At 70.5% G+C, this 56,050-nt stretch carries 56 protein-coding genes and 2 tRNA genes (1 of these 58 running past the window's edge); 22 read left to right on the forward strand and 36 right to left on the reverse strand.

The window, feature by feature from the left end; translation table 11 throughout:
* The 5 genes from larE to FHX52_RS02320 all read right to left on the reverse strand — a co-directional run.
* A protein-coding gene (gene larE / locus FHX52_RS02300; protein ID WP_141819556.1) for an ATP-dependent sacrificial sulfur transferase LarE crosses the window boundary here: on the reverse strand, positions 1-389 show its 5' end (the start). 514 nt of this gene lie to the left of the window's left edge; the window shows 389 of its 903 coding nt (coding positions 1-389); it begins with the start codon at positions 387-389; its stop codon lies beyond the left edge, outside the window.
* Between the two features lie 35 nt (positions 390-424).
* Positions 425-1,858 carry an NADP-dependent phosphogluconate dehydrogenase gene (gndA, locus tag FHX52_RS02305; RefSeq protein WP_141819558.1) on the reverse strand — a complete coding sequence of 478 codons (1,434 nt, stop codon included), beginning with the start codon at positions 1,856-1,858 and terminating at the stop codon, positions 425-427.
* 57 nt (positions 1,859-1,915) lie between these two features.
* Entirely contained in the window at positions 1,916-3,715 is a 1,800-nt protein-coding gene (uidA, locus tag FHX52_RS02310; protein ID WP_246069575.1) for a beta-glucuronidase, read from the reverse strand.
* 448 nt (positions 3,716-4,163) lie between these two features.
* Positions 4,164-4,799 carry a hypothetical protein gene (locus FHX52_RS02315; RefSeq protein WP_141819560.1) on the reverse strand — a complete coding sequence of 212 codons (636 nt, stop codon included), beginning with the start codon at positions 4,797-4,799 and terminating at the stop codon, positions 4,164-4,166.
* 25 nt (positions 4,800-4,824) lie between these two features.
* Complete coding sequence (locus FHX52_RS02320) at positions 4,825-5,169, reverse strand: hypothetical protein (protein WP_141819562.1); 345 nt, start codon at positions 5,167-5,169, stop codon at positions 4,825-4,827.
* A gap of 350 nt (positions 5,170-5,519) precedes the next feature.
* Here FHX52_RS02320 and FHX52_RS02325 point away from each other — a divergent pair, with 350 nt between their 5' ends.
* Positions 5,520-6,590, forward strand: coding sequence for a LacI family DNA-binding transcriptional regulator (locus tag FHX52_RS02325; RefSeq protein WP_141819564.1), 1,071 nt, complete (start codon positions 5,520-5,522; stop codon positions 6,588-6,590).
* Here FHX52_RS02325 and FHX52_RS02330 read toward each other — a convergent pair.
* Entirely contained in the window at positions 6,494-7,816 is a 1,323-nt protein-coding gene (locus tag FHX52_RS02330; RefSeq protein ID WP_141819566.1) for a lactate racemase domain-containing protein, read from the reverse strand. The two genes, FHX52_RS02325 and FHX52_RS02330, sit on opposite strands and share 97 nt — an antisense overlap.
* A 98-nt stretch (positions 7,817-7,914) precedes the next feature.
* Here FHX52_RS02330 and uxaC point away from each other — a divergent pair, with 98 nt between their 5' ends.
* From uxaC to FHX52_RS02350, 4 genes are read left to right on the forward strand one after another with little or no spacing between them, the layout of a single operon-like run.
* A complete protein-coding gene (gene uxaC, locus FHX52_RS02335; protein ID WP_141819567.1) occupies positions 7,915-9,339 on the forward strand; it encodes a glucuronate isomerase in 1,425 nt (474 codons plus the stop codon).
* Entirely contained in the window at positions 9,336-10,865 is a 1,530-nt protein-coding gene (locus FHX52_RS02340) for a mannitol dehydrogenase family protein (RefSeq protein WP_246069576.1), read from the forward strand. The genes uxaC and FHX52_RS02340 overlap by 4 nt, the downstream gene beginning before the upstream one ends.
* Complete coding sequence (locus FHX52_RS02345; RefSeq protein WP_246069577.1) at positions 10,858-12,531, forward strand: gluconokinase; 1,674 nt, start codon at positions 10,858-10,860, stop codon at positions 12,529-12,531. Before FHX52_RS02340 ends, FHX52_RS02345 begins: the two co-directional genes overlap by 8 nt.
* Positions 12,532-12,581: 50 nt before the next feature.
* Positions 12,582-14,063: a glycoside-pentoside-hexuronide (GPH):cation symporter gene (locus FHX52_RS02350; RefSeq protein ID WP_185747042.1), complete on the forward strand. Its 1,482-nt coding sequence runs from the start codon at positions 12,582-12,584 to the stop codon at positions 14,061-14,063.
* An 87-nt stretch (positions 14,064-14,150) separates the two neighbouring features.
* Here the strand turns inward: FHX52_RS02350 and FHX52_RS02355 are convergent, their stop codons facing one another.
* Together FHX52_RS02355 and FHX52_RS02360 are read right to left on the reverse strand one after the other, a co-directional pair.
* The gene (locus tag FHX52_RS02355; RefSeq protein WP_141819573.1) at positions 14,151-14,969 is read right to left on the reverse strand and encodes a maleylpyruvate isomerase family mycothiol-dependent enzyme; all 819 of its coding nucleotides are present in this window, start codon (positions 14,967-14,969) and stop codon (positions 14,151-14,153) included.
* A 16-nt stretch (positions 14,970-14,985) separates the two neighbouring features.
* Positions 14,986-15,636: an alpha-ketoglutarate-dependent dioxygenase AlkB gene (locus FHX52_RS02360; protein WP_141819575.1), complete on the reverse strand. Its 651-nt coding sequence runs from the start codon at positions 15,634-15,636 to the stop codon at positions 14,986-14,988.
* 123 nt (positions 15,637-15,759) lie between these two features.
* On the opposite strand from FHX52_RS02360, the gene recO reads away from it, so the two are divergent.
* Both recO and FHX52_RS02370 read left to right on the forward strand, forming a co-directional pair.
* Complete coding sequence (gene recO, locus FHX52_RS02365; protein ID WP_141819577.1) at positions 15,760-16,488, forward strand: DNA repair protein RecO; 729 nt, start codon at positions 15,760-15,762, stop codon at positions 16,486-16,488.
* Positions 16,489-16,522: 34 nt separating this feature from the next.
* Positions 16,523-17,299, forward strand: coding sequence for an isoprenyl transferase (locus FHX52_RS02370; protein ID WP_141819579.1), 777 nt, complete (start codon positions 16,523-16,525; stop codon positions 17,297-17,299).
* Positions 17,300-17,676: 377 nt separating this feature from the next.
* On the opposite strand, the gene FHX52_RS02375 is transcribed toward FHX52_RS02370, so the two are convergent.
* Genes FHX52_RS02375 through FHX52_RS02395 form a run of 5 tightly spaced genes read right to left on the reverse strand, consistent with a single transcriptional unit; the run spans position 17,677 to position 21,292 of the window.
* Positions 17,677-18,090, reverse strand: coding sequence for a Fur family transcriptional regulator (locus FHX52_RS02375; protein WP_141819580.1), 414 nt, complete (start codon positions 18,088-18,090; stop codon positions 17,677-17,679).
* Positions 18,087-19,145, reverse strand: coding sequence for a metal ABC transporter permease (locus FHX52_RS02380; protein ID WP_141819582.1), 1,059 nt, complete (start codon positions 19,143-19,145; stop codon positions 18,087-18,089). The genes FHX52_RS02375 and FHX52_RS02380 overlap by 4 nt, the downstream gene beginning before the upstream one ends.
* The gene (locus FHX52_RS02385) at positions 19,142-19,993 is read right to left on the reverse strand and encodes a metal ABC transporter ATP-binding protein (protein ID WP_141819584.1); all 852 of its coding nucleotides are present in this window, start codon (positions 19,991-19,993) and stop codon (positions 19,142-19,144) included. Before FHX52_RS02385 ends, FHX52_RS02380 begins: the two co-directional genes overlap by 4 nt.
* Positions 19,990-20,976 (reverse strand): metal ABC transporter substrate-binding protein, encoded by a 987-nt coding sequence (locus tag FHX52_RS02390; RefSeq protein WP_246069578.1) that lies wholly within the window; start codon positions 20,974-20,976, stop codon positions 19,990-19,992. The genes FHX52_RS02385 and FHX52_RS02390 overlap by 4 nt, the downstream gene beginning before the upstream one ends.
* Before the next feature lie 28 nt (positions 20,977-21,004).
* Positions 21,005-21,292, reverse strand: coding sequence for a DUF6703 family protein (locus FHX52_RS02395; protein ID WP_141819586.1), 288 nt, complete (start codon positions 21,290-21,292; stop codon positions 21,005-21,007).
* A 78-nt stretch (positions 21,293-21,370) separates the two neighbouring features.
* On the opposite strand from FHX52_RS02395, the gene FHX52_RS02400 reads away from it, so the two are divergent.
* Complete coding sequence (locus FHX52_RS02400) at positions 21,371-22,765, forward strand: glycine--tRNA ligase (protein WP_141819588.1); 1,395 nt, start codon at positions 21,371-21,373, stop codon at positions 22,763-22,765.
* A 204-nt stretch (positions 22,766-22,969) separates the two neighbouring features.
* Here the strand turns inward: FHX52_RS02400 and FHX52_RS02405 are convergent, their stop codons facing one another.
* Positions 22,970-23,800: a sulfurtransferase gene (locus tag FHX52_RS02405; RefSeq protein ID WP_141819590.1), complete on the reverse strand. Its 831-nt coding sequence runs from the start codon at positions 23,798-23,800 to the stop codon at positions 22,970-22,972.
* A 25-nt stretch (positions 23,801-23,825) separates the two neighbouring features.
* Here FHX52_RS02405 and FHX52_RS02410 point away from each other — a divergent pair, with 25 nt between their 5' ends.
* Positions 23,826-24,533 carry an alpha/beta fold hydrolase gene (locus tag FHX52_RS02410; protein WP_141819592.1) on the forward strand — a complete coding sequence of 236 codons (708 nt, stop codon included), beginning with the start codon at positions 23,826-23,828 and terminating at the stop codon, positions 24,531-24,533.
* A 19-nt stretch (positions 24,534-24,552) separates the two neighbouring features.
* Entirely contained in the window at positions 24,553-25,785 is a 1,233-nt protein-coding gene (dusB, locus tag FHX52_RS02415; protein ID WP_425460098.1) for a tRNA dihydrouridine synthase DusB, read from the forward strand.
* A gap of 2 nt (positions 25,786-25,787) precedes the next feature.
* Here dusB and FHX52_RS02420 read toward each other — a convergent pair whose 3' ends face one another.
* Entirely contained in the window at positions 25,788-26,501 is a 714-nt protein-coding gene (locus tag FHX52_RS02420; protein WP_246069579.1) for a hypothetical protein, read from the reverse strand.
* A gap of 45 nt (positions 26,502-26,546) precedes the next feature.
* On the opposite strand from FHX52_RS02420, the gene FHX52_RS02425 reads away from it, so the two are divergent.
* Positions 26,547-27,185 carry a YdeI/OmpD-associated family protein gene (locus FHX52_RS02425; protein ID WP_141819596.1) on the forward strand — a complete coding sequence of 213 codons (639 nt, stop codon included), beginning with the start codon at positions 26,547-26,549 and terminating at the stop codon, positions 27,183-27,185.
* Positions 27,186-27,193: 8 nt separating this feature from the next.
* On the opposite strand, the gene FHX52_RS24515 is transcribed toward FHX52_RS02425, so the two are convergent.
* On the reverse strand, positions 27,194-27,325 hold the full coding sequence (locus tag FHX52_RS24515; protein ID WP_281287860.1) for a hypothetical protein: 132 nt from the start codon (positions 27,323-27,325) through the stop codon (positions 27,194-27,196).
* 141 nt (positions 27,326-27,466) lie between these two features.
* Here FHX52_RS24515 and FHX52_RS24225 point away from each other — a divergent pair, with 141 nt between their 5' ends.
* From FHX52_RS24225 to FHX52_RS02455, 7 genes are all read left to right on the forward strand, one after another.
* On the forward strand, positions 27,467-27,841 hold the full coding sequence (locus FHX52_RS24225) for a sigma factor (RefSeq protein WP_246069580.1): 375 nt from the start codon (positions 27,467-27,469) through the stop codon (positions 27,839-27,841).
* Positions 27,842-28,099: a sigma-70 family RNA polymerase sigma factor gene (locus FHX52_RS24230; RefSeq protein WP_246069581.1), complete on the forward strand. Its 258-nt coding sequence runs from the start codon at positions 27,842-27,844 to the stop codon at positions 28,097-28,099.
* The gene (locus FHX52_RS02435) at positions 28,096-29,430 is read left to right on the forward strand and encodes a hypothetical protein (RefSeq protein ID WP_141819598.1); all 1,335 of its coding nucleotides are present in this window, start codon (positions 28,096-28,098) and stop codon (positions 29,428-29,430) included. Before FHX52_RS24230 ends, FHX52_RS02435 begins: the two co-directional genes overlap by 4 nt.
* Before the next feature lie 19 nt (positions 29,431-29,449).
* Complete coding sequence (locus FHX52_RS02440; protein ID WP_141819600.1) at positions 29,450-30,679, forward strand: deoxyguanosinetriphosphate triphosphohydrolase; 1,230 nt, start codon at positions 29,450-29,452, stop codon at positions 30,677-30,679.
* Between the two features lie 51 nt (positions 30,680-30,730).
* Positions 30,731-32,671: a DNA primase gene (gene dnaG, locus FHX52_RS02445; protein WP_141819602.1), complete on the forward strand. Its 1,941-nt coding sequence runs from the start codon at positions 30,731-30,733 to the stop codon at positions 32,669-32,671.
* Positions 32,671-33,189: a hypothetical protein gene (locus tag FHX52_RS02450; protein WP_141819604.1), complete on the forward strand. Its 519-nt coding sequence runs from the start codon at positions 32,671-32,673 to the stop codon at positions 33,187-33,189. Before dnaG ends, FHX52_RS02450 begins: the two co-directional genes overlap by 1 nt.
* A gap of 71 nt (positions 33,190-33,260) precedes the next feature.
* Positions 33,261-33,333, forward strand: a tRNA-Asn gene (locus tag FHX52_RS02455).
* Between the two features lie 84 nt (positions 33,334-33,417).
* Here the strand turns inward: FHX52_RS02455 and FHX52_RS02460 are convergent.
* The 9 genes from FHX52_RS02460 to FHX52_RS02500 form a co-directional block, all read right to left on the reverse strand.
* The gene (locus FHX52_RS02460; RefSeq protein WP_141819606.1) at positions 33,418-34,344 is read right to left on the reverse strand and encodes an amino acid ABC transporter permease; all 927 of its coding nucleotides are present in this window, start codon (positions 34,342-34,344) and stop codon (positions 33,418-33,420) included.
* Positions 34,341-35,018 carry an amino acid ABC transporter permease gene (locus tag FHX52_RS02465; protein WP_141819608.1) on the reverse strand — a complete coding sequence of 226 codons (678 nt, stop codon included), beginning with the start codon at positions 35,016-35,018 and terminating at the stop codon, positions 34,341-34,343. The genes FHX52_RS02460 and FHX52_RS02465 overlap by 4 nt, the downstream gene beginning before the upstream one ends.
* A 136-nt stretch (positions 35,019-35,154) precedes the next feature.
* Positions 35,155-35,991, reverse strand: coding sequence for a glutamate ABC transporter substrate-binding protein (locus FHX52_RS02470; protein WP_141819609.1), 837 nt, complete (start codon positions 35,989-35,991; stop codon positions 35,155-35,157).
* A gap of 95 nt (positions 35,992-36,086) precedes the next feature.
* Entirely contained in the window at positions 36,087-36,815 is a 729-nt protein-coding gene (locus FHX52_RS02475; protein WP_141821992.1) for an amino acid ABC transporter ATP-binding protein, read from the reverse strand.
* A gap of 274 nt (positions 36,816-37,089) precedes the next feature.
* Positions 37,090-38,523 (reverse strand): M23 family metallopeptidase, encoded by a 1,434-nt coding sequence (locus FHX52_RS02480; protein ID WP_141819611.1) that lies wholly within the window; start codon positions 38,521-38,523, stop codon positions 37,090-37,092.
* A gap of 219 nt (positions 38,524-38,742) precedes the next feature.
* On the reverse strand, positions 38,743-39,711 hold the full coding sequence (locus FHX52_RS02485; protein ID WP_141819613.1) for an aldo/keto reductase: 969 nt from the start codon (positions 39,709-39,711) through the stop codon (positions 38,743-38,745).
* A 147-nt stretch (positions 39,712-39,858) separates the two neighbouring features.
* A complete protein-coding gene (locus FHX52_RS02490) occupies positions 39,859-41,919 on the reverse strand; it encodes a transglycosylase domain-containing protein (protein ID WP_141819615.1) in 2,061 nt (686 codons plus the stop codon).
* 113 nt (positions 41,920-42,032) lie between these two features.
* Positions 42,033-42,407 carry a hypothetical protein gene (locus FHX52_RS02495; RefSeq protein ID WP_141819617.1) on the reverse strand — a complete coding sequence of 125 codons (375 nt, stop codon included), beginning with the start codon at positions 42,405-42,407 and terminating at the stop codon, positions 42,033-42,035.
* Positions 42,408-42,800: 393 nt separating this feature from the next.
* On the reverse strand, positions 42,801-43,253 hold the full coding sequence (locus tag FHX52_RS02500; RefSeq protein ID WP_141819619.1) for a hypothetical protein: 453 nt from the start codon (positions 43,251-43,253) through the stop codon (positions 42,801-42,803).
* A 616-nt stretch (positions 43,254-43,869) separates the two neighbouring features.
* Here FHX52_RS02500 and FHX52_RS02505 point away from each other — a divergent pair.
* On the forward strand, positions 43,870-44,256 hold the full coding sequence (locus FHX52_RS02505) for a VOC family protein (RefSeq protein WP_141819621.1): 387 nt from the start codon (positions 43,870-43,872) through the stop codon (positions 44,254-44,256).
* Positions 44,257-44,479: 223 nt separating this feature from the next.
* Here the strand turns inward: FHX52_RS02505 and FHX52_RS02510 are convergent, their stop codons facing one another.
* Positions 44,480-44,761: a hypothetical protein gene (locus FHX52_RS02510; protein ID WP_141819623.1), complete on the reverse strand. Its 282-nt coding sequence runs from the start codon at positions 44,759-44,761 to the stop codon at positions 44,480-44,482.
* An 85-nt stretch (positions 44,762-44,846) separates the two neighbouring features.
* Between FHX52_RS02510 and FHX52_RS02515 the strand changes: the two genes are divergently transcribed.
* Entirely contained in the window at positions 44,847-45,077 is a 231-nt protein-coding gene (locus FHX52_RS02515; RefSeq protein WP_141819625.1) for a hypothetical protein, read from the forward strand.
* A gap of 157 nt (positions 45,078-45,234) precedes the next feature.
* Here the strand turns inward: FHX52_RS02515 and FHX52_RS02520 are convergent.
* Positions 45,235-45,308 (reverse strand) — tRNA-Ile (locus FHX52_RS02520).
* Between the two features lie 120 nt (positions 45,309-45,428).
* Here FHX52_RS02520 and FHX52_RS02525 point away from each other — a divergent pair.
* Both FHX52_RS02525 and FHX52_RS02530 read left to right on the forward strand, forming a co-directional pair.
* Positions 45,429-45,770 carry a bifunctional 3-phenylpropionate/cinnamic acid dioxygenase ferredoxin subunit gene (locus FHX52_RS02525; protein ID WP_141819627.1) on the forward strand — a complete coding sequence of 114 codons (342 nt, stop codon included), beginning with the start codon at positions 45,429-45,431 and terminating at the stop codon, positions 45,768-45,770.
* 258 nt (positions 45,771-46,028) lie between these two features.
* Positions 46,029-46,544 carry a DUF3145 domain-containing protein gene (locus FHX52_RS02530; RefSeq protein ID WP_185747043.1) on the forward strand — a complete coding sequence of 172 codons (516 nt, stop codon included), beginning with the start codon at positions 46,029-46,031 and terminating at the stop codon, positions 46,542-46,544.
* A gap of 147 nt (positions 46,545-46,691) precedes the next feature.
* Here the strand turns inward: FHX52_RS02530 and fabF are convergent, their stop codons facing one another.
* The 9 genes from fabF to argG form a co-directional block, all read right to left on the reverse strand.
* The gene (gene fabF / locus FHX52_RS02535; protein WP_141819629.1) at positions 46,692-47,942 is read right to left on the reverse strand and encodes a beta-ketoacyl-ACP synthase II; all 1,251 of its coding nucleotides are present in this window, start codon (positions 47,940-47,942) and stop codon (positions 46,692-46,694) included.
* Between the two features lie 205 nt (positions 47,943-48,147).
* Positions 48,148-48,396, reverse strand: coding sequence for an acyl carrier protein (locus FHX52_RS02540; RefSeq protein ID WP_141819631.1), 249 nt, complete (start codon positions 48,394-48,396; stop codon positions 48,148-48,150).
* 118 nt (positions 48,397-48,514) lie between these two features.
* A complete protein-coding gene (locus FHX52_RS02545; protein WP_141819633.1) occupies positions 48,515-49,573 on the reverse strand; it encodes a beta-ketoacyl-ACP synthase III in 1,059 nt (352 codons plus the stop codon).
* Positions 49,570-50,544, reverse strand: a complete 975-nt coding sequence (locus tag FHX52_RS02550) for an ACP S-malonyltransferase (RefSeq protein ID WP_141819635.1) — start codon at positions 50,542-50,544, stop codon at positions 49,570-49,572. Before FHX52_RS02550 ends, FHX52_RS02545 begins: the two co-directional genes overlap by 4 nt.
* Positions 50,545-50,590: 46 nt before the next feature.
* Complete coding sequence (locus tag FHX52_RS02555) at positions 50,591-51,922, reverse strand: PucR family transcriptional regulator (protein ID WP_141819636.1); 1,332 nt, start codon at positions 51,920-51,922, stop codon at positions 50,591-50,593.
* Positions 51,923-51,987: 65 nt separating this feature from the next.
* A complete protein-coding gene (locus FHX52_RS02560) occupies positions 51,988-52,860 on the reverse strand; it encodes an alpha/beta fold hydrolase (RefSeq protein WP_185747044.1) in 873 nt (290 codons plus the stop codon).
* A gap of 214 nt (positions 52,861-53,074) precedes the next feature.
* Positions 53,075-53,788, reverse strand: coding sequence for a class I SAM-dependent methyltransferase (locus tag FHX52_RS02565; protein WP_141819640.1), 714 nt, complete (start codon positions 53,786-53,788; stop codon positions 53,075-53,077).
* Between the two features lie 37 nt (positions 53,789-53,825).
* On the reverse strand, positions 53,826-54,290 hold the full coding sequence (locus tag FHX52_RS02570; RefSeq protein WP_141819642.1) for an SRPBCC family protein: 465 nt from the start codon (positions 54,288-54,290) through the stop codon (positions 53,826-53,828).
* A 283-nt stretch (positions 54,291-54,573) separates the two neighbouring features.
* Positions 54,574-55,998 carry an argininosuccinate synthase gene (gene argG / locus FHX52_RS02575; RefSeq protein ID WP_141819644.1) on the reverse strand — a complete coding sequence of 475 codons (1,425 nt, stop codon included), beginning with the start codon at positions 55,996-55,998 and terminating at the stop codon, positions 54,574-54,576.
* Positions 55,999-56,050 lie beyond the last annotated feature (52 nt).

Here is a 56,050-nt window from a genome sequence, read left to right on the forward strand (position 1 = left end):
CGGGTGAAGAGCTCGTCCTTGCAGTGGAAGCACCGGTCGGGGCCGTTGGCGCGGTAGGCAGGGTTGTCGCCCTCGTATGTCGCCACCTCGACGACCGACGCGCCGATGTGGGCGGCGACGTCATGAGCACCCCGCCGCTCGTCGGCGGCGAGGCTGGGGGAGACCCCGATGACGGCGACGACCCGGGCCGTTCCGAGCGCCCGCACCGCGAGGGCGAGCAGCAGGCCCGAGTCGACACCACCCGAGAAGGCCACGCCGAGGCGGCCTGAGCCGGACGGCATACCGGCTCGGAGCCGCTCGCCCACCGCGTCGGCGAGCACCGCGAGGTGCGGGGGCAGCGCCTCATCGCGTGGCCCCCGCACCTCAGCCCGCGGATCCGGGGGTGTCATGGCCCCAGTCTCGCCGATGGCCGTCGGTCGGTCGATCACGGCGTCGTGACCTCGGACCGGTCGCCCGACCACAGCGTGTGGAAGGCGCCGTCGCGGTCGATGCGGCCGTAGGTGTGCGCACCGAAGTTGTCGCGCAGTCCCTGGACGAGAGCGGCCGGCAGGCGCTCGGCGCGCATCGTGTCGTAGTAGGCGAGGGCGCTCGAGAAGCCGGGCACGGGCACGCCCGCAGTGACACCGAGCGCGACGACGCGGCGCCACGCGTCCTGGCGGTCGGCGAGCCCGGAGGCGATGCTCGGGGCGACGAGCAGCGTCGCGAGCCGGCCGGCGGCGTACTCGTCGCTGATCTGTGCGAGGAGGCGCGCGCGGATGATGCAGCCGCCGCGCCAGATGCGGGCCACAGTCGCGATGTCGACATCCCAGCCGTACTCGTCGCTGGCCTTGCGGATCTGCTCGAGGCCCTGGGCATAGGCGACGACCTTCGAGGACCACAACGCGTCACGCACGTCGTCGACGAAGCGCTGCCGATCATCAACTGAAACAGTGCGATTCGGCCCGGCGAGGGCCCCGCGTGCCGCGTCTCGAATGGCTGTGTCGCCGGAGCCCGAGCGGGCGAAGACCGACTCCGCGATCGTCGACACCGGCACGCCGAGCTCGAGCGCCGTCTGCACGGTCCAGCGGCCGGTGCCCTTCTGCTCGGCCGCGTCGACGATGACGTCGACGAGCGGGCCCCCGGTGACGCTGTCGACCTGGTCGAGCACGTCGGCCGTGATCTCGATGAGGAAGGAGTCGAGCTCGCCGGAGTTCCACTCCCTGAAGACGTCGGCCGCCTCGGACGCCGTGAGGCCTGCGGCCGAGAGCAGGTCGTAGGCCTCGGCGATGAACTGCATGTCGGCGTACTCGATGCCGTTGTGGACCATCTTGACGAAGTGGCCGGCGCCGTCGGGGCCCATCCAGGCGCAGCACGGCTCGCCGTCGACCTGCGCGGCGATGGACTCGAGGATCGGGCCGAGGGCGGCATACGACTCCTTGGAGCCACCCGGCATGATCGACGGCCCCTCGAGCGCACCGACCTCGCCGCCGGAGATGCCGCTGCCGACGAAGTGGAGGCCGTGCTCGCGCAGCCGGGCCTCGCGGCGACGGGTGTCCTCGAAGTGGGCGTTGCCACCGTCGACGACGATGTCGCCCTCCTCGAGCAGGGGCACGAGCTCGTCGATGACGGCGTCGGTCGGGCCGCCCGCCTTCACCATGACGATGATGCGGCGGGGCCGCTCGAGCGACGCGACGAAGTCGGCGGTCGACTCAGACGGCACGAAAGTGCCCTCGGACCCGTGCTGCTCGACGAGCGCCTGCGTCTTCGCGTTGCTCCGGTTGTGCACCGCGACGACGTGGCCGTGGCGGGCGAGGTTGCGGGCGAGGTTGCTGCCCATGACGGCGAGTCCGGTGACTCCGATGGTGGCGAGAGTGCTCACGGTTGATGTCCTTGGGAGAGAGGGTGATCCCGTATGCCGGGTGGCGGGCTGGGTCGGTCAGGCGTCCTTGCGCCAACGGCGGCGGAGCGCGAACGCAGCCGCCTTGGGCTTGCGGTCGCGGGTGAAGGCGCCCTTCTTGTTGCCGTCGACGCGCATGATGCCGGAGGTGGTCGCGAAGTCCGCGAAGTTCCATACATGCTCACCCACGACAGCCTCGCACGCGTCGAAGACACGGTGGTTCATGTCGAGGTAGTCGACCTGGTACTCCTCGCTCCACGGCTGGGGCGTCAGCGAGTGGTTGCCGGCGAGGGTGTCGGCGCCGTACTCGGTGATGACGATCGGCTTGCCCTCGGACGCCCACCCGGCGAGCTCCTCGGTCCACGCGACCTCGGCGCTGGCGAGGTCGCCGGTGTGGACGTACCAGCCGTAGTAGCGGTTGAGCATGAGGACGTCGGCGAACTGGGAGACACGGCACGCGCCGTGCGGGGCGAGCATGACGTTGACGAAGCCGACGGGCCGCGTCGGGTCGGCCTCGCGGGCGACGTCGAAGAGGGGGCGGAAGTAGTCCTCGGCGCCCTCGGTGTCGGACTCGGGCTCGTTGGCGATCGACCACAGCACGACGCTGGGGTGGTTCTTGTCGCGCGTGATGAGCTCGCGGATCGCCTGCGCGTGCACCTCGCGGGTGCTCTCGTTGATCGTCTCCGGGGAGAAGGTCGTGTAGCCCTGCCCGCCGAAGATGCCGCCGCCGAGACCCATGTTGAGCCCGACGGCCGCCGTCTCGTCGATGATGACGATTCCGTGGCGGTCGGCGTGGTCGAGGACGTCCTCGGAGTAGGGGTAATGCGACGTGCGGAACGAGTTGGCGCCGATCCAGTCGAGCAGCTCGAAGTCCTGGACGACGTGGGCCGGGCTGTGCGCCTTGCCGATCGTCGAGTGGTCCTCGTGCATGCCGAAACCCTTGAAGTAGAAGGGATCGCCGTTGATGAGGAACTCGGTGCCGCGCACCTCGACCGTGCGGATGCCCACGGACTGGTGGTAGGTGTCGAGGACGACGGAGGTGTCGTCGACCAGCTGGACCTCGAGGTCGTAGAAGTAGCCGTGTCCGGGCGCCCAGAGGTGGACGTCCGCGACGCTCAGCGAGCCGGTTGCGCCCGTGCCTGTCGCGACCTCGCGCCCCGTGGCGTCACGCAGGAGGGTGCGGACCTCGAGGCCGTCGGAGTCGGCGGTCTCGACCGTGTAGTCGACGGAGCCGACGTCCCCCGAGAACCCGGTGACGACGGTGACGTCCTCGACGCGCGCCTGGGGCGTTGCCGCGAGCCAGACCGAGCGGTGGATGCCGGCGAAGTTGAAGAAGTCGTGCCAGTAGCGCTGCGCCTTCCCTGCGGCCGTGTCCTCGATGACGCCGGGCGGGATCGACTGGAAGCTCAGGGTGTTGTTGACGAGGGCCGTGATGCGGACCTCGTCACCGGGGCTCACGAACTCGGTGACGTCGGCCTCGAAGGGCGTGTAGCCGCCCTCATGGCTGACGACCTCGTGATCGTCGACCCACACCGTGGCGCGGTGCGTCGCCGACTCGAAGTGCAGCACGATGCGCTGGTCCGCCCAGCCGCGGGGAACGCGGACGGTGCGCTGGTACCAGATGTCGCCGAAGTAGTCGCGCACGGCGGCGTCGGCGGTGAGGTCGTTGAAGCTCGCCGGCACCGCCATGTCGCGGGGGGAGGGCAGCGGGCCGCCGAACCACCCCGCGTCGCGTCCCGCGGAGTCTCCGTCGAGCTGGAAGGACCAGATGCCGTCGAGGCGCTTCGTCTCGCGGGTGGCGGTGTCCTGGGGGCGCAGCATGGTGGTGCCTTTCGTCATCGGTGGGGCGTGCCTCCATTGAGTCACCCGCCCTGAGCGCCCCGCGAGCGATTGCCACCAGTTGCCACACCCATACCCCAAGCAAATCGTGAGAGCAGTCCGTCGGGGTCGAGCGGCCGCGTGGAAGGCCGACGAACTGCTCTTTCGATTGACGCGCGGGCGTCCTTCAGATCGAGAGAGCAGTTCGTCGGGGACCCCGGTCCGTATGCCGCCGGTCCCCTTCGCAATCGAGAGAGCAGTTCGTCGGGGACCCCGGCCCGTATGCCGCCGGTCCCCTTCGCAATCGAGAGAGCAGTTCGTCGGGGACCCCGGCCCGTATGCCGCCGGTCCCCTTCGCAATCGAGAGAGCAGTTCGTCGGGTCGAGCGGGCGCGTGGAAGGCCGACGAACTGCTCTTTCGATTGCCGCTGGGCGTTCTACAGATCGAGAGAGCAGTTCGTCGGGTCGGGTCAGCGGCCTCGGGCGTGCATTCGCCGGGCGCGGATCTCGGCGAGCTCGAGCATCCGAGCGCTGAAGAACCTCGGGTGGATGTCGCTCAGCTCCAGGCTCGTCCGTGGGTGCCCGAGCGCTTCAGCCGTTCTCAGCACGAGCGTCACCCGGGCCGCATCGGTGTTGACATCCTCGTCCCAGACGTCGAGGACCGACCGGCCGTCGTCGCCGAAACGTCTGAACCGCACCTTGTCCGCCGCTCGTTGCTCGTCGCTGTCGTGGAACTCCCGCCCTTGGTACTCGAGCAGCACACGCTGTGCGACCCAACGCATGTCGGGCCGGCCCAGCCAGCGGTCGCCCGCGGCATACACGGGCTGGTTGAGCTCGGGCTCTGGGAGCCCGGCTCGCACGAGCACGAGCCTCGTGCGAGTCTCGCCGGGTGACTCCGAGCCGACTCTGATCCAGGTGAGGGCTTCGAGCAGGGTGAGCTTGCCTTGCGGGCCGACTCTGGCGCCCAGAGCCTCTTGCAGGGGCTCCACCGAGCCCAGCTTGGTCGCCACGGCATCGCCCATGACGACGAGGTCGTCCAGGCCGAGGGGGAACCCGGGGCGAATGAGCTCGCCCATGTCGACCCAGGTCTCGGCCAGGCTCGTCACGGGGAGACCGGCCGACGTGGCCACCTCACGGTTGAAGAGGCCGCGGTGTCCGATGAATCCCCCGTCGACGGACCGCGCCGTCGCGGCCGTCGCGGATCACGTGGATCGATTCGTCGTCGTCAAGCGCCATCGGCAATGGAAGACCGTGGAGTCTGGCGGCCGTCAGGTGGGAAAAGGCATGGCACTCGACCACGAGAGAGATCGCAGCGCATCGCGCCACGAGCGAGGCCACCGGGTCGACGGCCCACACGCCGCGGACTGGCGACACGAGGTTCATCGCATAGACCTGGTCTCGCGTCAGGCCCCACACCGTGGCGATGCCTGGTGTGAAAGGCCGGTGTCTGAGCGGTTCGGGGATGGGCGCAGGCATGTGTCGATGGTGGCGACGATCTCGGTTTGAGGCGGTGACTTGTCCACAGGCCCGCCGTACGACGGACTGCTCTTTCGATTGGGAGGTGGTGGGCGGCATACGCCGTGGGGGGGCGACGGACTGCTCTTTGGATTGGGAGGAGGGGGAGCGCGGCATACGCCGTGGGGGACGACGGACTGCTCTTTCGATTGGGAGGTGGTGGGCGGCATACGCCGTGGGGGACGACGGACTGCTCTTTCGATTGGGAGGTGGTGGGCGGCATACGCCGTGGGGGACGACGAAGTGCGCTTTCGATGGGGAGGGGTGTGCTCTCGATTGTGGGTGGGGGCGGGGCTGCCTAGATTGGCGGGATGGAGCGTCGGCCGACCATCTACGACGTGGCGCAGGCCGCGGGGGTGGCGGCGTCGACGGTCTCACGTGCCTTCGCCAGGCCCGGCCGGGTCAACGCGGAGACGGCGGCGCGCATCTTCTCGGCCGCGGAGGAGCTCGGCTACCGGTCGAGCTCGCTCCCGGGCCTCGTGCCGACCCGCACGAGGACGCTTGCCGTCGTCGTCACCGACATCACGAACCCGTTCTACGGCGACATCATCCGCGGTGCCCACGAGGCCGCCGCCGAGGTCGGCTACACCCTGCTGCTCTCGCACACCCAGGAGGACGCGCAGCTCGAGCGGGAGTGGACCGAGCGCGAGCTGCGCGCGGTCGAGGGCGTGCTGCTGACGAGCTCGCGGATGTCCGACCAGGCGATCCGCATGATGGCCAAGCAGAAGCCGGTCATCGTGCTCAACCGCCGGCTGCCGGAGGTGCCCAACATCCTCGTCGACAACGCTCGCGGCGTCCGCCGGGCGGTCGAGCACCTGACCGAGCTCGGCCACGACTCCATCACCTACGTCGCCGGCCCCGAGTCGAGCTGGACCGACGGCACGCGGTGGCAGGCCTTGCGCGAGGCCACCTACGAGCTCGACATCCGCCTGCGTCGGGTCGGCCCGTGCAACACCCCCACCGTGCAGGCCGGCTTCGGCCGGGCCGCCGAGATCGCCTCGCAGCGGGCCACCGCCGTCATCGCCTACAACGACGTCGTCGCCATCGGCGTGCTCAAGGGCCTGCTGCGGCTCGGCCTCAGCGTGCCCGGCGACGTCAGCGTCGTCGGCTTCGACAACACCCTCCTCGCCGAGATCACCGAGCCGGAGCTCACGACCGTCGCGGCGCCGCTGCACGCGATGGGCGCAACGGGTGTCAAGAACCTCGTCGCCATGGCCGGGGGCGCCGTGCCGAGCCGCGAGCCCATCGTCATGCCGGTGCGTCTCGTGGTGCGACGCTCGACGGGTCAGCGCAGCCGGAAGAGGACCTCGCCGGCGTTCGGCACGACGAACGCGCCACCCTCCGCCTCGGCGGCGACGTCGATGGAGGCGGGATCCACGTAGCCGAGGTTGGCTGCGCGGCATACCTCCTCGGGGATCTGCGTCGCGAGCGTGACCCGCACGCGCAGGCGCTCCTCACCGGTCTCGGCGTTGTAGGTGCCGGCGCCCCGCAGGTGGGTGGAGTGGGCGAGCGTGCCCCAGTGGATGTGCTTGAAGCGGTCCCACTGCTTCACGAAGTAGTCGCGGCAGTGGTAGCCGATCTCGTTGATCTCCGGGTGGCTCGTCGAGATCTCGGTGATGTGCGGCGCGTAGATGACGACCTCGCCGCCGTCGGCGACCGCGGGCTCGAGCTTGTAGAAGCCCTTGGCTCCGGTCCAGATGTCCTCGTACATCTCCGGGATGACCGAGATGACGCGGTGGACCGGCTCGTCGAGATAGGTCACGTGGGTCGCCGCGCACACCTCGGCCGCGTTGGCCCACGACGAGATCGTGTCGCCGAACGAGATGGAGTGCAGGTCCAGCGAGCCGGACTCCCCGACGACGCAGAGGGCGAGCTTCTGCGCCGGCACGAGCGAGGCGCCCTCGTTGATGAGCGCCCGCACCGGGGTGATGTCGGTCGTGCCGATGATCTCGGCCGAGGTGATGAGCGCGCCGATCCAGTGCGACACGTCGATGATCTGCTGGCCGGCGACGCCGGGGAAGAAGTACTTGTTGCCCCCGGAGATGCCAACGACCTCGTGCGGCAGCACCGGCCCGACGACGAGTGCCACGTCGTGCTCGACGACGGCGCGGTTGAGCAGCACGGGCACGTCCATCGACAGCCGCCCCTCGGACAGCTCCTCCAGGCGCGCTGCCGGGATGGTGCCGAGGTCGGCGAAGGTCGAGGGCTCCCACCACTCGTGGTTGACCACCGTCATGCTCGGATAGGTGGCCTCGAGCGCGCCCTCTTCGTAGCCGAGGTGGGCGGCGAGCGCTGCCTCCGACATGGGCTGGTGGGTGCCCAGCGCGACGAGGGTTGTCATCCGGGTGGCCCGCCCGTGCAGCGCCCGGTGCACCGCGCCGACGAGGAGGGGCAGCGGGCAGGTGCGCGTGCCGTCGGGGACGACGATGCAGACGCTCCTGCCGTCGAAGTCGACCGCTCCGAGCTGCTCGGCGATGAAGTCCTCCACGGCCGCGGGGGCCAGCACCCCCTCGACGCCGCCGAGGCGCACGGCCCGGCGCGCCGCCTGCTTCGGCGTCTCGTCGGGTGGGCCCGGGGCGACGGTGGGGTGCGGTGCGGTGGTCGTCATGGACCCACTGTCGCCCTCACCTCCCGCGCCGACAAGGGCGCCGGGCAACTCGTGGCAACCCGTGGGCAACCGCACGCAGGGGGCGCACGATGGCAGACATGACGACCCTCGCGACAGCCCGGCCCCTTGCCCTCGACCCCGACCGGCTCCTGCCCGTCGAGCCGCGCACGCGTGAGATCGCCCGCAGGCTGTATGCCGCCGTGTCCGGTCTGCCGATCATCTCGCCTCACGGGCACGTCCCGCCGCAGTGGCTCGCGGACGACGTCGCGTTCAGCGACCCGACGAGCCTGCTCGTCTCCCCGGACCACTACGTCTTCCGCCTCCTCCACGCGCAGGGCGTCGCGCTGGGCGACCTCGGTGTCGGTGGCGGACCGCTGACGGCGGCGGAGTCGCGCCGCGCGTGGCACCTGATGGCCGAACACTGGCCGGCCTTCCGCGGCACACCGAGCCGCTTCTGGATGGACAGCGTGCTCGCAGACGTCTTCGGCGTCACGGAGCGACTGGCTCCGGAGAGCGCTGACGCGATCTACGACCGGATCTCCGAGGCGATCGCGGCGCCCGACTTCCGCCCGCGGGCGCTCATGGCGCGCTTCGGCATCGACGTCCTCGCGACGACGGACGACCCGGTCGACGACCTGCGCCACCACGGCACGCTGCGCGACGACGGGTTCGGTCCGAGGGTCGTGCCGACGTTCCGGCCCGACCGCTACCTCGAGCCCGGACGCGCCGACTTCGCCGACCTCATGACCGACCTGGCTCGGGTGAGCGGCATCGACACCGGCTCGTATGCCGGCTACATCGCCGCGCTCGAGGAGCGCCGCCGCTTCTTCAAGGCCAACGGCGCCGTCTCGAGCGACCACAGCCACGCCGACGTCGTGACCCTGACCCTCGACGACGCCGAGGCTGCACGGATCTACGACGCCGCGTTGCGCGGTGTCGTGTGCCCGAACGACGCGACCACCTTCCGCCGCCACATGCTCGTCGAGATGGCCCGGATGTCGACGGAGGACGGCCTCGTCATGACGCTGCACCCCGGCGTGCACCGCAACCACCACTCGCCGACCCTCGAGCGCTTCGGACCCGACACGGGTCACGACATCCCGACCGCGGTGGAGTTCACCCGGGGCCTCCAGCCGCTCCTGGACCGCTTCGGCACCGCGGAGGGCTTCCAGCTCATCCTCTTCACCGTCGACGAGACGGTGTTCTCGCGGGAGATCGCGCCACTGGCCGGGTTCTACCCCAGCGTCTATGCCGGCGCCCCGTGGTGGTTCCTCGACGCACCCGAGGCCGTGCGGCGCTTCCGGGGGGCCGTGACCGAGACCGCCGGCTTCTACCGGACGTCGGGCTTCATCGACGACACCCGCGCCTTCCTGTCCATCCCCGCCCGCCACGACATGTCGCGACGCCTCGACAGCGGCTACCTCGCCCAGCTCGTGGCCGAGCACCGGCTCGACGAGGACGAGGCCCTCGAGACCGCGATCGACCTCGTCACGACCATCCCCAGGAAGGCGTTCAAGCTGTGAGCACCCACCGGACCGACACGCTGCCGGACACCGAGCCGGACACCACCCTCCCGGCCACCGACGGGGCCACCGACGGGGCTGCTGCCGGGGCTGCTGCCCGGCCTGCCGGGCGGAGCCTCCGACGGGAGACCGACGGGCGGCCCGCCGCACCCGTGCGCATCGTCCACCTCGGCGTCGGCAACTTCTTCCGGGCGCACGCCGCCTGGTACACCGAGCATGCCAGCGACGCCGCGCAGTGGGGGATCGCCGCGTTCACCGGACGCTCGCCCGCCATCGCGGAGAGCCTGGCCGGGCAGGACGGCCTCTACACCCTCCTCGTCCGAGGCCCCGGAGGAGCGCGGCCGGAGGTCATCTCGAGCCTCACCGCCGTGCACCCGGCCGACGACCTCGAGGCACTCCGTGGATACTTCGTCGACCCCGCCGTGGCCGTCGTGACGATCACCGTCACCGAGGCCGGCTACCGCCGGAACTCCGCGGGTGGGCTCGACGTCGACGCATCCGACGTCAGTGCCGACATCGCTGCGCTGCAACGAGATCCGCGCGGAGTGGTGTCCACGACGCCGGGCAAGCTCGTCGCCGGGCTCCTCGCGCGCCGCGCCACGGGCGGAGGTCCGATCGCCGTCGTCCCCAACGACAACGTGCCCGACAACGGCGCGATGGTGGCGCGCGTCGTCGGCGACCTCGCCGCCCTCGTCGACGTGACCCTGCCGGCGTGGATCGACGCCCACGTCTCCTGGGTGACGACCATGGTCGACCGCATCACGCCACGCTCGACCGCCGACGACCGTGCCGAGGTCCTGAGCCAGACCGGCATCGACGACCCCGAGACCGTGCCGACCGAGCCGTTCTCGGAGTGGGTGCTCGCGGGCACCTTCCCGGCAGGACGGCCCGACTGGGAGTCGGCCGGCGCCACGGTCGTCGACGACGTGCGGCCCTTCGAGACGCGCAAGCTCTGGCTGCTCAACGGCTCCCACTCGCTCATGGCGTATGCCGGCTCCATCCTCGGGCACGAGACCGTGGCCGACGCGATCGCCGACCCTCTCGTCCGTTCGTGGGTGGAGGAGTGGTGGGACGCCGCGGCGCCGCACGTCGACCTGCCGGCGGTCGACGTCTCGGGGTATCGCCAGGCGCTGCTCGACCGCTACCGCAACCCGCAGATCCGCCACCTGCTCGCACAGATCGCGGCGGACGGCTCGCAGAAGGTGCCGATCCGGGCTCTCCCCGTCATCCGGGCCGAGCTGGCGCAGGGGCGAGTCGCCCCCGGCGCGACCCGGATCGTCGCTGCCTGGGTCCCCCACCTGCGCGGGCTCGGCGCGCCCGTCACCGACACTGCCGCCGACGAGGTCAGGGCGCTCGCACAGGGCGAGCCGGAGGCCGCGGTGCGCTCGGTGCTGGTGTGGCTCGGTCTCGATGACAGCGCGCTCGAGAAGGTGCTGCCCGTCGTGCTCGCCCAGCTGGCCCAGCTCACCGGGCTGGGCGGATCCTCCGCCGCGGCCACACCTCCCGCGGTGGGCTCTCGTGGGTGACGCGCGGGAATCGCCGCTCCACGTCATCGGCGTCGACGTCGGTACGACGGCGGCCAAGGTCGTCGCCTTCCGACTGCTCGACGACGCCGAGCCGGGCGCGCCGAGCCGGCCGCCGGTCGCGGTTGCCGTGCACGAGTATCCTCTCATCAGGCCACGCTCGGGGTGGCGCGTTCAGGACGCCGACGTCGTCGTCTCGGCCACCCTGACGTCGCTCGCGGACTGCGTGGCCCAGCTCGACGGTGGGCACGTCGTCGCCGTCTCGGTGAGCACCGCGATGCATGGGCTGATCGCCCTCGACGCGGAGGCACGACCCCTGACGCCCATCATCACCTGGGCCGACGCCCGAGCCAGAGATGTCGCGCGCGAGCTGCGCGGGACGCCCGTCGCGGCCTCGCTCCATGCCAGGTCGGGCACCCCCGTGCACTCGATGTCGCCCCTGACCAAGCTGCGCTGGTTCGCCGACAACGAGCCCGGGCTCATGACCGCGGCGACCTCGTGGGCCGGCCTCAAGGACGTCGTCCTGCACGCGCTTACCGGTCACCTCGTCACAGAGCTGTCGTCGGCCAGCGGCACGGGACTGCTCTCCATCGCCCACCGCGCCTGGGACACCGAGGCGGTCGCACTCTCCGGCGCTCGCCTCGACCAGCTCCCACCGGTACTCCCGACGACGGCGACCCTGCCGCTCGACGCCGACGTCGCGCGCCGGGTCGGGCTGCCGGCCGGCACACCCGTGGTGGTCGGTGCCGGCGACGGCCCACTGGGCAACCTCGGCACCGGCGCGATCACCCCCGGCGTCGCCGGGCTCTCCCTCGGCACGAGCGGTGCGCTCCGCCTCACCGTCGACGAGCCCTGGGCCGACCCGAGCGGCCGACTCTTCTGCTACGCCCTGACCGACGACCGGTGGGTGCTCGGCACCCCCATCAGCAACGGCGGCGCCGTCGTGCGGTGGGCCGGGTCCGTCTTCGCGGCCGAACGTCCCGACGCCCCGAGCGAGTATGCGCGTCCGCCCGTCAGCGACGCGGACCTCCTCGCCCTTGCCTCCGGCATCGAGCCGGGCAGCGAGGGCCTCGTCATGCTGCCGTTCCTCCTCGCCGAGCGCGGCCCCCTCTGGGATGCCGACCTGCGCGGCGCCTACCTCGGCATCCGGCAGCACCACACGCGAGCGCACTTCATCCGCGCCGCGGTCGAGGGGGTGGCCTTCCAGCTCGCGACGATCCTCGACGGCCTCGACGAGGTCGTGCCGGTGACCTCCATCCGGGCCACCGGAGGGGTCTTCCGCAGCGAGCTGTGGCGCGAGGTCCTCTCCGGCGTCCTCGGCCGGCCCCTCAGCGTCACGGCCGGCGCCGAGGGGTCAGCGCTCGGTGCTGCGGCCCTCGGGCTCCACGCGATCGGGGCCGAGCCCACGCTCGAGCAGTCCTTGGAACGCCTGGCGCCAGGTCTCGTCGGAGAGCGTGCGGACGACGATGCCGGGAGGGTCGTGGCGCCGGAGGCGAGCTCTGCGGCGTACCGCGACGCCCGAGCCTCCGCCGGGGCGCGACTGCGCGATCTCGCGGACGCCGCAGCCCTCCTCGCGGTCCCGTCGGGAAGCGTGCAGGGCAACACGGTGCAACCGGATGGCAACAAGAGGCAACTCGTTGTCGGCGAGCGCCAGCCGGCCCTTCACTAGGTGCATCACCGATGGCGAAAAAGCCTTGGCCCACAAAGGAGTTCGGCCCCATGAGCACCATCACCAAAGAGGAGATCGCGCAGTCGTTCGTCGATGAGCGCCTTCCCAAGCGATCGGTCGTCGGCTACGGCTTCGGCGACTTCGCGAACAACCTCGCTTTCACCCTGAGCACCGCGTTCCTGCTCTACTACTACACCGACGTGGCCGGCCTCTCCGCCGCCGCCGTCGCCACGATGTTCTTCGTCGTGCGGCTCTGGGACGCCTTCGCCGACATGTTTGCCGGCCGGCTCGTCGACCGGACCATGACGCGGATGGGCAAGTTCCGCCCGTTCATCCTCTTCGGAGCGGTGCCGCTGCTCTTCCTCAGCTTCCTCACCTTCCACGTTCCGAGCTCGCTCGACGACGGCGCCAAGCTCCTCTACGCGTACGTCACCTACGCGGTGCTCGGGCTGCTGTACTCGCTCGTCAACATCCCCTACGGCTCCCTCGCCTCGGCGATGACGCAGTCCGTCAAGGAGCGGGCCAAGCTCGTGTCGTCGCGCTTCTTCGGCGGCGCGATGGGTGGAATCGTCCTGACCTACATCATCGCCCCGAAGATCTCGGACCTGAAGGCGGTGAAGAAGACGCTCACCCCCGCGGAGTACCAGGAGCAGGTCCAGGCGATCTTCACGCAGACCACGCTGCTGTTCATCGTCATCGGCTCGATCGCCTACCTCATCACCTGGTACTTCTGCCGCGAGCAGGTCGTGCGCACCTCCCCGCGGGTGTCGCTCCGCGAGACGTGGGACGCGATCCGCACGAACAAGCCCCTCGGCTACCTCTGCGCCGCGAGCTTCTTCTACCTCGTGGGCCTCTTCGCCGTCGGCGGTGCGTCAGCGTTCTACGCCCAGTACGTCATGGGCGACATCCGGTGGCTCGGGCCGATCACCCTCGTCAACAGCGGGATCTCGATCGTCGCGGCCCCCTTCATCCCCAAGCTCGTCGACCGCTTCGGCAAGAAGTCGCTCTTCCAGTGGTGTGGCGTCTTCACCGTCGTCGGCGGACTGGCGCTCTTCTTCACCCCGGCCGGTGCCGTCGCCCCGGCGCTGATCTTCTTGGGCATCAAGGGAATCGGTGCTGCGCTGATCAACACGATCATGTTCGGCCTCGAGGCCGACACCGTCGAGTACGGCGAGTGGAGGTCCGGTCAGCGCTCCGAGGGTGCGACCTACGCGGTCTTCTCCTTCACCCGCAAGATCACGCAGTCGATCGGTGGCGCCGTGGGTGCGGCGGCCCTGGCGTTCGGTGGCTACCTCTCTGCGACCGCAGCGGTGCCCAACCCGGTCCAGCCGGACTCCGCCATCGACGCCATCCGTTTCACGATCGGCCTGCTCCCCGCCATCGTCGCCGCCATCGCGATGCTGATCTTCTGGAAGTACCCGCTCACCGACGAGCGCTTCCGCGAGATCCGCAACGAGACGGAGCTGCGCAAGCGCCAGCAGGGCCACCTCATCGGGCCCGACGGTCAGGTCATCGACGTCCGCGAGGCGTGACACGCACGGCGTTGCTCCAGGTGGTGCTGACGGCGCCGGGAGGGTCCGACGGACCCACCCGGCGCCGTCGCCCGTGTCGGGCGGGAGTCAGTCGATCGCGTCGGTGAGCACCGCGTCGACGGCGGCCAGGGCGGCGGGGTCGCCCTCGCGGGTGATCGCGTCGACCGCTGGACGGTTCCAGAGCCAGCAGTCGAGGTCGGCCGCAGAGCCACAGATCTCGGCGGCGGACGCCTCGTCGGGGCCGTCGGCGACGAGGAGGCGTTTGAGATCGATGTCCTGACCCTCGTAGGTGCCGGTGATGCGCACCGGCGTGACCGTCCACGCGTGCATGGCGTCGACGGTCGCGATCGTGACCGAGCCCGCGATCGGCTCGTGCGCCAGGCCGGGCTCGGGCTCGTATCCGCGCATGATGCGCAGGGCCTCGTCGACGCCGTCGGCCGCGAGACGGCAGTCGAGCGGAGTGCGTGCGCCGACGGTCAGCTCGGCGTCGAGGCGGTGGATCATCGCCTCGTGCGCCTGGCGCCTCGCGATGTAGCCCGCGGTGTGCTCGTCGGCCCACATCCACAGCTCGGTGGCCGGGTCGAGCGCGGCGAGGGCACTGTGGAGGCGGCTGCTCGAGCGGTCGAAGTGTCCAAGGAGCCCGGCCCGGTCGGCCGGCCGCTCGACGCGACGCTCGTCCAGGGTGTCGACCTCGGCCCGGGTCGTCAGGCCGCCACTCGCGATCGCGCCCCAGAACCACTGCACCTCGGCGAGGTGCCAGATGAGGTCGTCAGCGTCCCAGTCGGGGCACGTCGGCACCCGGACGCCCGGCGGCGCGTCCGCGAGCACGGCGCGGAAGCGGGCCGACTCCTCGGCGAGGTGGTCGAGGAACGGGGGAGCGGCGAGGTCGGACGGGCCGGACGGCATACGGGTGGGGTCTCCTTCAACGGACTCCGGACACACGGAACTGGACGGAGATGCGCGGACCCACGGCCTCGGAGGTCTTGGGGACCGCGTGGTCCCACGTCCGCTGGCACGAGCCGCCCATCACGACGAGGTCACCATGCCCGAGGGGGAAGCGCAAGGTCTTTTGGCTCGTGCCCTCGATCGGCCCACCGTCACGCGGACGCAGCGTCAGCGTGCGCGACGAGCCTAGGGAGAGGATGGCGATCATCGTGTCGCTGTCGCGCGAGCGGCCGATGCGGTCGCCGTGCCAGGCCACGCTGTCACGGCCGTCGCGGTAGAGGCACAGGCCGGCGGTCACGAAGGGCTCGCCGAGCTCGTCGGCGTAGTGCGCCGAGAGGGCGTCGCGGGCCTCGGTCAACATCGGGTGGGGCAGCTGCTCGCCGGCGGCGTAGAACTTCGTGAGGCGGGGCACGTCGACGACGGAGTCGTACATCTGCCGGCGTTCTGCGTGCCACGGCACGTCGTGCAGCAGCGCCGTGAAGAGCTCGTCGCCCGCAGCCAGCCAGTCGGGGCGCACATCGACCCAGGCGCCCCGCGACAGGCGGTGGCGCCGGGTGGCCGCGCCGAGGTCGCGCAGGCTCATCTCGTCGGTGAGGTCGAGGAGCGACCCCTGAAGGGTGAGGTCCATCAGGCCACGATAACCCAGAAGTCGAACGCCTGTTCGACCAGAGCTGGCGAGAATGAGGAGATCTCTCGGGGGTTCGGCGCGTGCGGTGAGCCCGCGCTGCGCGAGCGGGGGAGAATGGGCACCATGCCGCTCTACCGTGACGAGGCGATCGTCCTGCGCACCCACAAGCTGGGCGAGGCCGACCGCATCATCACGATGCTGACGCGCACGCGTGGTCGGGTGCGCGCCGTCGCCAAGGGGGTGCGGCGCACGAAGTCCCGCTTCGGCTCGCGGCTCGAGCCCGGCATGGTCATCGACGTGCAGTGCTACGAGGGCCGCAACCTCGACACCGTGACGCAGGTCGAGACCCTCGCTCCGTACGGCGACGCGATCGCCCGCGACTACGCCGCCTACACCTGTGCCACGTCGATGCTCGAGACCGCGCTCCAGCTGACGGAGGAGCACGAGCCGCAGACCCAGCAGTACCTCCTCCTCGCCGGCGCCCTCCGCTCGCTCGCCGAGCACAGCCACGACCCCGGGCTCGTCCTCGACGCCTACCTGCTGCGCTCGCTCGCCGTCGCCGGGTGGGCGCCGAGCTTCGTCGACTGCGCCCGCTGCGGCGCCACCGGGCCGCATCGTGCGTTCAACGTGCAGGCCGGCGGCGCCGTGTGTTCCATATGCCGTCCGCCCGGCTCGAGCGCGCCCGCCCCCGAGACGTTCGCCCTGCTCGCGTCCCTGCTCGCCGGAGACTGGGAGGTCGCCGATGCGAGCGACGACCGGTTCCGGCGGCAGGGCAACGGCCTCGTCTCCGCCTTCCTCCAGTGGCACATCGAGCGGGGCCTGCGTTCACTGCGCCTCGTCGAGCGCGCCTGACCTGCAAGCGAACTCACCACCTCAACGGAGAGCCATGTACGCCAAGCCCTTCCCGCACCCCTCCGGCGCGACGGCACCAGTGATCGCTGCAGACCTGCTGCCGAAGCACGTCGCCGTCGTCATGGACGGCAACGGCCGCTGGGCCAACGCGCGGGGCCTGCCGCGCACCAAGGGTCACGAGGCGGGGGAGGCGTCGCTGCTCGACGTCGTCGCCGGGGCGATCGAGGTGGGCGTGACCCATCTATCGGCCTACGCCTTCTCGACGGAGAACTGGCGCCGGTCGCCCGAGGAGGTGCGCTTCCTCATGGGCTTCAACCGCGACGTCATCCGCCGGCGCCGCGACCAGCTGCACGAGTGGGGTGTGCGGATGCGCTGGGTGGGCCGCACTCCTCGCCTCTGGCGCTCGGTGATCAAGGAGCTCGAGGTCGCCCAGGAGCTGACGCAGCACAACACCGGGCTGACCCTCTACTTCTGCGTGAACTATGGCGGCCGCGCCGAGATCGCCGACGCCGTGCAGCGAATCGCCCATGACGTCAAGGCCGGTCGGCTGCGTCCGGGCTCCGTCGACGAGAAGACGATCAAGCGCTACCTCGACGAGCCGACGATGCCTGACGTCGACCTCTTCGTGCGGTCGTCGGGCGAGCAGCGCACGAGCAACTTCCTGCTGTGGCAGTCGGCCTATGCGGAGATGGTCTTCCAGAACCGGCTCTGGCCGGACTACGACCGGCGCGACCTGTGGGCTGCCGTCGAGGACTACGTCAACCGCGAGCGCCGCTACGGCGGAGCCGTAGACACCCCCACCGAGACCTGAGTCGAGAAAGCACCAGACATCAATCGAAAGAGCACCCAGTCGGCCTCTCGCTCCAGGGCGGGCCGGTCAACCGCAATCGAAAGAGCAGTTCGTCGCCCTGTCCGCAATCGAGAGAGCAGTTCGTCGCCCTGTCGAGCGGCCCCGCGCGGCCGTCTGGAAGGGCGACGAACTGCTCTCTCGATTGAGATCCTGTGGGTGCTGCTCGGCCGCCGCCCCGTCCAGGCCGACGGAGTGCTCTTTCGATTGAGATCCTGTGGGTGCTGCTCGGCCGCCGCCCCGTCCAGGCCGACGGAGTGCTCTTTCGATTGAGATCCTGGGGGTGCTGCTCGGCCGCCCCCGTCAAGGCCGACGGAGTGCTCTTTCGATTGAGTTGCTGGTCAGGCTCCGGCGGCGGTGCAGTCGGCGCAGGTGCCGAAGATCTCGATCGAGTGGGTGACCCCGCTGAAGCCGTGGTCGCCGGCGACCTTGTCAGCCCACTTCTCGACCGCAGGTCCCTCGACCTCGACCGTCTTGCCGCAGGCTCGGCACACGAGGTGATGGTGGTGGTGGGTCGAGCAGGCGCGGTAGACGGCCTCGCCGTCGTCGGTGCGCAGCACGTCGACGGTACCCGCCTCGACCATGGCCTGCAGGGCGCGATAGACGGTGGCCAGTCCGACGCCCTCTCCGGCTTCGCGCAGGCGCGCGTGCACCGTCTGGGCCGACGTGAAGTCGTCGCAGCGTCCGAGCAGCTCGGCCACCGCCACCTGCTGGCGCGTCGGCCGTCGGCTCACCGGACTCGTCGTCTTGGTCATCGTGCCGTTCCCGTCGTCGTGCCCGCAGTGTCAGCCGCGCCAGCCGTGCCCGCTGTGTCAGCCGTGCCGTCGGGGTCGCTGTGCGGGCCTTCGTGGCCGTGCTCGTCGTAGTGGCTCTCGTGGGCGGCGTGCAGGTGCCCGTCATGGACGTAGTCGACGTGGTCGCCGTGGGGGATCGCCTCGTGCCCGCACTCGATGCCGTGCTCGTGCGCATGCGCCTCGGCCACGTCGTGGCGCCGTCGTGACAGCTGGGTGCGTGCCGTCGCCACCATGGCGGTGACGATGAACAGCCCGACGGCGAGCAGCACGATGGTGCCGCCCGACGGCGTGTTGAGCGGGTAGGAGAGCGCCACACCACCGACCGACGAGACGAGGCCGAAGGCGATGGCCCAGCGCAGAGCCCCGCTGAAGGACCGGGCGATGAGCTGGCTCGCGGCGTTGGGCACGATCATGAGGGCGCTGATGAGCAGCAGGCCCACGACCCGCATCGCGACGACGACGGTCGTCGCGGTGAGGACGGCGAGCACGATGTTGAGTGGCAGCACCGGGATGCCGACTGCTCGGGCGTACTCCTCGTCGTTGGCGACGGCGAAGAGTCGCGGCCGTAGCGCCCAGGTCGTCGCGGCGATGAGCACCGCGAGCCCGGCGAAGAGGTAGAGGTCGGACGAGGTCGTCGTGAGGATCGAGCCGAAGAGGTACTTCATGAGGTTGGCCGGCGTGCCGTCGGGCGACTTGCTGATGATGACGACGCCGGCCGCGATGCCGCCGTAGAAGATCACGGCCAGGGCGACGTCGCCGTTGGTGCGGCCGCGGGTGCGCAGCAGCTCGATCACGACGGCTGCGACGACAGCAGCGACGAGCGCGGTCCAGACGGGCGCCACCCCGGTGACGAGACCGATCGCGACACCGGCGAGGGCGACGTGACCCATGCCGTCGCCGATGAGCGAGAGGCGCCGCTGCACGAGGAAGATGCCGACCATCGGCGCGACGGTGCCGACGAGGAGCGCCGCGATGAGCGCCCGTTGCATGAAGTCGATCGAGAGCAGGTCGATCATCGCCGGCTCCCGTCGTGGGGCGCATCGAGAGGGCCGACGGCCACGCCGCTCGGGTGCGGCCGCAGCTCGTCGTCGTGGTGGTGGCTGTCGTGGTCGTGGTGCACGGCTCCGCGCTGCGCGGCATACCGCTCCGGGGTGCCGTCGAAACGGATGCGCCCACCGTCGACGACGACGATGCGGGTGAGCAGCCGCTCGAGCGCGCCGAGCTCGTGGGTGACGATGATCATCGTCACGCCGCGCTCGACGAGCCGCTCGAGCACGTCGGCGAGGACGTGCTGGTTGGCGGCGTCGACGCCTGCCGTCGGCTCGTCCATGATGAGCACGTCGGGCTGGCCGGCGAGAGCGCGCGCGATGAGCACGCGGCGCTGTTGGCCACCCGAGAGCGTGCTGACCTCGGTCGCTGCACGGTCGGCGAGCCCGACGACGTCGAGCGAGCGAGCGACGATCTGGCGGTCGGTTGCCCGCAGGCGGCCGAGCCACCCGATGCGGGGGAGCCGTCCGGTCGAGACGATCTCCTCCGCCGTGGCCCGCACCGACGTCGAGAGGGTATGCCGCTGGGGCACGTAGCCGAGGCGCGCGCGGTCTCGCAGCTCGTCGCCGGGCACGCCGAAGAGGGTGAGGGTGCCGGCGGTGCGCTCGTTGAGCCCGAGGATGCCCTTCATGAGGGTGGACTTGCCGGAGCCGTTCGGCCCGACGACGGCCACGATCTCGCCGCGGCGGACCGTCAGCGTGGCGTCGGTGACCGTCGGGCGCTCGCCGTAGCCGAAGGAGGCCCGTCGCAGGTCGATGACGGCGTCGGCGGGGGCCGGCGCGACCCCGGGCTCAGGCGAGGTGCGGGCTGCGCTCATGAGCACCCCAGACCCTGCTGGAGCGCGCCGAGGTTGCTGCGCATGACCTCAAAGTAGTCCTTGCCGGCCGACTCGGTCGTGATGCCCTCGATGGGGTCGAGGGTCCCGAGCTTCGCGCCGGTCGACGTCGCGACGGTCTGGGCGAACTTGGGCTCGACGAGCGTCTCCTGGAAGATCGTCGTGACGCCCTCGTTGCGCACGAGGTCCGAGATCTCTTGGAGCGCAGCGGCGCTCGGCTCCGCATCGGGGGAGATGCCGCTGATGCCGTGCTGCTCGAGCCCGTAGCGCTTGGCGAGGTAGCCGAAGGCGGCGTGGCTCGTGACGAGAACCTTGGATCTGCAGGACGCGAGCCCCTTGGCGAACTCGCCATCGAGCGCGGTCAGCTTCGCGACGAAGGCATCGGTGTTGGCCGCGTAGGTGGCGGCCTTCGCCGGGTCGTCCTTGGCGAGCCGCGCGCCGATGGCCTTGGCGACCGCGGCATACCGCTGCGGGTCGAGCCAGAAGTGCGGGTCGTCGGCCGAGTGCTCGGCGTGGGCTGCCGCCGACTCGCCGGAGTGGTCGTGGCCGTCCTGCGACGCGGGGAGCGTCAGCGACGCGGCGTCGGCGATGTCGAGGACCCGGCTCGGGTCGACCTGCGCCATGGCGTCGTCCACCGCGGGCTGGAAGCCGTCGGCATAGATTACGAGGCGCGCCTTCGTCAGGCCGGCGACGTCCTGAGGGGCGAGCTCGAGGTCGTGCGGCTCGGCGCCCGGCTTGGTCAGCGACGTGACCGGCAGGGCTGAGCCGGTGATCTGCTCGGTGGCGAACTGCAGGGGATAGAAGGAGGTGACGACTGCCCCCTCTGCCGAGCCCGAGCCCGCTCCGGAGTCGCTGCTGCACGCAGCGGCCGTCAGGACGAGAGCGGCCGAGGCACCGACAGCGGTGAGTGCGGTCAGCGCGCGGCGCCGGGGAGCGGAGATCATGATGACAATCATTCTCGTCATGAGAATGATTGTCAAAACCGCGCAACCGTCAGCTGGGGAAGATCCTCACGACGGCGACCGCCAGGGCGAGCACGAGCACCGCCGTGCGCATCAGCCGCTCGGGCAGGGTCAGACGCTCCCACGTGAGGTAGAGCAGCCACCCGACGAAGAGCGAGACGAGCAGGAACGCGATGCCCGCCCACGGCCGCGGCGCGAGGATGCCGACGGCCAGCAGGGCGACGAAGCCGCCGATCGCGACCGGCCGCGGCACGGCGCGCAGCCGCTCCACCCACGGGTAGGAGGCGTGCTCGACACGGGAACGAAAGTTCAGGGCCACGGCACGAGCGTAGGTGACGCGGCGGCATACCTCGGACGGCGGACGACCGCCCGGCCCCGCCCCGATAACCTGAGCGGCATGGCCAAGCAGACATCCACCGTGGACACCGTCGTCAGCCTTTGCAAGCGCAGGGGCTTCGTCTTCCCGAGCGGTGAGATCTACGGAGGCACGAGATCGGCCTGGGACTACGGGCCGCTCGGTGTCGAGCTCAAGGAGAACATCCGCCGCCAGTGGTGGAGGTCGATGGTCACGAGCCGCGACGACGTCGTCGGCCTCGACTCCTCGATCATCCTGCCCCGCGAGACGTGGGTCGCCTCGGGTCACGTCGGCACCTTCACCGACCCGCTCGTCGAGTGCCTGAGCTGCCACAAGCGCCGCCGCCAGGACCACCTCCAGGAGGCGCTCGCGGCCAAGAAGGGCATCGAGGACCCCGACACGATCGAGATGTCCGAGATCGTGTGCCCCGACTGCGGCACCAAGGGCCAGTGGACCGCCCCCCGTGACTTCCAGATGATGCTCAAGACCTACCTCGGCGTCATCGAGGACGAGTCGGGGCTGCACTACCTGCGCCCCGAGACGGCCCAGGGCATCTTCGTCAACTTCAACCACGTCATGCAGGCGTCGCGCAAGAAGCCGCCGTTCGGCATCGCCCAGACCGGCAAGAGCTTCCGCAACGAGATCACGCCCGGCAACTTCATCTTCCGCACCCGCGAGTTCGAGCAGATGGAGATGGAGTTCTTCGTCAAGCCCGGCGAGGACGACCAGTGGCACCAGTACTGGCTCGACGAGCGCACGAAGTGGTACATCGACCTCGGCATCAACCCCGACAACCTGCGCCACTACGAGCACGCTCCCGAGAAGCTCTCGCACTACTCCAAGCGCACCGTCGACATCGAGTACCGCTTCAACTTCGCCGGCTCGGAGTGGGGCGAGCTCGAGGGCATCGCCAACCGCACCGACTTCGACCTGTCGACGCACTCGAAGCACTCGGGCACCGACCTCGTCTACTTCGACCAGACGACGGGCGAGAAGTACACGCCCTACGTCATCGAGCCGGCGGCCGGCCTGTCCCGCTCGCTCATGACCTTCCTCGTCGACGCCTACACCGAGGACGAGGCGCCCAACACCAAGGGCGGCGTCGACAAGCGTGTCCTCCTGCGCCTCGACCCGCGGCTCGCGCCGGTCAAGGCCGCCGTGCTGCCTCTGTCGCGCAACGCCGACCTCTCGCCCAAGGCGCGCGACCTCGCGGCGCAGCTCCGCCGCAACTGGAACATCGACTTCGACGACGCCGGCGCGATCGGCAAGCGCTACCGCCGTCAGGACGAGATCGGCACGCCGTTCTGCATCACCGTCGACTTCGACACGCTCGAGGACCAGGCCGTGACGATCCGTGAGCGCGACTCGATGGCGCAGGAGCGCATCGCGCTCGACCAGGTCGAGGGCTACCTCGCCCAGCGCCTCGTCGGCTGCTGACCCCACCACCCACCGCTGACGTATGCCGTCCGCCCACCCGGGCGGGCGGCATACGTGCGTTCGTGGCCAATCGAAAGAGCAGTTCGTCGTGGTGCCGATGACCGCGCAGTCCTCGAAAAGGCGACGAACTGCTCTTTCGATTGCGGGGGCCGCGCAGTCCTCGAAAAGGCGACGAACTGCTCTTTCGATTGTGGAGGGGGGTTGTCAGCCGGACTGGGGGCCGGTCGCGACGGGACGGGAGGGGTCGCGGATCCACTCGCTCCAGGAGCCGGGGTAGAGGGCTGCGTCGACGCCGAGCTCGGCCAGCGCGAGCAGGTGGTGGGCGGCTGTGACCCCGGAGCCGCAGTAGACGCCGACCTCGCCGGTCCGGCCGCCCTGCACCGCGGCCCAGTGCTGGGCCAGGTCGCGCCGGAACGTCCCGTCGGGCATCAGCCACGCGGTGGTCGGGCTGTTGACGGCGCCCGGGATGTGCCCCGCGACGGGGTCGATCGGCTCGGTCTCACCGGCGTAGCGCTCGGGCGCCCGCGCGTCGAGCAGCAGGCCCTCCCGCGCCAGGCGCGCGGCGCCGTCGGCGTCGAGAGCCGGCACTTCGCCCGGTCGCACCTCGACGTCGCCGTCCCTGTCGGCGGGGGTCTCGGCCGAGACGGGGAGCCCGGCAGCCAGCCATGCGGCATACCCGCCGTCGAGCACGCGGACGTCGGGGATGCCGAGCCAGCGCAGCACCCACCAGGCCCGCGCGGCGGCATACGACTCCTGGCCGTCGTAGGCGACGACGCGGCTGGTCGGCGTGATGCCAGCTCGACGGAGAACCGCTTGCACGACAAGGGGATCCGGCAAGGGGTGCCGCCCGCCGGCACCTGGGGGAGCGGCGAGCTCCGTGTCGAGGTCGACGAAGAACGCGCCCGGCACGTGCCCGGCGGCGTAGTCGTCGCGCCCGGCGGAGGTGTGGGCCGTCGTGAGCGCCCAGCGGACGTCGAGCACGACGACGTCGTCGATCTCGCGCGCGAGCTCAGCGGCACTGATGAGGTGGGTCACGCGGCCATCGTGGCATCCTCGCGGTGTGGAGGTGCACCTGGTCCTCGTCCACGGCTCCCGCCTCGCGAGCTCGCAGTGGGCGCCGCAGGTGCCGCTGCTGCGGGGCCGTGTCGGCCTCACCCTCGTCGACCTGCCGGGCCACGGTACCCGTGCGAGCGAGGCGTTCACCCTCGAGCGCTGCGTCGCGGTGATCGACGAGGCGCTGCCCGCCGGCGTGCCGGTCGTCCTCGTCGGGCACTCGCTCGGTGGCTACGTCGCGATGGCGTATGCCGCCCGGCGGGCCGACGCTCTCAGCGGCCTCGTGCTCGCCGACGCGTCCGCCACCCCGACGGGCCCGGGCGCTGCGATCTATCGCGGGGTGGCGGCGCTGACCGACCGGCTCGGACCGGAGCGGATGACGAGGCTCAACGACCGGGTGCTCCGGCGGCTCTACCCTCCGGAGCGGATCGAGCCCGTCATCGCCGGCGGCTACTACTTCGCCCCGACTCCGGCCGCGTGGCATGAGGTGATGACGCACTGCCGACCGTCGATGCTCAGCGCGGTGACCTGCCCCGTGCTGCTGCTCAACGGGCGGTTCGACCAGTTCCGCGTCGGCACGCGAGCCTTCCTCCGGGCCTGCCCCCACGCCCGGGTCGAGGTCATCCCGGGGGCCGGTCACTTCGCCAACCTCGACCAGCCGGAGGCCTTCGCCGAGGCGCTGCTCCGCTTCGCCGATTCGGTGCAGCGCGCCTGATTGGGGAGAATGGGTGGCTGTGACCGACCTGATGACCCCCGACGCGCCCGCGCGGGACGCAGCCCCGGCGCCCGTGCTGCCCCCGCTGCGCATCGGCCGCCACGTCATCGAGTCCCCGGTCGTGCTCGCCCCGATGGCCGGCATCACGAACCGCGCCTTCCGCCGCCTCTGCCGCGAGTACGGCAACGAGGGGACCGCTCTCGGCGGGGCGAGCGGCGCGACGAGCCTCTACGTCAGCGAGATGATCACGAGCCGCGCCCTCGTCGAGCGCACCCCCGAGTCGATGCGCCTCATCGAGCACGACCCGGAGGAGAACCCGCGCTCCATCCAGCTCTACAGCGTCGACCCGGCCACGGCTCGCGCGGCGGCGCGGATGCTCGTCACCGAGGACCGCACCGACCACATCGACCTCAACTTCGGCTGCCCCGTGCCCAAGGTGACCCGCAAGGGTGGCGGCTCGGCGCTGCCGTGGAAGAAGGACCTCTTCCGGCGCATCGTCAGCGCGGTCGTCGAGGAGGGCGCGAGGCGCGACATCCCCGTGACGGTCAAGATGCGCAAGGGCATCGACGACACCCACCTCACCTTCCTCGACGCCGGCCTCGCCGCCGAGCAGGAGGGGGTCGCCGCGATCGCCCTCCACGGCCGCACCGCCTCGCAGGCCTACTCGGGCCAGGCCGACTGGCAGGCGATCCGCCTCCTCAAGGAGACGATCACGTCGGTGCCGGTGCTCGGCAACGGCGACATCTGGTCGGCCGAGGACGCCCTGCGCATGGTCGCCGAGACCGGGTGCGACGGCGTCGTCGTCGGCCGCGGTTGCCTGGGTCGCCCGTGGCTCTTCACCGATCTCGCGGCGGCCTTCGCCGGCGCCTCGACCCGCGTGACCCCGTCGCTCGGGGAGGTGGCCGACACGCTCCGGACGCACGCGGCATACCTCACCGACTTCTACGGCGAGGAGGAGCGCGCCTGCCGCGACATCCGCAAGCACATCGCCTGGTACCTCAAGGGATTCCCGGCCGGGTCGACGATCCGCAACTCGCTCGCGCTCGTCGACTCGCTCGCCGCTCTCGACAGGCTGCTGGCGACGCTCGACCGCGACGCGCCGTGGCCGGGGGAGGCGGCAGAGGGCCAGCGTGGGCGTGCCGGGTCGTCGCGCACCGTCGCGCTGCCCGACCGATGGCTCGAGTCGCGCGAGCTCTCGGAGGAGCACGAGCGCACCATCGCCGAGGCAGAGCTCTCCGTCAGCGGCGGCTGAGGCTACTTCAGCCAGACCGTGAGCGGCCCCAGTCGCTCACAGCCCGCGGCGACCGCCGCGTCGACCGTGGCCCCCGCCTCCCACCCCACGAGGGGTATGCCGGGAGCGACCTCACGCACAGCCGCCGCGGCCTCGCGCCAGGCCCGGTTCACGTCGCCGTCCCGCGCGAAGACGTTGCCGAGACCGGCGACCTCACCCGTGACGTGGAGGATCGCACCGGCGACAACGGCATCGGTCTCCGAGCGTGCCGCGAGCACGTGGACACCGGGCTCGTCGAGCAGGCTCGGCCGCAGGATCGCGGCGGCATCGGGGTCGGAGGACCAGGCCTGCACCCACTGCGCCAGCTCGTCGGCGCCCCTCACCCGGCGCCAGGTTCGCGAGCTGCCGGGGGTCTGCTCCGGGAGCGGCGTCGAGGGGTCGAGCCAGACCCACTCGCCGACGACGAGCCGGGCGAAGTCCTCGAGCGTGAGGTCGAGGCGGGCCCACGAGTCCTTGACGGAGCACCCGTCGGAGTCGTCGATGCGGGCGAGCAGGTCGTACTCCTCGGCCGTGGGGGAGAGGGTGACGGCATCGGGATAGAAGGGCGGGGTGCGCGTGGGGGCGGCCCACGCCTCGTCGTCGAACGTGCCGCGCACGCCGTGCGAGCGGGCGACCGCGTCGCACCACAGGGCGTTGTTGCGGGCAGCGAGGGCGATCCGGTCGGGGGTGCTCGTCACGGGTCGATCCTGCCCTCTGTCGGTGGGTGGTGGCACCATCGGGTCATGCGAGAGGGCGGATCGCCGGAGCGGCCGGCCGTGTTCTTCGACGACGCGGCCGACTTCAGGGCATGGCTCGAGGCCAACCACGCCTCGGCGACCGAGCTGTGGATGGGCCTCAACAAGAAGCACGTGGACCCGCCGGGTCTGTCGTGGGCCGACGCCGTGCGCGAGGCGCTCTGCTTCGGCTGGATCGACTCGATGGCCCAGGGCATCGACGAGGACACCCGCCGCCAGCGGTGGACGCCGCGCAAGAGCGGCAGCAACTGGAGCACCATGAACATCGCCGCGGTCGCCGAGCTCACGGCGGCCGGGCGGATGCACCCCGCCGGGCTGGCGGCCTTCGCCAAGCGGCGCGAGGACCGCTCCGGCATCTACGCCTACGAGAACCGCGACCGCGAGTGGCCGGCGCACTACGAGGCGCAGCTGCGCGCCAACCCCCGGGCCTCGGCATTCTGGGACGCCGCGACCCCGTCCTACCGCAGGGTGGCGACGAACTGGGTCGTCACGGCGAAGCAGGAGGTGACCCGCGACAAGCGCATGGCCGAGCTCGTCGACGACTGCGCCAACCTGCGCCTCATCAAGACACAGCGCTACGGCACCGAGCCGGCCTGGGTGCGGCGAGCCCGTTCAGACCTCGGCTGACCAGCCGGTCAGCGCTTGCTCTTGGGCGGAACGATCTCGATGTGGTCCTTCGCCGCAGACTTGGCGTGCTTGTCGGCACGCTTCTCCTTGAGCGATCTCGCCTTCGTGGTCATGTGGGACTTCGGTGACTTGTCGCCCATGGCGAGCTCCTCGCGTTGGAAGCCCGAACGGCTCCATCCCTGCAGTATGCGCCCTCGGTGCTGCCCCCGGCCGCAGCCGATGTCGGCTGGCGTGGTGGTGGGGCCTCGTGCAACCTTTCCCTGGCCCCCGGCGTAGAGGGCATGACGGGCCACGAGGCCCGGGCGACAGCCGTCACGACAAGGGACTTCGTTGGAGCACGACAGCACGAGCTCGGCAGGGGGCGCGATGCCGCCTTCACGGCGTTCGTCGACGCGAGCTGGTCACGGCTGCACCGCCACGGCTACGTGCTGACGGGCAGCAGCGTCGAGGCCGAGGAGCTCGTGCAGGAGACGCTCGTCAAGGTCTACCAGGCTTGGCACCGCATCGCTCCGGACGGCGCTCCCCTCGCCTACACGCGCACCGCGATGGCCCGCTCCCATGTGTCGCGCTGGCGTAGCCTCACCCGCCGCTCGGCCGTCGAGGACCGCGTGGTGCTCGACCGGACGCTCGCCGCCGGTCACCCGGCCTGGGAGTAGTTGGCAGCCGACCGCGACGAGGTCTGGCGCGCCCTCGCCACCCTGCCGCCGCGACAGCGCGCCGTCGTCGTCCTGCGGTTCTACGAGGACCTGCCCGAGCGGGCGATCGCCGAGGCGCTCGGCTGCACGGTCGGCACCGTCAAGAGCCAGCTCTCGAGGGCGCTGGCCACCCTGCGCGGCTCCGCTGTCGTGCTCTCCATCGTCGCGCCAGCGCCTGAGGGCGCCGGCCGCCGCAGCAGCAAGGAGGAGGTCCGATGAACGAGCTCGACACCACCGTCCGCGAGTCGCTCGACGAGCGAGCGCAGGGGTATGCCGTCCCGCCGGCTCCCAGCGCCCTCATCCTGGCGCGCGCCCGTCGGGAGCACCGCAGGCGCCAGGTGCTCACCGCAGCGGCCGGGGTTGCTGCCGCCGCCGTCGTCGCGGTTGCGCTCGTTCCGCGCCTGGGTGGCACCGCCGCGCCGCCCGTGCCGGCCGCACCGTCGACCACCCAGCAGCAGTCGCGTGACGTCGAGGCGAGTCGCGCGGATGCTCTGACGTGGGCTGCTGCGCTGCCCCAGGGTGACCCCGCGACCTTCACGGGGTGGCCGACGACGGAGCGGCAGGGTGACCGTGTCGCCGTGCGCCTCGGCGACCGGGACGTTCTCGGGCCGCAGGGCTTCACCGACCTCAGCGACCCGCATCCCGTCGCCGACGGCTGGCTCTTCGTGGCGACCGGGGCGACCGTGGGCCGGCCCGCGATCCTGCACTTCAGCCGCGTCACCGACCGGGCCACCGTGATGGCACGGCCCTCTGGCCCGACGTCGGTCCTCGTCGACCCCGAGGGTGCTCGCTTCGCGTGGCTCGCCACCGACGGCGGCACGACGGGGCTCAGCATCGTCGACATCGCTGACGGCTCATCGACAGGCGTCGCCCTGCCCTCGAAGGTTGTCGACCCGGCCCTCGCGACGTGGACGCCCTTGGGGATCAGCGTCGTGCCGGTCGGGGAGGCGTCGACCAGCGCGGTGCCGCCCGGTGCAACCCCTGCGGTGGCGACGACGGCTGTGGCGCTCTTCGACACGACGCGCAACGAGTGGGTCCCGGTCGCTGCGCGTCTCGAGGCGCGGGTCGTCGGCGTCGTGCGCCTCGATGCCTTCGGTGGGTCGCCTCTATCGGCCCTCGTCACCACCGTGCAGGGGAGCCAGAAGTGCGTCAGCCAGCTCGAGGGCGGCATCACCCTCATCCCGCTCGAGTGCTGGCCGCTCTCTGCCGCCGGCACCCCGACCACCGCCGTCGGCCCGGGCGGCAAGTACGTCCTCGTGGGCATGGCGGGGGCGCCGGGCACCCGGGCGGCCCTGCACGACCTCGTTGGCTCTGGGGCGGTCGCGGGGGAGCCGGGTCTCGCGCACGCCCTGACGGCCCCGATCGAGGACTACGTCTGGGAGAACGCCGACGTCTTCGCCGCGGCTGCCGCGTCCCCGACCGGCTCGTCGGTGCCCTACCGCTACGACCTGCGGACCCACGCGGGGGAGCGGCTGCCGAGCGACCCCCGGGCGTCGTTCGAGTCGACCTTCGACTCCGCGACGATGGGCCTCACGCTGCCGCAGGGGTGATCCGGCCTAGAGTCGGGTCGTGGGCTACGAGGGTCGAGATCGTGAGCGGTGGGTTGCGGAGGACCCTGCCCAGAAGCGGGCCGACCGCGACGACTTCGCCCGCGACCGGGCGCGGGTCGTGCACTCGTCCGCGCTGCGCCGTCTCGCCGCCAAGACCCAGGTCCTCGCGCCGGGTCACGACGACTTCGTGCGCAACCGCCTCACCCACTCGCTCGAGGTCGCCCAGATCGGTCGGGAGTTCGGTGCCGCCCTCGGGTGCGATGCCGACGTCGTCGACACGGCGTGCCTCGCCCACGACCTCGGGCACCCGCCCTTCGGCCACAACGGCGAGACGGTTCTCGACGAGATCGCCTGCGACATCGGGGGATTCGAGGGCAACGCACAGACCCTGCGCCTCCTGACCCGGCTCGAGGCCAAGCGCTCGCACCCCGACGGCACGCCCGCCGGCCTCAACCTCACGCGCGCGAGCCTCGACGCCACGACGAAATATCCGTGGCAGCGCGGCGAAGCGCCATATCCCACAAGGAAGTTCGGCGTCTACCCGTCGGACCTCCCTGTCTTCCAGTGGATGCGCGAGCAGGCTGCGACCGGTGACCGGTGCCTCGAGGCCGAGGTCATGGACTGGTCCGACGACGTCGCCTACTCGGTGCACGACGTCGAGGACGCCATCGCCTCGGGCTGGCTTGACCCCCGGGTGCTCCGCTCCACCGACATGGCAGAGGTCGTCGCCGTCGCCGGCCGCACCTACGCGCCCGACCTCGGCAGCGACGCCCTGGGAGCTGCGCTGGAACGCCTCCTGGCCTCTGACGCGATGCCCACGGCATACGGCGGCTCTCGCGGCGACCTCGCCCGCCTCAAGGACATGACGAGCCGCCTCATCGGCCACTTCGTGCTCGACGTCGAGCGGGCGACCCGCGAGCGGCACGGGCCGGGGCCACTGTGCCGCTTCGAGGCCGACCTCGTGGTGCCCGACGACACTCGCGCCGAGTGCTCCGTGCTCAAGGCGATCGCGAACCACTTCGTCATGACGACCGACGAGCGCCTGCGGGTGATGGCCGAGCAGCGCGACGTCGTCCGCACCCTCGTGAAGGGGTATGCCGCCCGGCCGGGTGAGCGTCTCGACGCGCCCTTCCGTGCCGACCACGACGCCGCCGCGGACGACGGTGAGCGGCTGCGGGTCGTCATCGACCAGGTGGCGTCGCTGACCGACGTGCGCGCCCTGGCGCTGCACGTGCAGTGGAGCCGCTGACCGGCGGGGTGGGCGGGTCGACCTAGAATCACGAGCAGCGGGAGGAGGCACATGGCGGGGCTCATCAACAGCGACGACATCGCGACGGTCAAGGCGCGGTCGTCGATCGAGGACGTCGTGAGCGAGCACGTGACGCTGAGGCGTTCCGGCGCCCGCCTCGTCGGGCTCTGCCCGTTCCACGACGAGAAGAGCCCCTCTTTCGGCATCAACCCGGCTGCGGGGTTCTACCACTGCTTCGGCTGCGGCGAGGGTGGCGACGTCATCTCCTTCGTGCAGAAGGTCGAGGCCCTCTCCTTCAGCGAGGCCGTCGAGCGGCTTGCGCAGAAGCTCGGCATGGAGCTGCGCTACGAGGACGGCAGCGCCCGGTCGGCGCAGGAGGGCCCGGGACGGCGTTCCCGCCTCATCGAGGCCCACCGCGTGGCGCAGGAGTTCTATGCCGAGGCCCTGCTCAACCAGCCCGGCGCTCGCCCGGCGCGCGACTTCATGCGGGCCCGCGGCTTCGACGGTGCCGTGGCCAAGCACTTCGGGGTCGGCTTCGCCCCGCGCGGAGGGGAGGACCTCGTGCGCGCCTTGCGCGCCAAGGGCTTCACCGACGACGAGCTCGTGACGGGCGGTCTGGCCGGTCGTGGGTCGCGGGGGCTCTACGACCGCTTCCGGGGTCGCCTCGTCTGGCCGATCCGCGACATCACCGGCGACACCGTCGGCTTCGGGGCGCGCCGCATCTTCGACGACGACCGCATCGAGGCGAAGTACCTCAATACGTCCGAGACACCGATCTACAAGAAGTCGACGGTGCTCTACGGCCTCGACCTGGCCAAGAAGCGGATCGCGGCCGACCGCACGGCCGTCGTCGTCGAGGGCTACACGGACGTCATGGCATGCCACCTCGCGGGGGTCGAGACCGCCGTGGCCACGTGCGGCACCGCCTTCGGCTCCGACCACATCAAGGTGCTGCGCCGCATCATGCGCGACGAGGCGGACCTGGCTCCGGCCCGGGTCATCTTCACCTTCGACGGCGACGCCGCGGGGCAGAAGGCCGCGATGCGGGCCTTCGCCGACGACCAGAAGTGGTCGTCGCAGTCCTTCGTCGCCGTCGAGGCCTCGGGCATGGACCCGTGCGAGCTGCGCCAGGCCAAGGGCGACCCGGCCGTGCAGGCGCTCGTCGAGGACGCCGTGCCGATGTTCGAGTTCGCCGTGCGCACGACGATCAAGCGCTACGACCTCACGACGGCCGAGGGGCGGGTGCGGGCGGCGACGGCTGTCGCGCCCATCGTGGCCGCGATCCGCGACCAGTCGCTGCGCCCCGAGTACACCCGTGAGGTGGCCGGGCTGCTCGGGCTCGAGGTGGAGCAGGTGGCGCGCGAGGTGAGCCGCGCCGGGCGCCTCACCGTCGACTCCGCCGACGACGACCGCAGGCGTGACCGGGCGGTCCTGGACTCGGAGCCCGGCGAGCCGGGCCCTGACGAGGTCGCCCAGTCCGATGGCCTCATGGCGATGCCCGACCCGCGTGACCCGGTTGTGTCGGCCGAGCGCCAGCTGCTGCAGGTGCTCCTGCAGTTCCCGCAGGTGCTGCGCGCCGAGGCCATCGACATGCTCACGCCCGAGTCCTTCTCGGCGCCCGCCCACCGTGCCGTCTTCGACGGCATCCGCATCGCCCGGGCGACGACGAGTTCGGCGAACGCCCAGGCCTGGATGGCAGCCGTCACCGAGGCCTCGCCGCGACCCGTGGCCGGTCTCGTGAGCGAGCTGGCCGTGGGCACCCTGCCGTCCCGCATGGACCAGGTCACGGGTCTTCCCACGGCCCGCTACGTCGAGGAGCTCTTCGACCGGGTGCGCACGATCGCCCTGACCCGGCAGATCGCCGACGCCCTGAGCGAGATGCGCCGGCTCGACCACGCCGCCGAGCCCTCACCCGAACGCACCCGCGAGCTGGGCACGCAGCTGCAGGTGCTGCAGCGTGAGCTCGCCACGATCAAGGCAGGGATGGCCTGATGGGACTCCTCGGCAACCGGCGGCGCGCTCCGCTGCCCGACACCGCGCGGTCGGCCGTGCCGCTCGGCCCCGGCGAGCGAGTGCTCGCGTGGGCACGCGATGACCGCAGCGGGTCTCACGTCGTCGCCACGACGCACCACCTCGCTCTCGTCGGGGGTGACGGCGTGCTCGCCTGGTGCCGGCCGTGGCACGAGGTCGAGGCGGGCACGTGGCAGGGCGACGAGTCGCTGCTCACCGTCACGTGGGTCGACCACGGGCCGCCGTCGCGGTGGGAGGTCACCGAGCCCTCGATGATCCAGCAGACGCTGCGAGAGCGGGTGCAGGCGAGCGTCGTGCTGGCCGGCGAGTTCCGCACCGCCGCGCGGCGCACCGTGCGCGTCGTCATCCGTCAGGACCTCGCCACCGGGGCGATCGTCGAGCAGGTGATCGCCGGCAAGGGCACCCGCCTCGACGACCCGGAGGTGGCTGCTGAGGCCTCCGCACACCTCGCGCGACTGCGCTCCGAGATCGGTCGTTGAGGGGTCATCCGGTGGCCGGCGACCCGATTTAGTGTCGGCCCGATCCCTTTGCTATGGTTGCCCGGCAGCATTCCCCTGTAGCTCAATTGGCAGAGCAGCCGGCTGTTAACCGGCAGGTTATTGGTTCGAGTCCAATCGGGGGAGCCCATGACGAAGGCCCTGACACCCACGGTGTCAGGGCCTTTGTCGTCGACCGGGGCCGCCGTTCGCTAGACGGTCATCGGGCGGTCATCGGGCAGGGTCCGGGGTCTCGCCGACGGCAGCATCCTCGAGGGGCCCGCCGAGGGAGCCGTCGACCGTGGTCCCGACGGCGGCGGTGGCGGCGCCCTTGCGCGGACCGCGACCGCGGCGGCTGAGGCGCCGCTCCACGCGTCCGGCGACGTTCGTCAGCCCGTAGTTGATGAGGATGAAGATCAGCGCGGCGAGGAGGTAGGCGGGGATGACGTTGCCGTATGCCGTGCCGACGTCCTTCGCGGCCTGTAGCAGCTCGGGGTAGGTGATGGCCGTTCCCAGTGCGCTGTCCTTGAGGATGACGACGAGCTGCCCCACGAGAGCCGGGAGCATCGCCGTGAGGGCCTGGGGGAGCTGGATGGCGCGCAGCGTCTGCCCGGGCGTCAGACCGATGGACAGACCAGCCTCGGACTGTCCGGACGGCAGGCCGTGCACGCCCGAGCGCACGAGCTCGGCGATGACCGAGCCGTTGTAGAGCGTCAGCGCGAGCACGACCGCGGCGAGCGAGTTGTAGTCGGTGCCGAAGTAGTTGTTGAAGGCGAAGACCTGGAAGAAGAAGTACATCATCAGCAGCACGGGCACCGAGCGGAAGAACTCGACGACGATGCCGCTCACCCACCGGATCGGCCCGTTGTGCGACAGGCGTCCCATGCCGAAGAGCAGGCCGAACGCCAGGGCGAACACGATGGAGAGCGCAGCGGCCTTGATGGTGTTGATGAGGCCGGGGATGAGGTACTGCGTCCACACGTCCGCCGTGAAGAGCACGGTCCACATGGACGGCTCCAGCTGACCCTGCGCCTGCAGCTTCCAGACCACGAGACCGAGGGTTACTGCGGCAAGCGCGAAGCCGATCACGGTGAAGATCGCGTGCCGCCGGCGGGCCTTGGGGCCGGGGGCGTCGAACAGGACGTTCTGCGCGCTCATCGCTTCACCGCCAGGCGTCGGGAGAGGGACGTGAAGAGGATCCCCACCGGGAGGGTGAGGATGACGAAGCCGAGGGCGAAGATGAAGAAGACCCCGAAGCTCGCGGTCTCGTTCTCGATGATCTCCTTCATGAGACCCGAGGCCTCGGCGACACCGATGATCGAGGCGACGGTCGTGTTCTTCGTCAGGGCGATGAGGACCGACCCCAGGGGGGCGATCGAGCCGCGGAAGGCCTGGGGCAGGATCACCTCGCGCAGGCTCTGGGTGAAGGTGAGCCCGATCGAGCGCGCGGCCTCGGCCTGACCGAGCGGCACGGTATTGACGCCGCTGCGCAGGGCCTCGCAGACGAAGGCTGCGTGGTATGCCGCGAGACCGACGATCGCCCAGCGGATGTTGTTGTCGACGATGGACGTCGGCGACTTGGGGTCGGTGAGGTTGACCTGCAGGATGTAGAGCAGACCGAGCGAGCAGAAGACGAGGATGAGCGTCAGCGGGGTGTTGCGGACCGTGTTGACGTAGAACGCCCCCAGCCGGCGCAGGATCGCGACGGGCGCGACCCGCATGACGGCCAGGATCGTTCCGATCACGAGGGCGCCGATCGCCGAGAAGACGGTCAGCTTGATCGTCATCCAGAACGCGCCGAGGACGTCGTACTTGTCGAGGATGTCGAGCACGGCGCTCCTTTCGGGTCAGTGGTGGAGCGGAGGTGTCGAAGTTCGGTGCTGGTCAGCGGTCAGCGGGGTCCGGACCCCGGCGGTGCCGGGTCGGTCGACAGCTGGTGTCGACCGACCCGGCACCGGGTGAGCTGGATCAGGAGCAGGCCGCGGGGGTGGGCGGGTTGCCCTGGCCCGGCTTGTAGCCGGCCGGCCCGAGGTTGTTGTCGATCGCCTTCTGCCACGAGCCGTCGGAGATCATCTTCTTGATGGCGTCCGTGACCTTCGTGCACAGGGCGGTGTCGCCCTTCTTGATGCCGACGCCGTAGTTCTCGGTCGAGAACGGCTTCCCGACGACCTTGAACTTGCCCTTGAACTCGGGCTGCGAGGCATAGCCCGCGAGGATCGTGTCGTCGGTCGTCAGCGCGTCGACGCCACCGGTCGCGAGGGCCGGAAGGCACTCGGAGTAGGTGCCGAACTCCTGGAGCTGGACCCCGGGGTACTTGTCCTTGACCTTCTGGGCGGAGGTCGAACCCTTGACGGAGCAGAGCTTCTTGCCGTCGAGGGAGTCGGGTCCGGTGATCGACGAGTCGTCGGAGCGGATGAGCAGGTCCTGACCGGCGATGAAGTACGGCCCGGCGAAGCTCACCTTCTCCTTGCGGGCGTCGGTGATGGAGTAGGTCGCGACGACCATGTCGACCTGCCCGGTCTGGATCAGGGTCTCGCGCTGGGCGCTCGGGGCCTGGACCCAGGTGATGTCGCCCTCGGACGTGCCGAGCTGCTTCGCGATGTACTTCGCGACGTCGACGTCCATGCCGGTGTAGTCGCTGCCCTTCTTCAGCCCCATGCCCGGCTGGTCGAACTTGATACCGATCTTGAGGCCCGAGCCACCGCCGGAGGCGCTGCCGCCTCCGCCGCTGCTCGATCCGCACGCGGCGAGCGTGAGCGCCAGTGCAGCTGCTGCTGCGACGGCGCCAAGTCCTCGTGACTTCATCTGGGTTCCTCCATGAGTGGTTGCTCGCGGCACGCCGTGTGCGTGCCGCTCCCTGCGGGCGGTTGGTCCGTGCTGGCTTCGGGCGGCGGCGACGCTCAGTGGGTGAGGATCTTGCCGAGGAAGTCCTTGGCCCTGGCGCTCTTGGGCGCGGTGAAGAACTCCTCGGGCGTGGCGACCTCGACGACTTGACCGTCGGCCATGAAGACCACTCGGTCTGCCGCCTTGCGCGCGAAGCCCATCTCGTGGGTGACGACGATCATCGTCATGCCCTCCTTGGCGAGGCCGACCATGACGTCGAGGACCTCGTTGACCATCTCGGGGTCGAGCGCCGAGGTCGGCTCGTCGAAGAGCATCACCTTGGGACCCATGGCGAGCGAGCGCGCGATGGCGACGCGCTGCTGCTGGCCGCCCGAGAGCTGGGCGGGGTACTTGTCGGCCTGCGCCGCGACGCCCACTCGTTCGAGGAGCGCGTCGGCCTGGGTGCTGGCCTCTGACTTGGACTTCTTGCGGACCTTGACCGGCCCGAGTGTCACGTTCTCGCGAATCGTCTTGTGCGAGAAGAGGTTGAAGGACTGGAACACCATGCCGACATCGGCTCGCAGCTGGGCGAGTGGCTTGCCCTCCTCGGGCAGGGCCTTGCCGTCGATGGTGATGGTGCCCGACTCGATGGTCTCGAGGCGGTTGATGGCTCGGCACAGCGTCGACTTGCCGGACCCCGAGGGGCCGAGCACGACGACGACCTCACCCTTGCCGACGGTGAGGTTGATGTCCTGCAGCACGTGCAGGTCTCCGAAGTGCTTGTTGACGCCCTCGATGACGACCATCGGCTCTCGAGCGCCTCCGGTGCGGTCAGGGGCAACCGTCTTGCCGGTGGTCCGATCAGTCTGACCGGGATTCACGTCGTCCATCCCGGAAACCTATCGGCTGGGACACGCCCGGGGGAGTCACCACGCAAGAGCGACGCCCAATCGTGAACAATCGGCCTGATCTACGTGTCTCGGACCATGCAGAAGAGGGCGAAAAGAGGACATCGCGGCGTGGCCAAGGAGCACCTGCCTGGACGCGCGTGGGTGCGGCGCAACACGCCGACCCGGCAGATCAGGGAGTGGCGTCCGAGGTCGGGCTTGCCGTGTCGGTCGACGAGCTCGTCGAGCTGGTCGTGTCGGTCGAGCTCGAGGAGCTCGTCGAGGTGTCGCTCGCTGCCAGGGACTTCGAGGTCGAACCACTCGTCGAGGCCGGAGCCGGGTCAGAGGTCGTCACAGACTGCTCCGCGCTCGTCGTGGACTGGCTCGTCGACGACGTCGACGACGTCGGCGGGTCGGTGGGGGTCGGGTCGGCAGCAGTCGTCGTGGTGGTCGACGTCTCAGGCGGGTTCGTCGTCGTGGTAGGCGAGCTGGTCGTCGTCTGAGTCGGGGGCTGCGTGGTGGTCGAGGACCCGGAGGTCGTGCCGGTCGTCGGGGTGCCCGTGCCGCTCGAGGTGCCGCTGCCGGTACCCGTGGCCGTCGGCGTGCCGGTGCCGCTCGAGGTCGGAGGCCGGGTCGTCGTGCCCGAACCGGACGACGTCGGTCGCGTCGTCGTGGGCGTCGTGCTCGGTGTCGAGGGCGTGTTGCCCGACCCGTCGACCGAGCTGCTGGACCCTGCGGAGCCACCGGACGGGATCGGCACGTCGCCGTCCTGCACGGTCTGCACCGTGCGCCCGCTCTGGTCGATGACGAAGTGGGGGACGACGGCATACGGGATGCTGTCGGCGGCCGAGGCGGGGAAGCCGAGGTAGGGAGCGGGGTCGACGTAGCGGTCGTTGATGATGACGTCGAAGTGCAGGTGGCAGCCGGTCGACCAACCGGTCGTGCCGACGAGGCCGATGACCTGGCCCTGCTTGACGACGTCACCCTCCTTGACCAGGAACTTCGACTGGTGGCCGTAGGCGGTCTTGACGCCGGACGTGTGCTGGATGATCGTGCGCAGACCCCAGGAGTTGGACACTCGGGCGTAGATGACCGTGCCGTCGGCGGCCGCGCGGATCGGGGTGCCACAGCTGGCCTGGAGGTCGATGCCGGTGTGGAACATCGCGCGGTGCAGCAGCGGGTGGATGCGCGGGCCGAAGGCAGAGACCTCGCCGCCCGGGACCGGGTGGATGAAGCCGGTCGTCGACGGCGGGCCGGCAACCGGTGCGGCGACGGCCTGTGCGGTCGAGAGGGTGAGGTTCAGCGACGGGAACATGAACAGCCCCGTCGCGCCGCTGAAGGCAGCGTTGCCGCCACCTACTGCGACGGCGTCACCGAGCAGGGCCGACGTGGCGTGGTCGGACAGGCCGGCTCGGGCCACCTCGACGGCCCCGACGGCGTTCTGGACCGCAGCCTGCGCCGGGGTGCCGGCCGCAAGGACGACATCGGCGCGCTGGGCGCTCGGCGCGCTACCGCCGAGGAAGGGCAGGACCGCGAACATCGTGAGTCCCGCTGCAAAGGGGACGATCCGACCGCTCATGCGGATGTTGAGGACGAAGGGACCCTTGGGTCGGGCGTCATCACCCACCGGCCGGCCACCCCCTCAGGCGTCTCGTCACGTTCGGCCCCACGGGGCCGCATCTGTCCCACTGAGCGCGGGTCGGACTCCCCAAGGGCCGACCTCTGTCTCTTCCTCAACCATATGTGGGGGATCACGATTGGGGGCTGTTGTGGGAGAAGTTCCTCGAGATTCGTGACGGATGTGACTGGTGTGGCAGGAGTGAAGACGCGCCGAGGCGTCCGAGCGTCAGAAACCGGCTGGTTCGTGAGGCTCGTAGGCGGACTCGAGCCGGGCGCGCTCCTCGTCGCCCAGGCGCAGGTCCAGAGCGGCGACGGCGTCGTCGATGTGCTCGAGCTTCGTGGCACCGATGATGGGCGCCGTGACCACGGGGTTGCCGAGCACCCAAGCCAGGGCCACCTGCGCGCGTGAGACCTCGCGCTCCTGGGCGATCGCGGCCACCTGGAGGGCGATCGCGCGGTCGCCCTCGCGGTAGAGGGTCTTGCCGAACTCGTCCGTCTGGCTCCGCGCGGTCTCCGCGTCCCAGTCACGCGTCAGCCTGCCTCGGGCGAGCGGGCTCCACGGGATGACACCCACTCCGAGGTCGGCGCACAGCGGCAGCATCTCGCGCTCCTCCTCGCGGTTGAGCAGGTTGTAGTGGTTCTGCATCGACACGAAGCTCGTCAGCCCGGCCATCCGGGCGAGGTAGTGAGCCTTGGAGAACTGCCAGGCGCTCATCGAGGAGGCCCCGACGTAGCGGGCCTTGCCCGCCTTGACGACGTCGTGCAGCGCCTCGATCGTCTCCTCGACCGGGGTCAGCGGGTCCCAGCGGTGGATCTGGTACAGGTCGACGTAGTCGGTGCCGAGCCGGCGCAGGCTCGCGTCGATCTCGTTCATGATCGCCTTGCGGGACAGGCCGGCCCCGTTGGGCCCATCGTGCATCCGTCCGTGGACCTTCGTGGCGATGACGAGCTCCTCGCGGCGGCCGAAGTCGCGCAGGGCGCGGCCGACGATCTCCTCGCTGCTACCGGCCGAGTAGACGTTGGCGGTGTCGAAGGTGGTGATGCCGGCCTCGATGGCCGCTCGGATGAGGGGACGGCTGGCGGCCTCGTCCAGCGTCCACGGGTGGGGACCCCTCTGAGGGTCACCGAAGCTCATGCACCCGATGATGAGCGGCGAGACCTGCAGGCCGGTGTTTCCGAGACGGACGTAGTCCATGGTCTTGTGCTTCCCTTCAGCCGATCCCGAGGCGGGTCCTGTGACTCGCGTCGGACCTTCCCACGGTAGGTACCCATGAGGGGCCTCCGCCCGATCGGGCGAGTCTCGGACGCCAAGTCACGGCAGGTCACGGCAGGTCACGGCAGGTCACGGCAGGGGCACAGCGGGCTGGCCCGCGAGGGCGCCGTCCATGATCTGTCGCCAGATCGGCGCCGCGTAGCACGCTCCGGTCATCGCGTGACAGGACTTGCCGGCCATCGACACGTCGAACATCCGCCGGTTCGGGCGCGTCGGGTTGCCGACCCAGACGGCCGTCGCCAGCTGCGGCGTGTAGCCGACGAACCACGACTGAGCGTTGCCGTCGGACGTGCCCGTCTTGCCGGCGGACACCCTGCCGCTCAGCTGGTTGAGGATGCCCGAGCCGTGGGTCATGTTGTACTCGAGGTACTGGGTCGCCTGGCTCACCGCACCGGCGTCGGCGACCCGCTTGCACGACGGCTTCGGCGACCACAGGGTGTTGCCGCCCTGCTCGACGCTCGTCACCGGGTAGGGGGCGCAGAGGATCCCGCCGGCCGCGAGACCTGCGTAGGCGGTGGCCAGGGTCGCCGGCGAGATGGCCTGCGCGCCGAGGATGACCTGCGGCGGGTAGGTCCCGAGCGGCGACCCGTCACCTCCGTGGATGCCGAAGGCCTTCATCGTGTCGTGGATCGCGCACACGCCGATCTTGCTGGCGAGCGCGACGAAGGCTGAGTTCGTCGACTGGGCCGTCGCCGTCATGAGCGACATCCGGCCACCGCCCCACACCTCGTCGTTGTAGACCTTCCAGTCGGTGGTGAGGCCGCACGGCTGGGGGAACTGCGAGCGTGAGAACGTGGCCGGGGTCTGGTTGTCGGCCGCAGGTGCGTCGATGCTCGCGCTGGTCCCCAGGCCCTGCGCCATCGCGGTGACGAGCGAGAACGCCTTGGCGGTCGAGCCGAACTGGAACCCGCCCGAGCCGCCGTACTTCGCGTCGACGGAGTAGTTGACCTCCGTCTGACCGGAGGTCGAGCTGCCGTATGCCGTGTCCTGGCCGAACGCGAGCACCTTGCCAGTGCCTGGCTCGGTGACGTAGGCCGCTGCCGCGACCCCGATCGAGTTGTGCTCCGGTGCCACCCTGCGCAGTGCTGCGTTCACCGTGTCCTCGACGTTCGGGTCGAGCGTCGTGTGGACCGTCAGACCGCCCTGGAAGAGAAGGTCGTGCCGCGCCTGCACGGTGGCGCCGAGGGCCGGCTGCTGCTCGAGCCAGCTGATGACGAAGGAGCAGAAGTACGGGTGGTTCGAGGCGGCACAGGTGGCGGGCAGGTTGGTGACGTGCAGGTCGGCGGACAGCGGCCGTCTGACGGCACCCTGCCACTGCGCCGTCGTCAGCTCGCCGAGCTCGTGCATCCGGCCGAGCACGACGTTGCGCCGGGCCTGTGCCTTGTCCGGGTGGTGCACCGGGTCGGTGGCGCTCGGGCTCTGGACGAGTCCGGCCAGCGTCGCGGCCTCCGTCAGGCTGAGCGATGACGCGTGCACGTCGAAGTAGTGCAGGGCAGCCGCCTCGACGCCGTAGGACCCGTCCCCGTAGTACGCGAGGTTGAGGTAGCCCTGGAGGATCTCGTCCTTGCTCCACGAGCGTTCGAGGGCGACGGCATACCTGAGGTCGGTGAGCTTGCGGGGCAGGGTCTTGGCGATGGCCGCCTGCGCCTCTGAGGTCTGGCCCTGGCTGAGCGCCTTGGCCTGGAGCGTCATCTTGACGAACTGCTGCGTGAGGGTCGACGCGCCCTGCGTGGCCTCACCGGTCCGCAGATCCTGCAGAACGGCGCGGGTCAGGCCCGAGGGGTCGATGGCGCCATGGCCGTAGAAGCGGCTGTCCTCGATCGCCACCTGCGCCTCGCGCATGACAGGCGCGACCCGGGAGAGGCTGACGGTGCGGCGGTTCTGGTCCTGCGGGGCGGCGATGAGCGAGCCGTCGGCGGCGAGGATCCGTGAGCCCTGCGACATCGCGACCGCCGTGAAGGTGCTCGGCAGGTCGAGGAAGGCGGTGCTCCCGGAGTCGGCCAGGCTGCCGAGAGCCGCGACCGTCGGGGCCGAGAGGCCGGCGGCCAGCAGGCCGATCGCGCACGCCGCCACGACGAATCCCGCGAGGAGGCGGAGGATCCTGCCTGCACCGTGCCGTGGAGCGCTCACTCCTGAACCTACCCACACGAGCTTGACGACTCGCTGGACGCGAACTGGGTGCACTCTCAGGTGCGCGCTCGCGGGTGCTCCCGCTGGCGGGTCCGGCCCTCAGCGGGCCGGGGTCACCGGCGGACGAAGTCGCCGACCTCGGAGACGACGGTCAAGACGAACCAGCCAGCGGCGACGACCCAGCCGATGATGAGCGGCACCCGACCACGCAGGTCGCCGGCCTTCATCGCTCGCCGCCCGTAGTGGATGGCGAAGAAGCAGGGGACGACCACCACGGCGAGCGTGACTGCCGAGACGACGGCGATCGTCCAGCCCGGCGCCTCGGCGGTGCCGGCCTCGTAGCCCAGCATCGAGTAGAGGCCCTCGCCGACGGCGAAGGCGACGAAGAAGAACACCGGCACCAGGGCGACGCCGATCCATGCGCGCGTCAGCCACGGGGTCTGCTGACCCGTGGGGACGAGCGGCTGCTCCTGCTTGGAGCTGCTCATGACGCACCTACCTTTCCCCGCTTCGATCGTTCGCCCGAGGGGGGCACTCGATCAAGGGACGAAGGTCCGCCTGAGTCGTCACACAGCGACCCCAGCGCAGGCGTGGCTCCCAGGGTGGCGTGCAGCAAGGGCTTGAACCCTCGGGCTCTGGCGCGTCTCATCAAGGAACCCTTCCTTTGGGTCGGAATCCTTGAGCACGGTCATCATGTCCAAGGCGCAGTCCTCGAGTGCAGTCATGACAGCGAGTTCCTCTACCCCTGTGAGAAGGGGGCCGTGGCAAGGCAGCTTCTTAGCGCTTCGCCGCCCGGAGAGTGTGCGCCAACTGCCCCACGTTCCTCGCCAAGACGACGACAAGTGCCGAAGCAACACTGAGCACGCGGGACGTGTCAGGCCTCACGCTGTGGGGGCAGGCGCCACGGGCGGCCACGCGGCAGCCCAGGTGGCCTCGTCGGGCACCTGCTTGTTCGCGGCCAAGAGGTTCTCGATGCCTGCGAGTTTGATAGCCCAGTCCCCGGTAGGCATTGGCCCCTGCCACTCAGCGAGCTGTCGGAACTCCGAGGAGAGGCGCTTGAGGTCGGCCGCAAGCTGCGTGTGGGCAGCGCTCTTGTCTAGCGGCTTGAAGGCCGCGGTTAAGATCCCGAGCGCGGCCGAAAGCGCCGCTGCGGCGGTTGTCATCCAGCTCGGTACGCTGGTCAGTGACGTGACTGCTGCCAGTGCCGCAAGGGCTGCAGTGAGTATCACCCCGGTCACATTCAGGGCTGCAAAATACTCAGCGCGCTTGCAGTGGACCTTCGCATCGGCGAGGTACTCGTCCCTTTTGTCTTCGTAAATAGTCATGAGAACCATTCCTGCTGCTCCAGTTGGCCGCCCTCGAACCGCCCGCTGCAACCTGGTCCGAGGACCCGCGATCTCATCGCCTACATCAATAGTCCGTAGCGCCAGGTCTGGGTCATAAGGGCCGAAGGTCCCCGTTTGTGTTCGATTGTGAGCGGTCGAAGAACGAGCCGAGATCGGGTCGGGGAGATGCCCCTCTGCAACGGACCACCGTGGAGGTTGAGGAAGCCGCTGCTCGCGTAGACGCGACGTACCCCTGCACGCCGCGGGGGCTCCTCGTCCGCTTCACCGCATCGACCAGCCTTCGCGAGGCGAAACCGGGGCAAACCTAGAGTGGAGCAGCAGGGGCTTGAACCCTGGACCGACGGATGATGCGTCTCATCCGCCCGGCCTGGACCCTGACCAGCCCGCGGTGGTCGCTCTGGGCGCCGTCCGGTGCTCAATCGTGGCCTCGTCGACATCATCGTCCGGCTGTGTCCTGGCGTGTTGGCGAGCTGCGCGTAGCAGAGTGTTGGCAGCGGCTGCCCACGCGTGCGCCCCGTTGTTCCGGTCCGTTGGGCCGGACTGTCGATCTGGCCTTGCGCCATTCGTGTAGGTAGTGACCACCACGAACCGAGGGGACGACACCATGACCACGTCCACGCCGAACACGCCAGGCATCGGTGCCATCAAGGTCGTTGGCATCCCCGTCAACGACCAGGACCGTGCGCTCGAGTTCTACTCGGGACGCTTGGGATTCACGCTTCAGACCGACGCGCCACTGCCCGGGTCCGAAGCCCGCTGGATCATGCTCACCTCCGGCGCCGGAGCGAGCATCGCCTTGGTCAAAGCAAGCATCGACACGCCTGCCGGGGTCGAGACGGGCATCCGGTTCCACACCGATGACGCGGACTCCACCCACGCAGCGTTGCTGTCCCGGGGAGTCAAAGTCGGCGAGGTGCTGCGCTGGCCTGGGGTCCCGGCGATGTTCCAAGTGTTTGACGGCGATGGGAACCGGTTCGAGATCGTGGAGTGAGGAGGCCACCCTCCCCGGCCGCCTGGGCTCGACCAGGCCGGTTGGCCGCCGTGAACCGGAACGTGAAACCACCCGCTATCGGATGATCCCTCGCCCGGCTCATCCTCGTGCGTCGAAACCTCGTGCCAAGCCGCCGGTGCGCACGCGACGACTCACCCCGGCGAACGGGACGATTGGCCCTGTCAGCAGTCACGCCGGTCCGTCATCGTGTGGATATGGGCACTCAGTCATCGAGCAGTCTGTGGACGACTCGAAGAGTGCTGCTGCCAGCCTTGGCTTCGGCCGGGCTGGTTCTTGCGGGCTGCGGCGACGCCCCGACAGGCGGCTCGGCATCGCCAACCGCGACAGCGGTCAACACGTCCACCAGCACAGAAGCCGCATCGACGACCACTGCCAATCCTCTTCCGACGACAACCGGCGGACGCACGAGGGCCGCTTCTCCCACGTCGACCACGTCGACCACGTCGACCACGTCGCCGAAGTCCACCACCTCCCCGAGGGCCACTGCGCCGACCGCGACACTCCCGTCGCCCACATCAACCAGCCCTCCGAAGGGTGCCGCGACACCGGCAGGGGCGATCCGGGCCTGGATGGCCAGAAAGGGCTACACCTACGCCGGCGACTGTGGGAGCACCCAGCTGGAGACGGACGTCGGCAAGTACTGCTCGTCGCTCTACGAGAAGCAGCCTGCTCTGCGGATCTACAGCGTCGGCCCCACCTTCTCGGAGTACACGACCTGGTTGCTGCTCAGACAGTCCTCCGGCACATGGCGGGTCACAGCCGCCGCCAGGATCACCGGGATGTCGCCGCCGCCGTGGTGACCGGTTCGAGATCGTGGCCACGCTGCACCTTTGCCGCCGCCAGACAGCAGGGCGCCAGGGCCGCATCTGCGACGCGTTAGCAGTCTGTTGGCAAGCGGGCCCGACGCTCGGGCGCCAGAAGGGTGACCCATGGCCTCCTGACCTGCGATGACTTGTGTGGGGCAGCAGGGGCTTGAACCCTGGACCGACGGATTATGAGTCCGCTGCTCTGACCGGCTGAGCTACTGCCCCGACCCTCGGCCGGCTCGCGGTCGCCGAGGACGCTGGGAGTCTAGCGACCGCCGCCGGGCACAGCCGACACACCCTCTAGGCTCGCGGGGGACCAACCCCGAGGACCGAAGGACGCAACCCATGAGTGACGGCATCCGCGTGGCCGCGGTCGACGACGTGGCACCCGGTGAGGCGCTCGTCCTGGCGACAGACCTGACCGGCACGACGGAGCCGATCTCGCTCTTCCGCGACGACGACGGCACCTACTACGCCCTCGACGACACGTGCTCGCACGAGGACGCGTCGCTCGCCGAGGGCTGGATCGAGGCGGGGGAGGTCGAGTGCCCGCTGCACGCGACACGCTTCTGCCTCAAGGACGGGGTGCCGCAGTGCCTGCCTGCGACGAAGCCGGTCGCGACGCACAAGGTGGAGCTGCGCGGCGATGAGGTCTACCTCCACCCCGGGGTCCCGGCCACCGCCTGAGGCGCCATGTCAGCGCCACGGTCATGCAGGACGCACGCCCTGCTGTGCGCTCTGCATGACACCGACACCACCGAAGGCACCCCGTCCGTTCCTCGAGAGACCTCTGGTGCGCGTGTGCTGGGTGGTGCACAATGGACCGGTGCCCACACCCGTGGGCACACGGCATACCTGAAGTGAAGATCGGCACGACGAGCACCGCGAGCACAACTCGGCCAGCAGGCGTTGGGGAAGACGTCCCTGCACACCGAGGAGGTTCGGATGTCTGTCGCGTTGCCGCGCACGATGACGCGTGGGGTCGTGTTCGTACACGGAGCCCCAGCGGTGCTGTGCCCCCACATCACGTGGGCCATCGAGGCCGTTCTCGATCGTCGGGTAACCCTCGACTGGATGCCCCAGCCCGCCGCGCCCCGCCACCTACGGGCCGAGCTCAGCTGGACCGGTGATTCCGGCACGGGCGCCGAGCTCGCCAGCGCCCTGCGCGGCTGGGACTCGCTGCGCTACGAGGTCACCGAGGAGCCGTCGCCCGGCTGCGACGGCGCGCGCTGGTCCTACACGCCGCGCCTCGGCATCCACCACGCGATGACCTCGGCGTCGGGCGACGCCGTCGTGCAGGAGGACCGCCTGCGCGAGGCGGTGCTGCGCACCCACGGTGACCTCGAGGCGCTGCAGGAGGAGATCGACCTGCTGCTCGGGCTGCCGTGGGACGAGGAGCTCGAGGTCTTCCGGCACGCCGGTGACGGCGCGCCCGTGCGCTGGCTGCACAAGGTCGGCTGACCACGGACGTCCCGCCTGCCCGTCCTCCAGCGCGGCAGCCGGGACGACGAGGGCCCGGGGGGTTCGTGCCCCCGGGCCCTCGTCGTGCCGTGCTGTCGTGTTCGCTCCGGGCCCACCGCGGCGGTATGCCGTCCGGCGGGCTCGCGCTCAGTAGCTGCGGACCGCCAGGGCGACGTTGTGCCCACCGAACCCGAACGAGTTGTTGAGCGCCGCGATGTCGCCGTCGGGCAGCTTCTGGTGCTCGCCCTTGACGACGTTGAGCGGGATCTCGGGGTCCTGGTCGTCGAGGTTGATCGTCGCGGGGACGAGCCGGTGGTGCACCGAGAGGATCGTGATGACTGCCTCGAGGGCGCCGGCCGCACCGAGCAGGTGTCCGGTCATCGACTTCGTCGCCGTCACCGACATGTTCTCGGTGTGGTCGCCGAAGGCCCGCTTGATCGCGTTGTACTCGGCGACGTCGCCGACCGGCGTCGAGGTCGCGTGCGCGTTGATGTGCAGGATGTCGGTGGGCGCGAGGTCGGCCCGCTCGACGGCGAAGAGCATCGCGCGGGACGCGCCGGAGCCGTTGGGCTCGGGGGCGGTGATGTGGTGGGCGTCGGCCGACATGCCGACGCTCGCGAGCTCGGCGTAGATGCGCGCGCCTCGTGCCTTGGCGTGCTCCTCGGACTCGAGCACGATGACGGCAGCGCCCTCACCGAGCACGAAGCCGTCGCGGCCGGTGTCGTAGGGACGCGAGGCCGCGGCCGGATCGTCGTTGCGGGTCGAGAGGGCCTGCATCGCGGCGAAGCCGGCAATCGGCAGCGGGTGCACGGCAGCCTCGGTGCCACCGGCGACGACGATGTCGGCGCGACCCGTGCGGATCATGTCGATCGCGTAGCCCATGCTCTCGGCTCCGGAGGCGCAGGCGCTGACGGTCGTGTGGGCCCCGGCGCGGGCGCCGAGGTCGAGTGACACGGCAGCCGCGGGACCGTTGGGCATGAGCATCGGGACGGCCAGGGGGTAGACCCGGCGGGGGCCCTTCTCCTTGAGCACGTCCCATTGGTCGAGCAGGGTCCAGACTCCGCCGATGCCGGAGCCGATGGCGGCGCCGAGGCGCTCGGGGTCGATCTCGGGGGCGCCGGCGTCGGCCCACGCCTCGCGCGCGGCGATGAGGGCGTACTGGCTCGACGGGTCGAGACGGCGGGTCTCGACCTTGGCCAGCACGTCGATGGGCTGCGTGTCGATGAGTGCGGCGAAGGTGACTGGCAGCTCGTACTTCGAGACCCAGTCGAAGTCCATCGTGCGGGCGCCGGAACGACCGGCGAGGATGGCCTCCCACGTCTCGGGGACGGTGCCGCCGACTGGCGTGGTCGCACCGAGTCCGGTGACCACGACACGGCGGTCGCGAATGGACGTCATGGTGACGTGCTCCTCTGGGTCGAGTGACGGGGGTGATGCGGTGCTGTGCGGCTGTCTGTGCGGGACCAGCCCGGGTGCTGCTGGGGTGTCGGGCCGTGGACCCGGCTTCTGCCCCGAGCCGTGTTGGGCTCGGTGGCTGCTGTCGCGAGCCACGTGACCGGCGCTGACGCGCTGCCCGCGCCGGTCACGTGGACGACGGCGACGATCAGGCCTGCGCGCCGCTGATGAACGTGACGGCGTCGCGCACGGTCTTGAGGTTCTTGACCTCGCTGTCCGGGATGCGCACGCCGAACTTCTCCTCCGCGTTGACGACGATCGTCATCATCGAGAGGGAGTCGATGTCGAGGTCCTCGGTGAAGGACTTGTCCATCTCGACGGACGCGGTGTCGATGCCGGTCTCCTCGTTGACGATCTCTGCGAGACCGTCGAGGATCTCCTGCTCGGACTGAGCCATCTGGGTGCTCCTTGTGTCGTTGGTGTTCTCGTCTGTCATCCGTGGTGGATGTCATGCCGTTGGCCCGAATGACCCGTCGGGACCGGCGGGAGCTGGTGGCTGCCTGGGCGCCCGCTGCTCAGGGCAGCACGACGACCTGTGCGGCATACACGAGTCCGGCGCCGAAGCCGATCTGCAGCGCGAGGCCGCCGCTGGGCGCCTCGCCCTCCGCGAGCATCCGCGTCGTGGCGAGGGGGATGGAGGCGGCCGAGGTGTTGGCCGTCGTGACGATGTCGCGGGCGACAGGGATGTCGGCCGGCAGCTTGAGCTGCTTGACCATCGCATCGATGATGCGGATGTTGGCCTGGTGGGGGATGAAGGCGTCGAGGTCGTCGGCCTTGATGCCGGCCTTGTCGATGGCCTGCTGGGCCACGGGGGCCATGCCCCAGACGGCCCAGCGGAAGACGGTCTGACCCGCCATGCCGATGTTGGGCCACACAGCCTTGTCGGCCTGGGCGTCCTTCCACGACTCACGGACCTCGGTCCAGGCCTGCTTCTGGCTGATCGCGTCGCGCTGGACGCCGTCGGATCCCCACACGGTGGGGCCGATGCCGGGGGTGTCGCTCGGGCCGATGATGCAGGCGCCCGCGCCGTCTCCGAAGATGAACGCGCTGCCGCGGTCGTAGGGGTCGGTGAAGTCACTGAGCTTCTCGACACCGACGACGAGGACGTAGTCGGCCGAGCCGCCCTTGACCATGTCGCTCGCCATCGCGACGCCGTAGCAGTAGCCGGCGCAGGCGGCCGAGATGTCGATGGCCGGGGCCGTCGAGCCGAGACGCGCGGCGAGCTCGGGCGCTGCGGCCGGGGTCTGGTAGGGGTGGGTGACCGTGGCGACGAGGACGAAGCCGATCTGGTCGGCCGAGATGCCGGCGTGCTCCATGGCCTGGCGGGACGCGTGCTCCGCCATGTCGATGACGCTCTCGTCCTCGGCGGCGAAGTGGCGGCTGATGATGCCCGACCGCTCGCGGATCCACTCGTCGCTCGAGTCGATCTTGTCGATGATCTCGGAGTTCATGACGACGCGCGCGGGACGGTAGGCGCCGACGCCGATCATGCGCGAGTGGCGCGCCGCGCCGTTGTCGACGAGGGTGCCGGTGCCCTTGGGGGCGGGCGGAGTGGAGGCGGTGGGAGAGGTCACTGGTTGCCTTCTCGGGGGGAGGGGGTGTCGGTGCCACCGTGGGTCTCGACGAGCGCACGCGCCGCGTCGAGGTCGTCGGGGGTCTTGAGGGCGACGGTCTCGACGCCGGGCATCGCGCGCTTGGCGAGACCGACGAGGGTGCCGGCGGGTGCGAGCTCGAGCAGGCCGGTGACGCCGAGGTCGACGAGGGTTGCCATGCACTGGTCCCAGCGCACGGGGTTGCTCACCTGGCGCACGAGCCGGGTCACGACCTCGGCGCCGTCGGTCACGGCCCGTCCGTCGGCGTTCGACAGGAGGGCGAGGGTCGGGTCGGCCGGGGTGACGTCGGCGGCCGCCGCGGCGAGCGCGTCGACCGCAGGGGCCATGTGGTGCGTGTGGAACGCGCCGGCCACCTGGAGCGGGATGACGCGGGCCTTGGCGGGCGGGTCGGCGCGGAAGGCCTCGATCTGCTCGAGGGTGCCTGCGGCGACCACCTGGCCGGCGCCGTTGACGTTGGCGGGGGTGAGGCCGTGTCGCTCGATCGAGGCGAGCACCTCGTCGGCGTCACCGCCGAGCACCGCGGCCATGCCGGTGGGGGTCACGGCGCTGGCCTCGGCCATGGCCCGACCGCGCGTCGCGACGAGCGACATCGCCTGCGCGCCGCTGACGACACCTGCGAGGGCCGTCGCGGTGAACTCACCGACCGAGTGGCCGGCGAGCACGGCGCCGGTGGCCGCGAGCGAGGCGTCTGCCTCGGTGCCGGTCGGCAGAAGGGCGCTCGCGGTGACGAGCCCGGCCGCGACGATGAGGGGCTGGGCGACGGCGGTGTCCTTGATCATGTCGGCATCGGACACCGTGCCGTGCGCCACGAGGTCGAGCCCGCCGGCCTCGCCGAGGGCTTCGAGTCGGCCGCGGACTCCGTCGAGCTCGAGCCACGGGGAGAGGAAGCCGGGGGTCTGGGAGCCCTGACCAGGGCACACGATCGCTAGCACGAGTTCCACCCTTCCGCGTTACCGACGAGGACCCTCCCACCGATTGTCACGAAGTCACACTCGATCCTTTGGAGGAATCCTCCAAACGGCCGCGTGGGACGAGGTCGGGCTGGCGACCCGGGGGGACGGCATACGGTTGCACCTTGGAGCCCAACGTACTCCGCGCGCGGTCGCCGGGGGGAGGGGCGAGGGCGGCCGGTGTGCGCCCCTCGCCGGACAGCCGTCCGAGCGCGAGGGCGATGCGCACGACCCATGCCTCGCGCGGGGTGGCGAGGTCGTAGCCGGTGAGGTCGCTGATGCGCCCGAGGCGGTAGCGCACGGTGTTGGCGTGGACGAAGAGGGCGCGGGCCGTGGCCTCGAGCGAGCCGCCGCTCTCGAGGTATGCCGTCGCCGTCAGGAGCAGGGGAGCTTGGGCTGCCGCTGCGAGCGGGCGGTGGACGCGGTCGACGAGGATGCGCCGCGCGGGCTGGTCTCCGGCAAGGGCCCGCTCGGGGAGCAGCGCCTCCGACTCGACGATGCGGGGGGCGTCCGGCCAGGCCGGCGCGGCCGAGAGGCCGCTGAGCGCGGCTCGGGCAGAGCGGCCGGCAGCGAAAAGGTGCGGCACCGTCGGACCGACGACGATCGGCCCTGGCCCGAACGCGTCCGCGACCGCTGCGACGACGCGGAGCGGCTCGCGGGTGCCTCCGATGATCGCGATGAGGCGCGAGCGCTGGACAATCGCAAGTGCCTCCACACCGTGCTCGCGCACCGCGCGCCGCAGCTCGTCGATCGCGGGAACGGTGCTGCCCCGGCTCGCGGGTGTGCTGCCGACGACGAAGGTGACGTGCGAGACCTCGCCCCAGCCCAGGGCGCTCGCTCGCGACTGCATCGAGTCGTCGGCCTCGCCGCGGAGCACGGCGTCGACGACGAGGGCCTCGAGCCGGGCGTCCCAGGCGCCGCGGGCCTCGGCGGCTCCGGCATACACCTCGGCCGCGGCGAAGGCGATCTCGCGCGAGAAGCGCAGCACCGACTCACGCAGGAGCTGCTCGTCGCCTGGCCCCGCGAGGCTCTCGACGCGCGACTCGACGACATCGACGACGGTGCGCACGAGGTCGAGGGTGTGTCGCAGGCTCACAGTGCGGGTCAGCTCTTGAGGTGCGTTCGCGAAGATCGATATGGCAGAGGGGGATTGGTCGTCCTGCCGAAACCAGGCGATGAACTGCGAGATGCCGGCCTGGGCCACGAGGCCGACCTGGGAGCGTTCCTCGGCGGAGAGGCGGCGATACCAGTCGAGGTTCTCCTCCATCCGCCGGACCGCGAGCGTCGACAGCTCGCCGGCGCTGCGCTCGACGGCGAGCATCGTCGACGCGCTGGCGTGCTGCCGCGACGGAGGGCTCATGGACCCACCCTAGGATGCGGAGCGCGTGGCGGCTTGTAGGGCGCCGACAAATCCCACGCCCGGGGTCAGGACATCAAAGCCCGCCGCAGGGTGTTCTCGATGACCGTCGGCCACGCGTCCTGTGTCGGCACGCTGACCTGTTCGGACGGGGTGGACAGCGCCAGAAGCCCACGCTGCAGACCTCGCCATGTTGCATCGACCTTCTTGGCGTCGACGGCAGCGGGCCACTGCTGCGGCCAGGCTTCGAGCAGGATGTAGAGCGGCACGGACATGGCCGGAAGGCGTTCGTAGGCCGTCCACGACTCGGGGTCGAGGCTCTCCTTGTTGGTTCGCTGATCATTGAAACGCTCGACGTCTCGCCACACGTTGCTCAGCTCGGGGTCGCCGGGGTCCGGAGGCGGAAGGGCCTTCACCAAGGAGCCCTTGGGGCCGAGGTACCCGGGTGGCATGGGATCGAAGAGGACCAGGGCCCGGGCATCAGCCTGGTGCTTGCTCGCCCAGCTCAGCGCGATGGGCCCGCCGAGCGCATGGCCCATCACGACGACCGGACGGGTCAGACCGAGAGCGCTGATGACGCCTTCGAGGTCACCGGCCATCGACGTGAAGGTCTGACGGTCGGGTGCCGCGTCGCTGCGGCCGACCCCGAGGCGGTCGTAGGCACAGACCCGGCCCTGTGCCGCAAGCCTGCTCTGGATCTCCTGCCAGACGTCGTCCATGGACCGCGCGTAGTCGGTGACGAGGATGACCGAGGGGCCGGAGCCGGCGCAGCGCGCCTTGACGTGATGGCCTGCGACGACGACGTCGCGCTCGGGCTCCACGGTTGTGCTGGCGCCCCGTGGCGCGGTCGCTGCCGTGCCCGCCGCGCCGGAGGCGCGGTTGGGGTCGCCGCTCGAGGCCGTGGTGCACGCCCCGAGCACCAGTGCAGCGACAACCAACACTGCCCCTCCGGGCCGGCGGTGTGGACGAGGGGTCGTGCCGCCATGGGGCTTGGCCCAGAGGGTCCGGGGGAGGCGGACCTCCGAGAGCTGGGACGTGCTGCGTGTCGGTCGCATGGTCGCTCCTGCGCCGGCACCCGCACCCACGAGCGCCGGCCACTCCAGTGTGGCAGCCTCGGCCGCTGCCCGCGGGTTCTTCGGCGGCTGCGCCCAGCGGCTAGCGCGCGGTGAGGATCGCGGTGCTGCCGGCATACGAGCGGGGGGCGTCGAAGGGCGGCAGCGTGCGCGACAGCTCGACGTCGAAGGTGGCGAGGTAGGCGGCTGCCGCGGCGTGGTCGTCGAAGAACGCGCGGGTCTCGATGTCGCGGCGCGTCACGTGCGAGAAGTGACGAGACAGCACCGCTTCGGCGACCTCGGAGGTGAACTGGGTGACGAGGGGCTCGCCCCCGGCCTCCCGCTGGAGGTCGGCGAGGTGCCCCACTCCGTTGGTCGCGACAGCGAGCATTCCCCCCGGGCGGAGCACCCGGCGCAGCTCGCGAAGCGCCGCGTCGAGGTCGGGCACGTGGTAGAGCATCCACGCGGCGACGGCCACGTCGAAGGAGGCGTCGGCAAAGGGCAGGTCGTCGGCAGGGGCCACCACAGCCGCCAATCCGAGAGCGGTGGCCGACGCGACCATGGCGGGGGAGAGGTCCGTCGCGACGTAGTCGACCCCGGGGCGGACATCGAGGACAGACCGAGCGAAATGTCCTGTGCCGCAACCGATCTCGACAACCGCAGCAGGATCTGCGTCGAGCACGGCCTGGCGGAGCGCGTCGACGGGCGACACGCCCTCGGGGCCGGGGCCCCACACGCTCCGGCGGGTCGTGAGGCGGTCCGTCGAGGAGTACTGGGTGCTCATCGCGTCGGGCGTCGTCATCTCCGAGGGCTGCATCCGCCAGACCCTAACGATCGTCGCGAGGTCAGTCGACTCAGCTGGAGACGGTCTCGGCAAGTCGGCCGAGGCTGTCCTCCAGCTGCTCCCTGCTGACGAGCGGGAAGCTGACCTTCGACAGGATGTCCTTGTCGGTCACCGAGCTCCAGTCGTAGGTCAGGCTGACCTGCGTCGAGTCGCGGCCGCTGGGCTCGAGTTGCCAGAGCCACTCCCAGCCGGGCGGGTCGGTGTCCGCAGGCGCCGTCTTCCACGCGAGCAGGGCGTTGTGGGAGTAGCCCGAGACGGTGTTGTCGGTCTGGTACTCGCCACCCATGTGGTCGCCGACCATGTTCATCCGGAAGACGTCACCGACCTTCTGGATGCGCTCGGCCTTCTCGTCGGAGCGGACGAATCCCGAGCCGTCGAGGGCGACGTGTCGCTTGGGGTTGCTCAGGACGTCGAAGATCGCGCTCGCCGATGCGTCGATGGTGCGCTGGACGGTGATGCTCTTGCTGTCACTCATGTCTGGCTCGTACCCACCGCGCGCTCGGCTCACCCGCCCCACACACCTGGGGTATGCGGCCCTGCCGCGCTGGAGCGCCCTCTCGGCGCGTCGCCGGATTCACTTCGCCGTCAGCTGATGGCCTGTTGACCGCCCCCACGGCGACCGCCCTCGGTCGCCCGCCCCCGACGTCACCGCACGAGGCGCGTTCCTCCGGCAGCTCTGACCCACGAGGAACTTCGAGGCGGACCGCATCCCTCCACGGCTGCGGTCCGCCTCGAAGCGGTTTGGGGGAGTCGGCCCGTCAGTCGGTGCCGAACTCCATCGCAGCGCGGTCGAGCAGGTCGTCCTCGCTGTCGACGTCGGCAGCGGCCGGGTTGGCCGAGATCGCGGCAGCGCCACCGGGGGCGAGCTCACCCACGAGCTGCTTGGCGTCGGCACCGAGCAGGCCCTGGGCGGCATACAGCTCGAGCTTGGCGCGCGAGTCGGCGATGTCGAGGTTGCGCATCGTCAGCTGGCCGATGCGGTCGACGGGGCCGAACGCGGCGTCCTCGGTGCGCTCCATCGAGAGCTTCTCGGGGTGGTAGCTGAAGGCCGGGCCGCTCGTGCCCACGATCGACCAGTCGTCGCCGCGGCGCAGGCGGATGGTGACCTCGCCGGTGACGGCCGAGGCGATCCAGCGCTGGATGGACTCGCGGACCATGAGCGCCTGCGGGTCGAGCCAGCGGCCCTCGTAGAGAAGGCGGCCGAGCTTGCGGCCCTCGGCGTGGTAGTTCGCGATCGTGTCCTCGTTGTGGATCGCGTTGAGGAGCCGCTCGTAGGTGATGTGGAGCAGCGCCATCGCGGGGGCCTCGTAGATGCCGCGCGACTTCGCCTCGATGATCCGGTTCTCGATCTGGTCGCTCATGCCGAGGCCGTGACGGCCACCGATGTGGTTGGCGGCGTCGACGAGGGCCACGGCGTCGGCATACTCCGTGCCGTTGATGGCGACCGGGCGACCGCGCTCCCAGCGGACGGTGACGTCCTCGGTGTCGATGGCGACGGACGGGTCCCAGAACTTGACGCCCATGATCGGCTCGACGACCTCGATCGACTCGTCGAGGAACTCGAGGGTCTTGGCCTCGTGCGTCGCGCCCCAGATGTTGGCGTCGGTCGAGTAGGCCTTCGCGGCGGAGGCGCGGTAGGGCAGGTCGCGGGCCGTGAGCCACTCGGACATCTCGTGACGGCCACCGAGCTCGGTGACGAAGTCGGCGTCGAGCCACGGCTTGTAGATGCGCAGCTCGGGGTTGGCCATGAGGCCGTAGCGGTAGAACCGCTCGATGTCGTTGCCCTTGAAGGTCGAGCCGTCACCCCAGATGGAGACGCCGTCGTCCTGCATGGCGCGCACGAGCAGCGTGCCGGTGACGACGCGCCCCAGCGGCGTCGTGTTGAAGTACGTCTTGCCGCCGCTGCGGATGTGGAATGCGCCGCAGACGATGGCCGACAGGCCCTCCTCGACGAGGGCGGCCTTGCAGTCGACGAGGCGGCTGATCTCGGCGCCGTACTGGCCGGCGCGGCCGGGGACGGAGTCGATGTCGGGCTCGTCGTGCTGCCCGAGGTCGGCCGTGTAGGTGCAGGGCACGGCGCCCTTCTCTCGCATCCAGGCAACAGCCACGGAGGTGTCGAGACCGCCGGAGAAGGCGATGCCGACACGTTGACCGACGGGGAGCGAGGTCAGGACCTTGGACATGGATGCAAGTATATGCACAGTCACGCATACCTATCCAATCGCGTATGCCGTG

The sequence above is a fragment of the Humibacillus xanthopallidus genome, assembly GCF_006717145.1.
Lineage (GTDB): Bacteria > Actinomycetota > Actinomycetes > Actinomycetales > Dermatophilaceae > Humibacillus > Humibacillus xanthopallidus.

Coding starts and splice junctions, on each gene's coding strand:
- uidA (WP_246069575.1), bottom strand. CDS start 3,715: ATGACGAAAGGCACCACCATGCTGCGCCCCCAGGACACCGCCACCCGC.
- FHX52_RS02320 (WP_141819562.1), bottom strand. CDS start 5,169: ATGCCTGCGCCCATCCCCGAACCGCTCAGACACCGGCCTTTCACACCA.
- FHX52_RS02325 (WP_141819564.1), top strand. CDS start 5,520: ATGGAGCGTCGGCCGACCATCTACGACGTGGCGCAGGCCGCGGGGGTG.
- FHX52_RS02330 (WP_141819566.1), bottom strand. CDS start 7,816: ATGACGACCACCGCACCGCACCCCACCGTCGCCCCGGGCCCACCCGAC.
- uxaC (WP_141819567.1), top strand. CDS start 7,915: ATGACGACCCTCGCGACAGCCCGGCCCCTTGCCCTCGACCCCGACCGG.
- FHX52_RS02350 (WP_185747042.1), top strand. CDS start 12,582: ATGAGCACCATCACCAAAGAGGAGATCGCGCAGTCGTTCGTCGATGAG.
- FHX52_RS02355 (WP_141819573.1), bottom strand. CDS start 14,969: ATGCCGTCCGGCCCGTCCGACCTCGCCGCTCCCCCGTTCCTCGACCAC.
- FHX52_RS02360 (WP_141819575.1), bottom strand. CDS start 15,636: ATGGACCTCACCCTTCAGGGGTCGCTCCTCGACCTCACCGACGAGATG.
- recO (WP_141819577.1), top strand. CDS start 15,760: ATGCCGCTCTACCGTGACGAGGCGATCGTCCTGCGCACCCACAAGCTG.
- FHX52_RS02370 (WP_141819579.1), top strand. CDS start 16,523: ATGTACGCCAAGCCCTTCCCGCACCCCTCCGGCGCGACGGCACCAGTG.
- FHX52_RS02375 (WP_141819580.1), bottom strand. CDS start 18,090: ATGACCAAGACGACGAGTCCGGTGAGCCGACGGCCGACGCGCCAGCAG.
- FHX52_RS02380 (WP_141819582.1), bottom strand. CDS start 19,145: ATGATCGACCTGCTCTCGATCGACTTCATGCAACGGGCGCTCATCGCG.
- FHX52_RS02385 (WP_141819584.1), bottom strand. CDS start 19,993: ATGAGCGCAGCCCGCACCTCGCCTGAGCCCGGGGTCGCGCCGGCCCCC.
- FHX52_RS02390 (WP_246069578.1), bottom strand. CDS start 20,976: ATGACGAGAATGATTGTCATCATGATCTCCGCTCCCCGGCGCCGCGCG.
- FHX52_RS02400 (WP_141819588.1), top strand. CDS start 21,371: ATGGCCAAGCAGACATCCACCGTGGACACCGTCGTCAGCCTTTGCAAG.
- FHX52_RS02425 (WP_141819596.1), top strand. CDS start 26,547: ATGCGAGAGGGCGGATCGCCGGAGCGGCCGGCCGTGTTCTTCGACGAC.
- FHX52_RS24515 (WP_281287860.1), bottom strand. CDS start 27,325: ATGGGCGACAAGTCACCGAAGTCCCACATGACCACGAAGGCGAGATCG.
- FHX52_RS24225 (WP_246069580.1), top strand. CDS start 27,467: ATGACGGGCCACGAGGCCCGGGCGACAGCCGTCACGACAAGGGACTTC.
- FHX52_RS02435 (WP_141819598.1), top strand. CDS start 28,096: ATGAACGAGCTCGACACCACCGTCCGCGAGTCGCTCGACGAGCGAGCG.
- dnaG (WP_141819602.1), top strand. CDS start 30,731: ATGGCGGGGCTCATCAACAGCGACGACATCGCGACGGTCAAGGCGCGG.
- FHX52_RS02450 (WP_141819604.1), top strand. CDS start 32,671: ATGGGACTCCTCGGCAACCGGCGGCGCGCTCCGCTGCCCGACACCGCG.
- FHX52_RS02460 (WP_141819606.1), bottom strand. CDS start 34,344: ATGAGCGCGCAGAACGTCCTGTTCGACGCCCCCGGCCCCAAGGCCCGC.
- FHX52_RS02470 (WP_141819609.1), bottom strand. CDS start 35,991: ATGAAGTCACGAGGACTTGGCGCCGTCGCAGCAGCAGCTGCACTGGCG.
- FHX52_RS02475 (WP_141821992.1), bottom strand. CDS start 36,815: ATGGTCGTCATCGAGGGCGTCAACAAGCACTTCGGAGACCTGCACGTG.
- FHX52_RS02485 (WP_141819613.1), bottom strand. CDS start 39,711: ATGGACTACGTCCGTCTCGGAAACACCGGCCTGCAGGTCTCGCCGCTC.
- FHX52_RS02495 (WP_141819617.1), bottom strand. CDS start 42,407: ATGAGCAGCTCCAAGCAGGAGCAGCCGCTCGTCCCCACGGGTCAGCAG.
- FHX52_RS02500 (WP_141819619.1), bottom strand. CDS start 43,253: ATGGTTCTCATGACTATTTACGAAGACAAAAGGGACGAGTACCTCGCC.
- FHX52_RS02505 (WP_141819621.1), top strand. CDS start 43,870: ATGACCACGTCCACGCCGAACACGCCAGGCATCGGTGCCATCAAGGTC.
- FHX52_RS02515 (WP_141819625.1), top strand. CDS start 44,847: ATGGCCAGAAAGGGCTACACCTACGCCGGCGACTGTGGGAGCACCCAG.
- FHX52_RS02525 (WP_141819627.1), top strand. CDS start 45,429: ATGAGTGACGGCATCCGCGTGGCCGCGGTCGACGACGTGGCACCCGGT.
- FHX52_RS02530 (WP_185747043.1), top strand. CDS start 46,029: ATGTCTGTCGCGTTGCCGCGCACGATGACGCGTGGGGTCGTGTTCGTA.
- fabF (WP_141819629.1), bottom strand. CDS start 47,942: ATGACGTCCATTCGCGACCGCCGTGTCGTGGTCACCGGACTCGGTGCG.
- FHX52_RS02540 (WP_141819631.1), bottom strand. CDS start 48,396: ATGGCTCAGTCCGAGCAGGAGATCCTCGACGGTCTCGCAGAGATCGTC.
- FHX52_RS02555 (WP_141819636.1), bottom strand. CDS start 51,922: ATGAGCCCTCCGTCGCGGCAGCACGCCAGCGCGTCGACGATGCTCGCC.
- FHX52_RS02565 (WP_141819640.1), bottom strand. CDS start 53,788: ATGCAGCCCTCGGAGATGACGACGCCCGACGCGATGAGCACCCAGTAC.
- FHX52_RS02570 (WP_141819642.1), bottom strand. CDS start 54,290: ATGAGTGACAGCAAGAGCATCACCGTCCAGCGCACCATCGACGCATCG.
- argG (WP_141819644.1), bottom strand. CDS start 55,998: ATGTCCAAGGTCCTGACCTCGCTCCCCGTCGGTCAACGTGTCGGCATC.